Annotated in this window: 36 protein-coding genes and 1 tRNA gene (1 of these 37 running past the window's edge); 22 read left to right on the forward strand and 15 right to left on the reverse strand. The window is 38.8% G+C overall.

The window, feature by feature from the left end:
* From ESB04_RS11250 to ESB04_RS11265, 4 genes are all read left to right on the forward strand, one after another.
* Positions 1–203: the 3' end of a lipoprotein signal peptidase gene (locus ESB04_RS11250; RefSeq protein WP_129027882.1), read on the forward strand. Its footprint begins 442 nt before the window's first position; 203 of the gene's 645 nt are visible here — the last part of the coding sequence; its start codon lies beyond the left edge, outside the window; its stop codon occupies positions 201–203.
* A gap of 31 nt (positions 204–234) precedes the next feature.
* Positions 235–963: a sulfite exporter TauE/SafE family protein gene (locus ESB04_RS11255; RefSeq protein WP_129027845.1), complete on the forward strand. Its 729-nt coding sequence runs from the start codon at positions 235–237 to the stop codon at positions 961–963.
* 154 nt (positions 964–1,117) lie between these two features.
* The gene (locus tag ESB04_RS11260; RefSeq protein WP_129027846.1) at positions 1,118–1,594 is read left to right on the forward strand and encodes a Dps family protein; all 477 of its coding nucleotides are present in this window, start codon (positions 1,118–1,120) and stop codon (positions 1,592–1,594) included.
* Positions 1,595–1,685: 91 nt separating this feature from the next.
* On the forward strand, positions 1,686–3,011 hold the full coding sequence (locus ESB04_RS11265) for a DEAD/DEAH box helicase (RefSeq protein WP_129027847.1): 1,326 nt from the start codon (positions 1,686–1,688) through the stop codon (positions 3,009–3,011).
* 265 nt (positions 3,012–3,276) lie between these two features.
* Here the strand turns inward: ESB04_RS11265 and ESB04_RS11270 are convergent, their stop codons facing one another.
* The 8 genes from ESB04_RS11270 to ESB04_RS11305 form a co-directional block, all read right to left on the reverse strand.
* Positions 3,277–3,882: an OmpH family outer membrane protein gene (locus ESB04_RS11270; protein WP_129027848.1), complete on the reverse strand. Its 606-nt coding sequence runs from the start codon at positions 3,880–3,882 to the stop codon at positions 3,277–3,279.
* Between the two features lie 20 nt (positions 3,883–3,902).
* Positions 3,903–4,478, reverse strand: a complete 576-nt coding sequence (locus ESB04_RS11275) for an OmpH family outer membrane protein (RefSeq protein WP_129027849.1) — start codon at positions 4,476–4,478, stop codon at positions 3,903–3,905.
* A gap of 17 nt (positions 4,479–4,495) precedes the next feature.
* Positions 4,496–7,192 carry an outer membrane protein assembly factor BamA gene (bamA, locus tag ESB04_RS11280; RefSeq protein ID WP_235832234.1) on the reverse strand — a complete coding sequence of 899 codons (2,697 nt, stop codon included), beginning with the start codon at positions 7,190–7,192 and terminating at the stop codon, positions 4,496–4,498.
* An 8-nt stretch (positions 7,193–7,200) separates the two neighbouring features.
* Complete coding sequence (locus ESB04_RS11285) at positions 7,201–7,950, reverse strand: isoprenyl transferase (RefSeq protein ID WP_129027850.1); 750 nt, start codon at positions 7,948–7,950, stop codon at positions 7,201–7,203.
* 79 nt (positions 7,951–8,029) lie between these two features.
* Positions 8,030–8,782 (reverse strand): DUF6089 family protein, encoded by a 753-nt coding sequence (locus ESB04_RS11290; protein ID WP_129027851.1) that lies wholly within the window; start codon positions 8,780–8,782, stop codon positions 8,030–8,032.
* Positions 8,761–9,720: an outer membrane beta-barrel protein gene (locus ESB04_RS11295; RefSeq protein ID WP_129027852.1), complete on the reverse strand. Its 960-nt coding sequence runs from the start codon at positions 9,718–9,720 to the stop codon at positions 8,761–8,763. The genes ESB04_RS11290 and ESB04_RS11295 overlap by 22 nt, the downstream gene beginning before the upstream one ends.
* Positions 9,721–9,826: 106 nt before the next feature.
* Entirely contained in the window at positions 9,827–11,356 is a 1,530-nt protein-coding gene (locus ESB04_RS11300; protein WP_235832235.1) for a DUF1501 domain-containing protein, read from the reverse strand.
* Position 11,357: 1 nt separating this feature from the next.
* On the reverse strand, positions 11,358–12,728 hold the full coding sequence (locus tag ESB04_RS11305) for a DUF1800 domain-containing protein (protein WP_129027853.1): 1,371 nt from the start codon (positions 12,726–12,728) through the stop codon (positions 11,358–11,360).
* Between the two features lie 276 nt (positions 12,729–13,004).
* Here ESB04_RS11305 and ESB04_RS11310 point away from each other — a divergent pair, with 276 nt between their 5' ends.
* The 8 genes from ESB04_RS11310 (at position 13,005) to ESB04_RS11345 (ending at position 21,553) form a co-directional block, all read left to right on the forward strand.
* The gene (locus ESB04_RS11310; protein WP_129027854.1) at positions 13,005–13,487 is read left to right on the forward strand and encodes a hypothetical protein; all 483 of its coding nucleotides are present in this window, start codon (positions 13,005–13,007) and stop codon (positions 13,485–13,487) included.
* A 148-nt stretch (positions 13,488–13,635) separates the two neighbouring features.
* The gene (secA, locus tag ESB04_RS11315) at positions 13,636–16,998 is read left to right on the forward strand and encodes a preprotein translocase subunit SecA (RefSeq protein WP_129027855.1); all 3,363 of its coding nucleotides are present in this window, start codon (positions 13,636–13,638) and stop codon (positions 16,996–16,998) included.
* 146 nt (positions 16,999–17,144) lie between these two features.
* Positions 17,145–17,702: a cupin domain-containing protein gene (locus ESB04_RS11320; RefSeq protein WP_129027856.1), complete on the forward strand. Its 558-nt coding sequence runs from the start codon at positions 17,145–17,147 to the stop codon at positions 17,700–17,702.
* 246 nt (positions 17,703–17,948) lie between these two features.
* Positions 17,949–19,481 (forward strand): glycosyltransferase family 39 protein, encoded by a 1,533-nt coding sequence (locus ESB04_RS11325; protein ID WP_129027857.1) that lies wholly within the window; start codon positions 17,949–17,951, stop codon positions 19,479–19,481.
* 71 nt (positions 19,482–19,552) lie between these two features.
* The gene (locus ESB04_RS11330; RefSeq protein ID WP_129027858.1) at positions 19,553–20,164 is read left to right on the forward strand and encodes an HPP family protein; all 612 of its coding nucleotides are present in this window, start codon (positions 19,553–19,555) and stop codon (positions 20,162–20,164) included.
* A gap of 52 nt (positions 20,165–20,216) precedes the next feature.
* Positions 20,217–20,612 carry a hypothetical protein gene (locus ESB04_RS11335; protein WP_129027859.1) on the forward strand — a complete coding sequence of 132 codons (396 nt, stop codon included), beginning with the start codon at positions 20,217–20,219 and terminating at the stop codon, positions 20,610–20,612.
* A 4-nt stretch (positions 20,613–20,616) separates the two neighbouring features.
* Positions 20,617–20,913, forward strand: coding sequence for a PAAR domain-containing protein (locus ESB04_RS11340; RefSeq protein WP_129027860.1), 297 nt, complete (start codon positions 20,617–20,619; stop codon positions 20,911–20,913).
* A 10-nt stretch (positions 20,914–20,923) separates the two neighbouring features.
* Entirely contained in the window at positions 20,924–21,553 is a 630-nt protein-coding gene (locus ESB04_RS11345; protein ID WP_129027861.1) for an L-2-amino-thiazoline-4-carboxylic acid hydrolase, read from the forward strand.
* Positions 21,554–21,564: 11 nt separating this feature from the next.
* Here the strand turns inward: ESB04_RS11345 and proB are convergent, their stop codons facing one another.
* Together proB and aat are read right to left on the reverse strand one after the other, a co-directional pair.
* Positions 21,565–22,593 carry a glutamate 5-kinase gene (gene proB, locus ESB04_RS11350; protein WP_129027862.1) on the reverse strand — a complete coding sequence of 343 codons (1,029 nt, stop codon included), beginning with the start codon at positions 22,591–22,593 and terminating at the stop codon, positions 21,565–21,567.
* 76 nt (positions 22,594–22,669) lie between these two features.
* Entirely contained in the window at positions 22,670–23,281 is a 612-nt protein-coding gene (gene aat, locus ESB04_RS11355; protein WP_129027863.1) for a leucyl/phenylalanyl-tRNA--protein transferase, read from the reverse strand.
* Between the two features lie 224 nt (positions 23,282–23,505).
* On the opposite strand from aat, the gene ESB04_RS11360 reads away from it, so the two are divergent.
* From ESB04_RS11360 to ESB04_RS11395, 8 genes are all read left to right on the forward strand, one after another.
* Positions 23,506–24,171 (forward strand): GNAT family N-acetyltransferase, encoded by a 666-nt coding sequence (locus tag ESB04_RS11360; protein WP_129027864.1) that lies wholly within the window; start codon positions 23,506–23,508, stop codon positions 24,169–24,171.
* Positions 24,172–24,174: 3 nt separating this feature from the next.
* Positions 24,175–25,368, forward strand: coding sequence for an argininosuccinate synthase (gene argG / locus ESB04_RS11365; RefSeq protein ID WP_129027865.1), 1,194 nt, complete (start codon positions 24,175–24,177; stop codon positions 25,366–25,368).
* 1 nt (position 25,369) lies between these two features.
* A complete protein-coding gene (argC, locus tag ESB04_RS11370) occupies positions 25,370–26,320 on the forward strand; it encodes an N-acetyl-gamma-glutamyl-phosphate reductase (protein WP_129027866.1) in 951 nt (316 codons plus the stop codon).
* A gap of 39 nt (positions 26,321–26,359) precedes the next feature.
* Positions 26,360–27,487, forward strand: coding sequence for an aspartate aminotransferase family protein (locus ESB04_RS11375; protein ID WP_129027867.1), 1,128 nt, complete (start codon positions 26,360–26,362; stop codon positions 27,485–27,487).
* A gap of 121 nt (positions 27,488–27,608) precedes the next feature.
* The gene (locus tag ESB04_RS11380) at positions 27,609–29,726 is read left to right on the forward strand and encodes a peptidylprolyl isomerase (RefSeq protein ID WP_129027868.1); all 2,118 of its coding nucleotides are present in this window, start codon (positions 27,609–27,611) and stop codon (positions 29,724–29,726) included.
* 75 nt (positions 29,727–29,801) lie between these two features.
* A complete protein-coding gene (gene gldG, locus ESB04_RS11385) occupies positions 29,802–31,478 on the forward strand; it encodes a gliding motility-associated ABC transporter substrate-binding protein GldG (RefSeq protein ID WP_164969651.1) in 1,677 nt (558 codons plus the stop codon).
* 93 nt (positions 31,479–31,571) lie between these two features.
* The gene (dnaN, locus tag ESB04_RS11390) at positions 31,572–32,696 is read left to right on the forward strand and encodes a DNA polymerase III subunit beta (protein ID WP_129027870.1); all 1,125 of its coding nucleotides are present in this window, start codon (positions 31,572–31,574) and stop codon (positions 32,694–32,696) included.
* 66 nt (positions 32,697–32,762) lie between these two features.
* Positions 32,763–33,182, forward strand: coding sequence for a thioredoxin family protein (locus ESB04_RS11395; RefSeq protein ID WP_129027871.1), 420 nt, complete (start codon positions 32,763–32,765; stop codon positions 33,180–33,182).
* A 785-nt stretch (positions 33,183–33,967) separates the two neighbouring features.
* On the opposite strand, the gene ESB04_RS11400 is transcribed toward ESB04_RS11395, so the two are convergent.
* Complete coding sequence (locus ESB04_RS11400) at positions 33,968–34,783, reverse strand: TerC family protein (protein ID WP_129027872.1); 816 nt, start codon at positions 34,781–34,783, stop codon at positions 33,968–33,970.
* Positions 34,784–34,933: 150 nt separating this feature from the next.
* Between ESB04_RS11400 and ESB04_RS11405 the strand changes: the two genes are divergently transcribed.
* A tRNA-Val gene (locus ESB04_RS11405) sits at positions 34,934–35,008 on the forward strand.
* 167 nt (positions 35,009–35,175) lie between these two features.
* On the opposite strand, the gene ESB04_RS11410 is transcribed toward ESB04_RS11405, so the two are convergent.
* The 3 genes from ESB04_RS11410 to ESB04_RS11420 all read right to left on the reverse strand — a co-directional run bounded on the left by ESB04_RS11410 (position 35,176) and on the right by ESB04_RS11420 (position 39,729).
* The gene (locus ESB04_RS11410; protein ID WP_205749505.1) at positions 35,176–35,715 is read right to left on the reverse strand and encodes a hypothetical protein; all 540 of its coding nucleotides are present in this window, start codon (positions 35,713–35,715) and stop codon (positions 35,176–35,178) included.
* Positions 35,716–35,879: 164 nt separating this feature from the next.
* A complete protein-coding gene (locus ESB04_RS11415) occupies positions 35,880–37,979 on the reverse strand; it encodes a DUF1501 domain-containing protein (RefSeq protein WP_129027874.1) in 2,100 nt (699 codons plus the stop codon).
* A gap of 1 nt (position 37,980) precedes the next feature.
* Positions 37,981–39,729 (reverse strand): DUF1800 family protein, encoded by a 1,749-nt coding sequence (locus ESB04_RS11420; protein ID WP_129027875.1) that lies wholly within the window; start codon positions 39,727–39,729, stop codon positions 37,981–37,983.
* A gap of 141 nt (positions 39,730–39,870) precedes the next feature.
* Here ESB04_RS11420 and ESB04_RS11425 point away from each other — a divergent pair, with 141 nt between their 5' ends.
* Positions 39,871–40,305, forward strand: a complete 435-nt coding sequence (locus ESB04_RS11425) for a Rieske 2Fe-2S domain-containing protein (protein WP_164969652.1) — start codon at positions 39,871–39,873, stop codon at positions 40,303–40,305.
* Between the two features lie 745 nt (positions 40,306–41,050).
* Here ESB04_RS11425 and ESB04_RS11430 read toward each other — a convergent pair.
* Positions 41,051–41,325, reverse strand: a 275-nt coding sequence (locus ESB04_RS11430) for a gliding motility-associated C-terminal domain-containing protein (protein ID WP_164969653.1), incomplete at its 5' end; no start/stop codon positions are given.

The following is a 41,325-nucleotide window of genomic DNA, read 5'->3' on the forward strand; positions in this document are numbered from 1 at the left end:
TTCTGCCCAACTGGGTTCCTATTTGGGGAGGAAGTTATTATTCTACACCCATATTTAATTTTGCTGATGCAGCCATCTTCTGCGGTGTAGTTATTTTCCTTATTTTCCAAAATAAGTTTTTGGAAAAAAACGACGATAAATTAGCTAGTAGTTCCCCGGCCGAATTGTCAAAGGCAACAGAAGAGGAAGAAAACTTCGATTAAGAATTAAGAGGGATTTATCGTATCTTGTAGTATGGAAACCTATACCCTCTTCTTTTTCCTTGCTCTTTTAGCCGAAATGATTGGAACGGTTAGTGGTTTTGGCTCCTCCATTCTTTTTGTTCCATTGGCCTCACTAATCTTGGATTTTAAGATTGTATTAGGCATCACGGCTGTCTTTCATGTCTTTAGTAATACTTCCAAAATACTATTATTTAGAAAAGGTATTGACAAAAACATAGTGGTAAAACTCGGCATACCTGCTGTTTTATTTGTGATTTTAGGCGCATTACTTACGCATTACATTCCTCAAAAAAAGATTGAGTTGGGGATGAATCTAATCATCCTAGCTTTATCCATTTACCTCATATCGGGAGCCAGTAGTCGTATTCAAAAAAACAATCGCAATTTGTATACAGGTGGTGCTATATCTGGTTTTTTAGCTGGACTTATCGGAACAGGTGGGGCTATTCGAGGAATTACCTTAGCCGCATTTCAATTAGAAAAAGATGTCTTTATTGCTACCTCTGCCGTCATTGACTTTGGGGTGGACTTAAGTCGGGCCGTAGTCTACATATCCCAAGGATACTTTCACCAAGAGCACCTGGTTCTTATTCCCTTTTTGATAGTAATCAGCATTTTAGGTACCTATTTAGGCAAGGTGGTTCTGACTAAAATCTCAGAAAAGGCCTTTCGTTACATTGTGTTATCTGTAATCATCATTACCACAGTGATACAAACTATTCATTATTTTAAAGATTAAGGCATTAATTAATATCAGTATTTTATACTAAAATGACGTTTCCTAAGGGATTTATATCGAAATTGCCCTATAATTCAACTATTCTTCCTAATCAACGAGGGAACCATTGCCTTTTATTAGGCGTTAAGAAAATATCATCATAGAAATTCATCAAATGACCAACACCAATCTGATCGGACTTGACAGTCAGAAATCAAAGGAATTAGCTGCCAAATTGAATATTTTGTTGGCTGACTATCAAATATTGTACATCAATGCCAGAGGGTTTCATTGGAATATCGCGGGAGAAAAATTTTTCGAGTTACACTTGAAATTTGAAGAGATTTATAATGATGCTTTATTAAAAATTGATGAAATCGCAGAGCGAATTCTAACCTTAGGATTTACACCTTTGCATTCTTTTTCAGATTATGTGGCTACAGCTAGCATCAAAGAAGTGAAAGATGTGTCGGATGGTAAAGAAGCCCTAAGCCACATTTTAAGTAGTTTTCAAGCATTAATATTATTAGAAAGAGAATTGCTCAATTTGGCTACTGAGGCCCAAGATGAGGGTACCAATGCTCTGATGAGTGATTACATTAGAGAGCAAGAAAAATCCATTTGGATGTTCGCTGCATTTCTTAAAAAATAGCTTAAATTTTGTCTATTGTCAGACACAGAGTTCCTTTTCGTCCGGCCGGAGATTAAGAAATCAACATAATTCGGTCGGTAAAATAAAAGGTATGAGTACATTTGAATCATTACAATTAGTAGAGCCCATTTTAAAGGCTTTGAAATCAGAGGGTTACACCAACCCCACTCCTATTCAGGAACAATCCATTCCATTAATATTAGAAAGAAAGGATTTATTGGGATGTGCACAAACGGGTACGGGAAAAACGGCGGCATTTGCTATTCCTATCATTCAGCTATTGAGTCAAGACAAACATTTGTCTACGGCAAAAAGGCGGATTAGAAGCTTAATTCTAACTCCTACAAGAGAACTAGCCTTACAAATTGGGGAGAGTTTCGAGAGTTATGGTAAAAACACACCTTTGCGTTATCAAGTTATATTTGGTGGGGTCAGTCAGTTCAGCCAAGTCAATGCTTTGCGTGCTGGAGTGGATGTATTAATTGCCACACCGGGAAGATTATTGGATTTGATGAATCAAAAAATCATCAGCCTACATCAAATAGAGATATTTGTATTGGATGAAGCCGATCGTATGTTGGACATGGGATTTGTGCATGATGTAAAAAAGATCATTTCCCGACTGCCTCAACGCAGGCAATCCTTGTTCTTCTCTGCCACCATGCCACCGGCAATAGTGGCCTTAGCAAATAGCATTTTACTCGAACCAGCCAAAGTTGAGGTAAGCCCAGTTTCATCCACGGCTAATACCATCAATCAGGTTATATATTTTGTTGATAAAGAAAATAAGCGAAGACTTTTGATTGACCTACTTCAGGATAAATCCATTGAAAGAGCTTTAGTCTTTACGAGGACCAAACATGGAGCAGACCGGGTGGCAAAAGATTTAACCAAGGCGGGTATACATTCTCAGGCTATTCATGGAAATAAATCTCAAAATGCCAGACAGACGGCATTGAATAACTTCAAAACCAAGCAGACCAGAGTCTTAGTTGCAACAGATATTGCGGCGCGTGGGATTGACATTGATGAATTAAGTCATGTATTTAACTATGAATTACCCAACATTCCAGAATCCTATGTTCATCGTATTGGAAGAACAGGAAGAGCGGGTGCTAGTGGTATAGCCATTGGCTTTTGCGAGGCCGAGGAAAAGGAATATTTGCGTGATATTCAAAAGTTAATTGGAAAAACTATTCCTGTGGTTGAAGACCATGCTTATCCTTTGAGGAATCATACCATCGTTAAAAAAGCTGCTAAGCCTCAAAGGCCAACTAGGGAATCTCAAAAAACCACCAATCGTAAATCTTCTGCCCCTATTAAGGTAGATGCTCATGGTAATGCCGTAGTAGAGAAAAAAAGAAGCGGTCCTTACATGGGATGGAAAAAAAATAAATTCCAAGGAGGAAAGGCTTAGTCATCATTAAGTTAATTACTGGAATTGTTCCATTGAATTGGCAAGGAGTGTGATGGAGATGTTATGTGAATTGAATTATAGATTTGTCAACTTTTAAAAAGTTGACAAATCTTAATTTTTAATCATCTCAATACAATATACCACCACAAAAATCAAATTATTTGATAATTATTCATGCAAGGATAATTCTATCAAGTATTATATAAACAGAAAAGAGGGCGCATATTGATATGCACCCTCTTTTTATGTATTCTATTTGAAAAATTTACTTTTTCGGAGCTGGAGTAGCCTGCTTTGTCGCAGGAGCAGCATTATTAGCTGGAGCTGGAGTAGCAGTTACTGGCTTCGGAGTGATCCCCATTTTCTTCAACACTAAATCAGAAATACTAGCATCTGCAGGGTAGTGCAATAAAATAGGAGCCGTTCCCATACCTGCATCATAATTGAATACATAAGTATAAGCATTTTCATTCGCTACTGCATGCATATTTTCTTCGATTTTCTTCAACAAAGGTTGCAATAATTGAGCTTGTTTCTTTTGTAAAGATGATTGAGAATTTTGCTGAAACTCTTGAATCGAGGTTTGCAAGTTCTGTAACTCTTTCTCTCTGTCTTGTTTGATAATATCCGCAGTATTGGCAGGTAATTTTTCGAATACAGCCAATTTATCTTGAAAATCTTTCACCTTACCTTGATATAAGGTTTCATATTGCTTTTGCGTATTTTTCAAATCCTCTTCCACTTGTTTAGCTTCGGGCATTTGACTTAATATGTAATCTGCATTGATAAATCCGATCTTAATCTGCGCCTTAAGAGGCATAACAGCCATTCCGAACACTAGGCCCATGGCCAACAAAAATTTGGTTTTCATACGTAAGTTTAATTGATTAATTATTTTTCTTTTACTGGTTTACTTTTATCAGTTGATTTATCGACCAAGTTAGGATCCAATTCCAATCCTAATTCTTCCAACACATAATCAGAATAGTCGTGTACTGGATTGGTATAAATCATAGCCAATCCATCGTTTGCTTTATCAAAAAGGAAGTCTAATCGCTTTTGACGAACAACCTTTTCTACTGCTTTGGAGATTTCATCCAAAATAGGCTTTAGGGCGGCTTGTTTAAATTTAAACAATTCACCCTCAGTACCAAAAATCCTGTTCTGGAAGGATTTAGCCTCAAGGTCTTTCTGACGAATCGCATTCAGCCTTTGTTGACGCAAGTCCTCCGTTAGGAGTAGTTCTTCCAATTTAAAATCGCGCTCTAATTTTGCTACCTCCTCATTCTTGTTAGAAATCTCTTGAATCCACTGCTGAGTCATTTGATCTATCTTACCTTGGACTTGTTTGTATTCCGGCATTTTAGAAGTAATGAACTCGGTATCGATATAGCCAAATTTCTGAGCGAAGGACCTTTGCCCTAGCACAGTAAGCATCAAAATTAAGAAAAAAATCGACTTTTTCATTGTATGCTTTTAAATCACTATCGAATCTGCTGACCAATAGAGAAGGTAAAGGCTTGTCGGCCAAAATCACTGTCTCCCGGTCTAGGCTTGTCAAATCCAAATCCGTAATCGATACCAATCATACCAAAGGCTGGCATAAAAATACGCGCACCCACACCAGCTGATTTATAAAGATTAAACGGATTATAATCCGACAGAGATGAGAAGTTGTTTCCTCCCTCAGCAAATCCTAAGACAAAAATAGTAGCCGATGGATTTAAAGATACTGGATACCTTACCTCCATAACAAATTTATTGTAAGCTACACCCCCATTACCATAAGAACCCGAAGGTCCAATGATACGGTCTTTATACCCTCTTAATCCGACGATATCACGGTTAAATGAGAATCCCTGTACCATACCAGAACCACCCAGGTCAAAACGTTCAAATCTGGTAGTTTCTTTACCACCGTAGGAGCCTAAGAAACCTAAGTGTGCACGTGTATGCAAGACGAATTTTCCTGCCAAGGGACTAAACCAACTAGCATCCAACATCCATTTATGGTACTCAATCAATTGACCCGATTTATTACCTCCCAATAAGGAATATGGAGGCGTTAGAGAAGCGGTCAATGAGAAACTAGAACCAGATCGGGCAAAGGTTGGGTTATCAATACTGTTTCGTGAGAAATTCGTCATGAATGTCACAGAGGTAGAAATACCTTGCGGGTATGCCCAAGTATAATAACGGTCTACATCATATTGAGAAAAAGACAAGGAATGGCTCAAGGAGAAATAGTCATCTGGCCATTTTAAACGCTTACCCAAACTGAATGTAATACTGTTGACGTTGAAGTGAGCAGACAACAAGGAATCTGGTACTGAATAGCTTTGGTATCCACCATAACCACCATAACCACCATAACCACCATAACCACCGTATCCTCCGTAGCCACCTAAACCTCCTAAACCATAGCCACCCCCAAGGCCACCGTAGCCTCCGCCATAACCACCACCGTAACCACCATAGCCTGTGGTTCTGAATTGGTATGGATAGGAAATACTTCTGTTCAATGAAATGGAGAATGAGTTTGGCTTTTTACCCCCCAACCAAGGCTCCGTGAAAGTCAAACTGTAATTTTGGAATGCTGCCCCATTCGCTTGGAAACGTACTGCCAATTTCTGTCCATCTCCAGCTGGTAATGGGCGCCATGCCGCCCAATTAGTTAAATTTTTGGCCGAAAAATTATTAAATACAACCCCAAGAGTTCCCACAAATCCAACATAACCACCCCAACCTCCTGATAGCTCAATTTGGTCAGAAGGTTTTTCTTCTACGTTGTATTCAATATCCACAGTACCGTCGGGTCTTGGCTGAGGATTGGGTGAAATTTTCTCTGGGTTAAAATACCCAATTTGAGATAATTCACGTACCGTACGAATAATCGCAGATTTGTTGAATTTTTGACCTGGCAAAGTACGTATCTCACGCATCACCACGTGGTCAGAAGTCTTCGTATTACCATTCAAAATAACCTTATTGATGGTCGCTTGCTTACCTTCTGAAATACGAATAGTTAAGTCAATAGAGTCTCCAACGATAGCCGTTTCAACAGGTTCAGCATTGTAATATAAATAACCATTGTCCATGTAAACTGAACTCAGGTCTTCACCTGGGTTACCGCCCATTTTCTTATCTAATTCCTCTGTATTGTAAACATCCCCTTTCTTAACACCCAACACATCCTTTAACACCGAATCAGGATAAATGTAATTTCCTTCAAAGAAAATATTCCTGTAATAATATTTGTGGCCTTGTATCAATTTCACCTTCAAGTTGACAGAGGCATTGTCATAGCGATATACCGAGTCGGCTACCACTTGGAAATCCCGGAAACCTAATTTATTCATTGCTCCCAAAAGCTTTTCTTTATCTTCTTCCCATTTCTTGGGAACAAATTTGGATGGCTTGAAAATACGACCAAAACGCATTTGTTTGGTATTTTTAATCTTACGCAAAATCAATGAACGCTGGGAAGGATCTATCCCATCCAAAATGATTTGCTTCACTTTCACCTTATCTCCTTTGTTGATGGTAACTACCAGCGTTGCATTATTGCCTTTGGTGGTATCTGTTTTGATCACCGATTTCGTGGTGATATTCAATCGACCTTTTTCTTGGTAATATTTACGAATAACCAGCTCTAAATTTTTACGTAAAGTTTCTGTAATGATTTTCCCCTTGTAAGTCTTTACTTTCTCGTTCAGGGTCTCTCTTTCCCCTTTTTTGATTCCGACATAATTGATAGCAAACAAACGAGGTCTTTCTTTCAAATTAATGCGCAACCAGATTTTCTCTCCTTCTACTTTCTCGGCAAATATTTCAACATCTTCTAGAATACCTTGATCCATGATTTTTTTAATGGCAGAAGCAATAGCGTCACCCGGAACCTTAATTTTATCCCCCACTTGCAAACCAGAAATGTTTACCATGGAATTCCCATCATAGAATTGGGATCCAGATATAGTAATACCTCCGATGGTATATTCTTGGGGAACGGCATAAGAAAAGCTAGGTTCAGTACTACTTGGAGTGGTAGAAAATAAACGTCCACCCAAGACTTGAGCCTGCATCCCCTGACACAATAAAATCATCAAACTGAAAAATAAGCCCAATGACTTCCATGGTAATTGGTACGCGGTTACTCGATTCATTAAATATTTTTTTTTCATACGAAGCCTTAGCCTTCACTTTTTACTTGTTCACTCGTTTTTCCAAAACGTCTTTCCCGCATTTGGAAATCAACTATGGCCTGATGTAGATGTAATTTTCTAAAATCTGGCCAAAATAAATCTTCGAAAATATACAATTCGGCATAAGCCAATTGCCATAACATAAAATTACTAATACGGTGATCTCCACCGGTTCTAATCATTAAATCTGGGTCGGGAATACCCGCCGTTGACAAGTGATTACTCATCACTTCATCATTGATATCCGTGGACTTTAGCTCCCCTTTCTCTACCTTATCAGCCAGTTTTTGAGCCGCTTGCACTATATCCCATTTACCCGAATATGACAAAGCTAATACCAAGGTCAAACCCGTATTGTTTGCTGTTTTATCAATAGCTGCCAATAATTCTTGTTGAGATTTACTGGGGAGGGATTCGATATGACCGATGGCTTTCAAGCGCACTTGATTCTTCATCATCGAGGGCAATTCGTCATTGATCGTACTTACCAACAAACTCATCAAGGCCATCACTTCTGCCTTAGGCCTATTCCAATTTTCCGTAGAAAAAGCATACAAGGTCAAGTACTTTACCCCTAATTCTCCACAGCCCTCAATGGTTTCTCTTACCGCCTGAATAGCATTCCTATGACCAAATATCCGATCCGTGAAACCCTTTTGTTTCGCCCATCGACCATTACCATCCATGATAACGGAAATATGGGCAGGTAGATTGTTAAGGTCAATTGATTCTTTCACAAATAGGGAAATAATTTAATCTAATAAAACAATTGGTAAAGATAGCTATTTTGAGCTCCTATTCAAAATACTGCTGAAATCAGTAAATTTTCGGGCAAAACACAGATTGAATCGTGTAGGTGATAGAAAAACCCAAATGCAGGTATTGATCGCCACCACTCAGCGTGAAACTATCCATATTACCACCATAGGTGGCTACTTGGTCTATTTTATCTGAAAACACTTTTCTACTACCCAATTCCCCTCTGAATCCCCAAAATTTATTCATTTGAAACTTCACTCCTATACCATAAGGAATGGCTGGAGTCAAAAATGCATCAATTTTATTGGGACTAGCGAAAACAGCAGCTACTCCTCCATAAAAATAAGGTGTCCAATTAAAATGTCTAGGGTCCACCTCATAATCTAGGAAATTATAATCCACCAAGCCTGAAAATTCTGTAATGGAAGTAGCAAAGATGGAAGCATCAGCCACCTTCCCATTGGGAGTAATGACATTTACAGCGGTTCCAACTGGGAATAAAGGACTAGGTCGGTTGGCAATATTTCCCTGAATCCTACTGACCATCATTTGAAAACGGTAGGTAAAAGCATGGCGCTGCTGGTAAGAAACAAATACATTTAATGCCGGTAGGGTTTCTTTTAACTCAGCCCGATTGGGTAAAATTACCCATTCTGCCAATTCTCCTTTGTAGCCCGTAGCCCCAAAGCCCGCCCCCCAAGCCCACCTTTGAGCGAGAACAGGTGATGAATTGGCAAAAAATAAGCCTAGAAGACAGAGTAAACTGACCTTAAGAAATGAAAAGGGTTTTATCGTGGCAATGGAGGACAATCAATCTTATTTTTTAAATGATAAATCAATCTAATTTGCGTGGTAAAGTAATTATCTGATCCCTTCGCAATTAGCGGTGGATTGCCAGAGGTACCACCTCCCAGTGCTAGCAATAAATACGGTCGTCTATCCGCCAAGGTATTTGCCGCATACCATTCTGATGACCTATTGGTAATTAAAGAAGTAACTACCGGAACATTTTCACGATTATCGGAAACATCGTCCAAATAATCCGAAAATGCAATACGATAACCAAAATCAAAACCTACATCAAATGATTTGTTGATTTTAAATCGAAATCCAAAACCAAAAGGAACAGCACCTGTAATTTTGGAATAATCTACCCCTTCCGTTTGCTTTTCCTTTAAGTCAATCCATCCTTGCTGAACAGGAGGAACAGTACTAGTAGGATCAAGGTCATAAACAGCCTTTGCTCTTGCAGTTGGATTAAAGTAAAGCCCAGAAAGCCCTAAATATAAGTAAGGGGAAAAAGTTCTTCTTTTGGGCAAATTCTCTTCATTCCCCAGGATTTCATAGATACCAACCAAGGACAATTCCTGCATATCAGTTCTAAAGTGTAAATTCCTACCATAACTAGGCTCAAATCTCCCGGCAGGATCAAAGTAGTTATCATCTCCAGCTATACGGATATAGGAAAAGCTTCCTTGAATGCTCAAATGTTTCTTCCAGTGACGGGTATATTGAATCCCAGCATTCCACCGTAATGACTTCCCTCCCACATCCATCAGGGTCATGGCTGGTGAAATATCCCCCAAATAAGTCGAAGACCCCGCCCCAAATCCAAAGGAAGAATGTGCTTTAAATGGACTTTTAGGAGCCGCCTTCTTCCCTTTTTGTCCCAGAAACCAAAACTGGGCCGACAAAGTGGACGTAACAAAAAGAGAAATGGCAATACATAAACTGAAGAATCTGATCATGGATGTGTCTGCTGGTTAGATCATAAAACGTAGATACTTCCTAAAATGTTGTAGTATAAGTCGGCACGAATATACAAAATTATGCTTCGTATTAAAATTAAGCCGATTATTGCACAATTAATCTTTGGTGCTGGGACAATCCGGAACTACTAGCCATCCGTACAATATAGGTACCTCGAGATAAACCTAACACACTTAGGTTCAGCTGGTATGTTCCCTGCGAACGTGTACCTTGGTAAACTTCGCGCATGGCTTGACCTTGCAGATCATGCACGCTAATTTTTATATCCAAGACTGGTTTATAAATCACATATTGAACTATGGCTAAATCTGAAACAGGATTAGGCATAGGTGGATTAAGCTCCATTCCCACCACATCAGGAAGTACATCCGGTGAAGTGCGGAAGATAGGTAATCGCTCAAAGGTTTGTTTAAAGAGGCTTTGGGTTTTATAGGCATCCAAGCCCAAATGATCTCTCAACACCGTACTATACACCTGTCTATAATCAAAATTATACCTCAGATCACCATTGCTATCCAAATTGGTTAAGCTGGGATTGGCACCAATCAGTCCACCTCGAACGGTATTTCCAATAAACAACATAGGAGCTGCTGTACCGTGGTCGGTCCCTTGTGTTCCATTCTGATTCACTCTTCTTCCAAATTCAGAAAATGTCATGATAGTAACGGAATCAGCTAAACCTTGGTTTTTAATATCGTTTTGAAAAGCAGATACCGCCTCAGAAATGGTTTTCCACAAATTGGCATGTTGGGTTTTCTGATTAGCATGCGTATCAAATCCTCCAATATTAGCCAAATAGACTGGAGTCTCCAATCCACCGGCAATCAAACGAGCTATGATGCTCATTTGCTTAGCCAAATTGGTGTTTGGATAGGTATAGGTGTTTTTGGCTTTATTGGCTGCATCCCTAATAACTGAGGAATACTGGATGGATGAACTAGCTATTTGTTTCAAAAATGCCAATTCATCTCCTGCCAAAGTAGCCGGAGGCAATTCCGTATCTGCTAGGCTACCCGATACCAATTGATAGAATAAATTAGGGTCTTCAAACACAGTACCTACTCTTCCGACATCCGTTTGAAATAATAACGACTCCACCGAGCCCAACTGAATGGCCATCGGGTCTTTAGGCAATTTGACTGGGTAATCAGGATATTGCATTTCCAAAAAGCGACCTGCCCAGCCTTCATCCCAAACCGTGGCCGAGTCAGAACCTGTATTCCAAATATCTGTGGCCCTGAAATGCGATCGATTGGGATTGGCATAGCCTACACTCTGCGTAATAGCCACTTGTCCTTGGTCATACAAGGATTTCATACTAGTCATGGCGGGATTCATGTACATGCCATTGGCTAGCGGAAGAGCATCTGCCTTTTTAATGGAAATATCTGGTCGTTTCGAAAAATAATTATCATCCTCCGCCGGAATAATAGTATTCAAACCGTCATTTCCTCCATTCAATTGAATAATGACCAAAACATTTCCCCTAGTCTTGACTGCGAATGGTGTGGCCCCAAAAGCTCTTCCCGAAAATGAACCCATACCCCAAGTGACTCCACCGGATAATATGGCCATCTGACGTAGAAAGGTTTGGCGATTTATTTCTTTTTTCATGTTATGCCAATTGATATTCAGGTAACCGCATGAGTGCTTTTAAAAACTTATTGATTCGAGCATCCGCATTGGGGGTGTAAGTTGACCAATTGGCTGCAATGGTACCATCCAATAATACCTCCAATAAAAAAGCTTTCCTCGATTCTGTCAAAGGAAAACGCACAAACAATTGAACCATTTCTTCCACGAACTCTTTGGGTTTTTCGGCGTTGGAAGATGTCCGAGCAAAGGCAATAGGGTCTAGCTTTCCACTGACATTTGTACCGTTATACCTTTTTCCCGACAAAAGGGAATCTGTAAAACCTGCTCGATACGAATAGGTCGTAGAGCTTATCCACTCCCTTTGCCCTTCCCAACCTGCTACGTTGGGAGGCTGAAAAAGCTGCATTTGAAGAATAATGGCCATGTCATACCAATTTTGCAAATCGGGATTTTTCAATTCCAACTGCTTAGAAGCACCTACAATCAATTCCGTTGGACTTTTAATTTTAGCGGCTTGAATTTCCGGCTTATAAAACTCTTCAGAGGTAAATAAAAACTTCAAAAGAGGCTTTAAAACAAAATTATTTTGCTTCAAAACTTCGGCCATTTTCTTAATAAAAGCCTCATTGGGCTTGTAATAGACAAATTCCTTGTAAATCTTCCGACAAATAAACTCGGCCGCAGCAGTTTGCGTAAAAATATGATCAATCAGACTATTATTATCGAACTTGGCAGTCTTACCCAAAACTGTGACATTGGCCTCTTTGTACCAACGAGTAGCATCAAAAACGGCCGTTAAACCTTTTACTTGCCAACCTGAAAATACTTTTGCGGCTTGTTTAATGTCTGTTTCCGAATAATTACCGATGCCCAAGGTAAACAATTCCATTACCTCGCGGGCGTAATTTTCATTGGGACCTGTACCTCGACTGTTGTTTCCATCTAAATAAATCAACATAGAAGGATCAATACTGATGTCTTTCACCAATTGTTTGAAATCACCAAAAGCGTATTTTCGCAACAATTGATTTTGTTTGTAAACGTATTGGGGATAATTGACTTTTTGTCGCTCGTTTGAAAAATGATTATGCAAAAACAACACCATTTTTTCACGCATGGATAAGGATTCTTGAAACATCCGACTGTACCACCATTTAGTCAGTTGAAGAAACCAAGGCCCTGCCATATTTCTATCCAATTGACTTTGCTCTGGAGTTAAATCTACCCAAGTATCCGGAGGTGCTGGCATAGCCAAATCTTTTAAAATGGCTAAATCGAGCAGATCATTAAAATTTCCATAACCCATTGCCCTTTCCAAATCTGCGCGAGAATAGCCAAACAAAACTCGGGAAAGCAAATGTGAAACATTCGTCTTATTCCAAACTAACATGAGGTGCCTGTTTTGTTGTGTTAAGGCAAGACCAAGAAACACAAGAATTAAACATCTGATTAAAGTTGTGGGTAATGATACTTATTTTCAAGAAATTTATCAATTAAATGATAATTTAACTGAATTATTTACAATAAATTAATATTAGGAACTATTTAGCCACTCTCAAGGTTGTTAGAGCTGTCGCATATCTCCATTTTCTATTTCATAGGTGTATAAATTCTCCCAGAAATGAAAAAAAATCACTTGATTTGCGTGATTAATTAGCACAAACTTATGTCGCAAGCATACATTCCACCGAGAAGAGCACCAAGAAAAAAGTTGAAAATGCCCTTATTTGGCGATTTAGGAAGCGGCAAATCAAGCGGAGATGGCAACGTGGATTGGGGAGGCAAAGATTTCACTAAATTGATATTCATTGTGGGTACCCTAGGATTATTGGCACAAATGTTTTTACCGAATTTGTTTGCTGAAAAAATGTACGATACCCCTAGTGAATTAAAAGATCTTGAATTGGATGGATCTTTACGCAAGAAATATACCGATGCCACTAATCCTAACGAGATTCATTATATTTTGATTGTCAAACAAAAAGACGGCACTCGCAGAAAATTAGATCTCTACCAAGCAGATCCTATATTTTTTGATCAGGTAGCCGTTCCTCAGCGACTCAAAAAAAAGGCAGGATCACTGGATGTTCAAGTAACCCGTTTTTCCAAACCAGACACCACTTTAACTCTTAAATTTTTCCCTGATTAATAGATCGATAGATCTAAAAGAGTCTAATGTGAATATTTAGGCAGTTCGGCTAACACAGCGATGGCCTAATTTTAGCGTTTTTTAGAGATTAATTGGTAAATTGCATCTTCAATTTTAAAATGGCCTAGGTAGGCACACATTACATACAATGTTATCCATCTTCAGCAAAACAGTCACCAAAATATTTGGAACCAAGTCGGAAAGAGACATCAAAGCCTTGATGCCGATTGTCGATAAAATCAAAGAAGAATATGCTCGGTTGAGTCATATTTCCGATGACGAGTTAAGACAAAAATCCTATGATTTCAAGGCAAGAATTCAAGCGTTTTTAGCCGAAATTGATGCTAAAATCAATTCCCTACATACCGAAGGACAAGCCACAGAAGATATTGATGCCAAAGAGAAATTTTTCCAAGAGATAGACAAATTAAATCTAGAGCGTAATAAGCAATTAGAAGTCATATTAAACGAGATTTTACCTGAAGCTTTTGCGGTAGTAAAAGAAACAGCTCGTCGATTCACTGAAAACAAACAATTGGTCGTTAAGGCCACGGTGGAAGATAAATTCATTGCTTCCAAGAAGTCCAATGTACAGATTGAGGGAGATAAAGCCATTTGGTTGAACCAATGGACGGCTGCCGGTAATAACATTACATGGGACATGATTCATTACGATGTACAGTTGATTGGTGGTATCGTATTGCATCAAGGAAAGATTTCTGAAATGGGTACAGGTGAAGGTAAAACATTGGTTTCTACCCTTCCTACTTATTTAAATGCTTTGGCTGGACGCGGTGTTCATATTGTTACGGTGAATGATTATTTGGCAAAACGTGACTCGGAATGGAATGCCCCATTGTTTGAATTCCATGGATTGCGGGTAGATTGCATTGATAAACATGAGCCAAATACCGAGGAGCGTAGAAATGCTTATGCAGCCGATATTACTTACGGAACCAACAATGAATTTGGCTTTGATTATTTGCGGGATAACATGGCAAGGAGTTTGGAGGATCAGGTTCAAAGACCACATCATTTTGCCATGGTCGATGAGGTGGACTCCGTGTTAATCGATGATGCCCGTACTCCATTGATTATTTCTGGTCCCATTCCCAAAGGAGATGAACAAGAGTTTGATACGTTTAATCCCAGGGTACATAAATTGGTTGAGGCCCAGAAGCAGATTGTACAAAACTTTTTGGTAGATGCTAAAAAACTCATCCAAGCCGGCGACAAAAAAGAAGGAGGATTGGCCCTTTTCCGTGCATTCAGAGGTTTACCTAAGTCGAAACCTTTGATTAAGTTTTTGTCGGAATCAGGTATCAAACAAATTCTTCAGGAAACAGAATCCATCTATTTGGCAGAGAATCAAAAACTGATGCCTCAAGCGGATGCTCCTTTGCTGTTCACGATTGAAGAGAAAAACAATCAAGTTGAATTAACAGAAAAAGGACTTGAATTTATGAGTGGTAATACGGAAGATCCTAATTTCTTCGTGCTACCTGACTTATCCATTGACCTAAACAAAATAGAGAAAAACAAGGATTTAGCTGATGCAGAAAGATTGTCATTGAAGGAACAATTGATTCGTGAATACAATGATAAAGCTAGCCGTATTCATACGGTGAACCAATTACTCAAAGCCTATGCTTTGTTTGAAAAAGATACCGAATACATCATTGTGGATGGCAAGGTTAAAATTGTAGATGAGCAAACAGGTCGTGTGATGGAGGGTCGCCGTTATTCAGATGGCTTGCACCAAGCCATTGAAGCAAAAGAAGGAGTTAATGTGGAAGATGCTTCACAGACTTACGCCACTATTACCTTGCAAAATTACTTCCGTATGTACCACAAATTAGGAGGTATGACGGGTACGGCAGAAACTGAAGCGGGCGAATTTTGGACAATTTACAAATTGGATGTGGTTTCTATTCCAACCAACCGTCCAATTCAACGTAAAGATGCCGAAGACAAGGTTTACCGAACCGTTCGTGAAAAGTACAATGCTGTCGCAGAAGAAATTCAAGGATTAGTGAATCAAGGCCGTCCGGTCTTGGTAGGTACCACTTCTGTTGAAAACTCCGAATTGATCAGTCGACTATTAACTATCCGCAAAATTCCTCACAATGTTTTGAATGCCAAGCAGCATGCTCGCGAGGCGGAAATTGTAGCTGAAGCAGGACAATCCGGAAAGGTGACCATTGCCACCAACATGGCGGGTCGTGGTACAGATATTAAGTTGAGTCCGGAGTCCAAAGCCGCAGGTGGTTTGGCAATCATTGGTACGGAAAGACACGAATCTAGACGTGTAGACCGCCAATTGCGTGGTCGTGCGGGTCGACAAGGTGATGTGGGTTCATCTCAATTCTTTGTTTCCCTTGAAGATAATTTAATGCGTTTATTTGGCTCTGACCGTATTGCCAAAGTGATGGACCGTTTAGGCATGGAAGAGGGCGAAGTGATTCAACATTCCATGATTACCTCCTCCATTGAACGTGCACAGAAGAAGGTAGAGGAAAACAACTTTGGCATTCGTAAACGCTTGTTGGAATACGATGACGTCATGAACTACCAAAGAAATGCCATTTACAAGCGTCGTCAGAATGCCTTATTGGGAGAAAGATTATCTCTGGATATCATCAACACGATGTTTGATGTATGCCAAGATTTAGTAAGCCAATATAGTTCTTATGGAGAGCTGGAATTAAAAGTGATTGAGGTATTGGGGATTGAACCGCCATTTGCTGAGGAAGATTTCAATCGACTAGGTAATGAAGTGAAAATTGAACGTTTGTTCCTGGCAGCGGAAGATCATTACAAGAGTAAAAATGAGCGTATTGCACAGCAAGTTATTCAAGTAGCTCAAGAGGCCTTGCGCCAAGGATATTCGGGTATTCAGGTGCCAATTAGTAATGGTCACTGGGTAACTGGTGTGGTGGTAGACGCACAAAAAACCTTGGATAGTCAGGGAAAAGAAGTGGTGAAAGAAATGGAGAAATTCATCACCCTTACCTTGATTGATCAGGAGTGGAAAGAGCATTTGCGTGAAATGGATGACTTAAAACAGTCCGTTCAAAATGCAGTATTCGAACAGAAGGATCCATTATTGATTTACAAATTTGAAGCGGTTAATTTATTCCAACGCTTTGTTTCTCGTGTTAATGTGGACACGATTAGTTTCGTTTTGAAGGCAGAAATCCCTGAGGTCCAACAGACTAACCAATCCCAACAAGCACCGAAAGCCAAAGCACCCAAATTACAATTGAGTAAGGATGAGGCAATTTCCTCCTTGATTGGTGGTTTAGCGGGTGGACAAACCGAAGAAGCATCAGAATATCATGATCCAAGTGTACGCAGTGAAGAGCGTATAGCACCGAGACAGGCTATCAAAATTGCAGACCGAAACCAACGCGTTACGGTTCAGTACCGTGATGGATCTATCAAGGAAAATGTAAAATACAAAACGGTTGAGCAGGATGTAGAAAGTGGCGATGCAGTGGTAATTGCTTAAACCAAAGCTGATAAGCTTTATTACAATGGTTAGTTGTTAGCGTGGAAATATGCTTAATAACTAACCATTTTTTTATCAGTACATTGGAAGATAGTATATATTAAACATTTAAATAAATTTCTAACTATAATCTCTAAGCTACCTATATGCCATTCAAAAATCAAGTATTAAAAGATCCCATCAAAGGGGATGTATATGAGTTTTTAGAAACAGCTCAAGATAATCAAGGAAAACAAGTAAGCATTAAAATGACTGTTAAAACCAAGGGACAATTAGTTCCGATGCACTTGCATGTACTTCAAGATGAGCATTTTACTGTTTTGAGTGGAAAGCTGACAATTCAATACGAGGGAAAAACTCAAGTCTTAAAAGCAGGAGAAAGCATCACCTTACCCAAGAATAAAGCACATAACCATTTCAATATGGACGATGAGCCCGTGGAATTTATTCAGACCGTCAGCCCGGCATTAGACTTTGACTATTTCATCGAAAATCTGATTAATTACACGATAGATCATCAAGTTAAGGGAGGAAAATTTGGATTGGTTCAACAATTAGTGACCTCCAAATACATCGATAGCAAAAGCTATGTGGCGGGCATACCTATTTCCTTACAAAATTTCTTAATGAATCTGGTGGGTCCCATTGCCAAGCTTTTTGGAGTTAAAGCGCTTTATGCCGAATACTGCGGCATGGATAAATAATTTTTAACGCATCTTTAACGCTGTTAAGGTTCAAAACCTTGACAGCGTTGCGTTAACGCGGAAAAAATTCAAAAATTGTCCAGCTTTTTGATAATCCAATTCAAACCATTTTTCGACTCATCTAAGGCCCCAATAATCCACAAAATTGCATGATTATCAAGGCTTTAGTCCAAATGGTTTAAAAATTTGACTTATATTAGTCGAACCAAAACTCTAATCAATTAATTCGTTCTAGGAATTCATCCTATGAAATACAGCCTCTATCTATTTATACTACTCAAGTTTGTCCTTCAATATTCGCTGATTGATCCAAGCTATGACTTACAAAGAGATGAATACCTTCACCTTGACCAGGCACATCACTTAGCTTGGGGATATATTTCCGTGCCACCATTTACTTCATGGATATCTTGGATCATTTTACAATTGGGTAATGGAATCTTTTGGGTGCATTTCTTTCCATGCTTTTTCGGAGCTTTAACCTTATTAGTAGTTTGGAAAACCATAGAATCATTGGGTGGAAATCGCTTTGCATTATACCTAGGTGCCTTATCGGTATTGTTGTCAGCCATTCTTCGAATTAACACCCTATTTCAGCCAAACTCCTTTGATGTTTTTGCCTGGACCACTTGTTACTATCTCCTGATTCGATTCATACAAAGTCAACAATCCAAATGGCTGATCTACCTAGCCGTGGTTTGGGGATTTGGATTTTTAAACAAATACAATATTGCCTTTTTGATTTTAGGACTAATCCCTGCCCTATTGGTATCCGAGCAGCGCAAGATATTCTTACAAAAGCAAGTGTATATCGCAGCAGGAATAAGCTTATTGATCATTTTGCCCAACCTTATTTGGCAGTTTCAACATGATTTTCCAGTGATTTACCACATGAAACTGTTGACCAAAATTCAATTGGTGCATGTGGACCGCCTAGATTTTTTAAAGAATCAAGTTCTGTTCTTTATCGGATCCTTCTTTGTACTCCTAGCCGCATGTTGGGCATTATTGGTTTACCCTCCATTTAAAAAATTCCAATTCCTTTTTTGGAATTTAGTTTTCACCTTAGCCATCTTTCTCTATTTCAAAGCCAAAGATTACTATGCTGTAGGCCTCTACCCCATTTATTTGGCCTTCGGTTCCGTGTATATAGCACATTTATTACAAGATGGATGGAAAAAATACTTGCAACTACTAGCCTTGGCCATACCCTGCCTGATGTTTGTCCCCCTTTATTCCTATGTGTTTCCAAATAAACCTGCTACCAGTATGTTGGCAGAAAAGGAAGTATATCAAAAATTAGGTTTTTTGCGCTGGGAAGATGGAAAAGAACATCACATTCCCCAAGATTTTGCCGATATGTTGGGATGGAAAGAACTGGCACAAAAGCTTGATTCAATAAGCAGCACACTTAGTCCAAGCAATCTGGATAGCACCATTTTACTCTGTGATAATTATGGACAAGCGGGTGCCATCAATTATTATTCCAAGTCGAAATCTTTGAAAGCATATTCCATGAATGCCGATTATGCCCGTTGGATTCCATTGGATAAAACCATTAAACATGTCATTCTGGTGAAGGAACAAGATGATGATGATCCAGAGAGAAGCATTGAAAAAGCCTTTTTTGAACAGGTTTATATGGCAGCAGTTAGGAAAAATCACATGGCAAGAGAAGCTAAAATTTCCATTTACGTATTAAAAAATGCCAAATTTGATCTTAATTCTCGACTTCAGAAAGAAGTGAATCAGGCATTAGATATGCATATTGATGAATAGTAAGCCAAGTTAATTGTTTATATTACTATGTTGAACCAAAAACTCAACAGCCATTTGAAGAATCATAATTTATGCCTACCGTAGTCAGAAAAAAAATTAAGCGAGGAATTCGAATTTCTCGCTATGTGATTTACAAAGAAACCTTAGTTGATCGAAGAGAAAACTTCTTATCCTTTTTAGGCACATTTTTAGGGATTGGAATTATTGCATTTTACCAAAAGCAAATACTCAATGAAAATGAAAACGTCTTTCTAATTGGCTCATTTGCTGCCTCTAGTGTTTTGATTTTCGGGGCTATACAAAGTCCATTGGCTCAGCCTAGAAATCTTGTCGGTGGACACTTCATTTCAGCCATTTTGGGAGTAAGTATCTATAAACTTTTCCCAGACATCATTTGGATCACGGGGCCTTTGGCCGTGGCATTATCCATCGTTTGCATGCAAGTAACCAAAACACTACATCCTCCTGGGGGTGCTACGGCCTTGATTGCAGTAACGGGATCGGCCAAAATAAAGGCTTTGGGTTACGGTTTTGTGGTTTTCCCTGTGCTTACGGGAGCCATTACCTTATTAATTGCCGCTTTGGTTTTCAATAACCTAAGTCCCAACCGTCACTATCCTAGCAGTAGAAGACTCAGAAATATGCTGCGAAAGTTGTATCATTCCCTTACTTTCAAATCATGAGATGGTCAAATTCCCTATGGCCAATTTATTCCATTGAACCCAATAAACCTGTATGAATCCACACGACATAGTCACTGAAAATCAATTAAAAATTACATTTGATGAAGCCAGCAATAGTATTATCATTAGTACACCTTGCGGGAATAGTATTGAACTCAATGATTCATTAAAATGCGTCAAGCTAAGTGACGTGTACAACAATAGTATTAGTTTAAACAGTGAGGGCATACAAATACATAGTTCCAAAAATGTACATATTTCTGGTATAGAAATAAAACTGGATGCCCAAACCAATTTAGATTTAAAAGCCTCCAACGATATCAATTCAGAAGCCCTGAATATCAATCAAGCCGCCTTTTCCCAATTTAAAGCACAGGGTAGTGCTAGTGCCGAACTTTCGTCATCAATACAAACCACCGTTAAAGGTGCCATTGTTAATATCAACTAAATATATGCCCCCAGCCGCAAGAATTACTGATATGCACACCTGCCCTAAGAAAACACCAGGAATCTCCCCGATTCCACATGTAGGAGGACCCATCATAGGGCCGGGTTGTCCTACGGTATTAATTGGGAATTTACCTGCCGCCTGCGTGGGAGACATGTTGGTATGTATTGGCGAACCTGACACCATCATCAGCGGTAGCCAAACCGTATTCATTGGCGGCAAAGCGGCTGCCCGAATGGGTGATACCACCCTGCATGGTGGCACCATTGTGTTAGGATTACCCACCGTCTTGATTGGATAAATTTGGTCCTATGAAATCCTTTCATCCGTACTTTCTTCCCACCTTAGCACAATACTACCCACAGGAAGCTCAGGAGGTAATTTCCCAAATGGATCAGTTGTATATCGACATATACGATCCTAGCTTAGCCAGCTCTTCCAATCCCATCGATAAAAGATTGTCTTTTAGTGCTTATTTTCTATCCATGATACAATGTTTAAATGAAAAAGGAGAAAATTATGAGCAGATTCGACGGGTATGTTTAGAGGTAGCAACCGATTTTGTTCAGCCCAAAAATACCTTTCAAAAGCTCATTCAAACTTGGCCTTCCAAACTTATTCATACTTGGTTAGGGAAACGGTTGATTCGAAACCTACAAAAGGTGGCGGAGAAACCAGGACATCCCGATGGTTTTGTAATGAAGATTCTAACTGACCCTGCCAAAACCTCCGGTTTGGGTTATGGCATTGATATCTTGGAGTGTGGAATTTGTAATCAATTTCATCGGCATGGTTATGATAAATTCACTTCCATTTTATGTGAAGTGGATTATATCACAACCAATTTGGCTGGATTAGAAATGATTCGACAAAGCTCCATTGCCCTCGGAGCCGACCGTTGTGATTTTCGATACAAAATCAAAAGAAGAGTCAAAGATTAAAGTGGCATCCACTACCAGAGCACGATATCATCGGCATGAGCTACTTCCAGACTCATTGTGCTAGACTGTAATTCCGCCTTAGAGCATCGGGCCCTCGCGATAGCTACAGGTACTTTTTGACTATCCAGCAATTCAATCACCTCCCCTTTTTCGAAATCCCCTAAATATTCTACTACTCCCACAGAAAGTAAGCTTTTCCTTTGGGCAATAGCCTTAGCAGCTCCCTTGTCCAGAACTGCTTTTCCACGGATTAATGAACCCGTGGCTAACCATTTTTGTCTTGAGTTCAGGCTCGCTTCTTGCGCCTCAAAGACGGTACCTATCTTTTCATTCAAGGCATCTACAATTCCATCCCCTTGATCTAATCCAAAAATAACGACCTTAATACCCAGTCGGGTAGCCATTCGGGTAAAGGTTAATTTGGAAATCATACCCCCTAAACCTACGCTCGACTTATCCGTGCTTACCACACTTAATACTTCTGAATTAATCTCCTTCACTTGACGAATGATGGCTCCTTGACTGTCCAACAAACCACCTACCGAAGTAGATATCAATAATTTGGAGGCTCCAAAACCCGTAGCGATTAAGGTGGCTAATTCATCATTATCCGAAAACTTCAACTCCACATTGCTTACCACATCATTCTCATTGGCAATGGGAATCACGCCATTTTTCCAAAGTTCTTGATAGGTCTCTTTCAATTGTAAAAATTGCCCTCTCTGAGAAAAGTGATGGCGCTCACATAAGCTTTGGGCAATAGAAATTCCGTATTTCTGGAAATAATGGTTGTATTTGGCTATCAAAATAGGATTACCCACGGCAGCGGCTGCCTTGCGCTCTGACAGGCTACCTTTGTAATTTTTAATCACAGATTTACCTGCTGCCACCGCACCACTAGATACCAATACGATGTGGTGATTGGGCTGTAATTGAGCCACTTGAGAGGCTATTTTCTCTAAGGTTTGTTCATTCACTTCTCCATTCGCATGGGTGATGGAGGAAGAACCAAATTTTATAACAAGTATCGGTTTAGACATAATCAATGGATATCTCTGCAATTTAAACAATTGAATCCATTGTTGAAATGTAGCATGTAGAATGAAAATGAAGCTTTTAATAATCCTTTCCTGGTAAGATAAATTGACAAGTCTCCTTTAAAGCTTTAGTTAGTCGACTTTTATATTCTCTTCTACTAATTTCAATAGCTCCATAGCGGAGCACATTGTCGTTCATAAACTGTGTATCCAACAGGCTAAAGCCCTGTTCACGAAGCAACACCATCAGATAATGAAAAGCCACTTTGGAGGAATTTGGCACCGAACTAAACATGGATTCGCCAAAAAAGGCACTGCCAAGCTTGACGCCATAGAGCCCACCGACCAATTTACCTTCCAAATACGCCTCCACTGAATGCGCAAAACCCTTTTTATGCAATTCAGTATATGCTTGAATGATTTCCTCAGAAATCCATGTTTCTTTATCGGTAGCTCGGGGGGCAGCACAAAGTCGAATCACTGACTCAAATTGCGTATCCAAGCGTATCTCAAACAAACGTTTATTGATGATGGAACGAAGAGATTGGGCAGGTTTATATGTATCTATGGGAATAATGGCCCTGGGATTGGGACTGTACCAATAGATTTCATCACCATCTGCCATGGGAAAAATACCTTTGGCATAGGCGAAAATTAATTGTTCTACTGATAATAGTTTATCCTCTTGCATGAAATAATTGGTAGATTATTCGCATTTCCCCGTTGAATTTCCGAAATTGCAAGCTAATTAGGACAAACTTAGGACGAGCATCCTGGTTTACAAAAAGAATGAAGATAAAATTATTATTCGTACATCTTACTTCTCCTATCCGACGAAGGCGACGATACATCTTTAGGGTATGATCCTTAGGGACCCTTGGAATGTTATTGTTTAATTATTTTCGTCGTTAATAAATGAATCCTTATACTGTTCAAGTTGCTAGTCAAGCCCATTTTGGCCTAGCAGAGTCTATTTGTCATGAAATGGCTGAATCAGCCAAAGCTCGTGGCACGGGTATTGCTAAAAGAACCCCAGAGTATCTGCAAGAAAAAATGTCCGAAGGAAAAGCGATCATCGCTACGGATGACGTTACGGGTGAATTTGTGGGTTTTTGTTATATAGAAACCTGGCAGCACGGTAAATTTGTTGCCAACTCTGGATTGATCGTCAATCCGTCGTATCGTCAATATGGCGTAGCCAAAGCCGTGAAAGCCAAGGCTTTTGAATTATCGAGAACCCGATATCCAGACGCTAAAATCATTGGAATTACCACCTCATTGGCCGTCATGAAAATCAATTCGGACTTGGGTTATGAACCTACGACTTTTTCCGAATTACCTGTCGATGATAATTTCTGGAAGGGATGTGAATCTTGTGTGAACTACGATATTTTGACCCGTACCGAAAGAAAAATCTGCTTGTGCACAGGGATGATTTATGATGCCAATGCTGCGAAGAAATCCGTGGGAGATGCTGAAGAAAAATGGTTGTTCCTGAAGAATATTGCTGATTTCAGCAAATTAAAAAAGATAAAAGAAAAATTATTAATGCCCTTCAAGAAAAAGGGAAAATCCAAATAAACAATGAGCAAGCCGAAAGTAATTTTAGCCTTTAGTGGAGGTTTAGATACCTCATTTTGTGTGAAATATTTAGCTGAAGAGCGTGGTATGGAGGTACACTCGGCTCTCGTGGATACGGGTGGTTTTTCTCCTGAAGAATTAAAAGCCATTGAAGCGAAAGCTTACGCCCTGGGAGTTAGCTCGCACGTTACCTTGGATGTGGTAGATTCTTATTACCAAGATTGCTTGCGCTATCTGGTTTATGGTAATGTATTGAAAAATAACACCTACCCTCTTTCCGTTTCAGCGGAACGAGTATTTCAAGCTACTGCCGTGGCGAAATATGCGGAAAAATTAGGTGCCAAAGCCATTGCTCATGGTAGTACAGGTGCAGGAAATGACCAAGTGCGTTTTGATGTGGTATTTCGCATCTTAGCTCCTGAATGTGATGTTATTACTCCTATCCGTGATTTACAACTTTCTCGTGAAGCGGAAATCGAATTCCTAAAATCCAAAGGGGTGGTACAAGAATGGCATAAAGCAGCTTATTCCATCAACAAAGGACTTTGGGGAACTTCCGTAGGAGGAAAGGAAACCTTAACTTCTGATGGATATTTACCAGAGGAGGCTTGGCCAACCCAATTGACCAAAACTAGTCCAGAGAAAATCACTTTGGAGTTCGAACAGGGAGAACTAGTAGGAATCAATGGTAAAAAATCGGCCTCTAAAGTGGCTGCCATCAGAGAATTAACCGAAATAGCTGGGGCATTTGCCATCGGACGAGATATTCACGTGGGGGATACCATCATTGGTATTAAAGGTCGTGTAGGATTTGAAGCTCCTGCCCCTTTGATCATCATCAAAGCACACCACAGTTTGGAAAAACATGTGTTGACCAAGCACCAATTGTATTGGAAACAAAACATTGGAGATATGTATGGTACGCTTTTGCATGAAGGACAGTTTTTAGAGCCAGTGATGCGGAACTTTGAGACCTTCCTAGCTGATACCCAAAGCAATGTAACGGGTAAAGTGCATGTGCAATTAAACCCTTATCAATTCCACATCATTGGAATTGAGTCAACATATGATTTGATGTCCTCGGCATTTGGTGCCTATGGAGAAATGAACAAGGCTTGGACAGGCGATGATGTTAGAGGATTCTCGAAAATCGTTTCCAACCAAACGATGATACACCGGAAGGTAAACGAAAAATAGTATGGCAAAAATTGGAATAGTTGGCGCAGCAGGATACACTGGAGGGGAATTATTACGGATTTTAGTCAATCACCCCGACGTGGAATTGACATGCATTTTGTCCAAATCACAAGCAGGGAAATTGGTTTCTGACGTGCATACTGATTTATTAGGAAGCACTTATGCCAAATTCACGGATACCTTAAAGCCCGTAGATGTCTTGTTCCTATGCTCCGGACATGGTGAATCCAAAAAATTCTTGGAAGCCAATGAGATTCCTTGGCATACCAAAATCATTGATCTTAGTACGGATTATCGGGATGAATCCGATGGTTTTATATATGGCCTTCCTGAATTCCAAAAAGCTAAAATTCAAACTGCCCAAAAAATTGCTAATCCGGGTTGTTTCGCTACTTCCATTGAATTAGCCTTATTGCCCCTGGCTGCGGCCGGTAAAATTACGGCAGATGTCCATATTTCAGCCATCACGGGTAGCACCGGTGCTGGACAATCACTCTCCAATACTAGTCACTTTTCCTGGAGAAACAACAACATCAGTATTTATAAAGCATTCACCCATCAACACCTGGCAGAAATTGGTCAAACGCTGGCTTTTGGAAAAAAAGCACCTTTGATCCATTTCATCCCATATCGAGGTAATTTCTCGAGAGGAATTATGGCCAATGTATACACTCCTTATTCAGGTTCGATTGAAGAAGCCAAGGAATTATACCAAGACTATTACGAATCCTCTCCATTCGTCTTTGTGTCCAATACCAGCATTGACCTAAAGCAGGTGGTCAACACCAATAAATGCTTATTGCATCTTGAAATCCACCAGGGCCAGTTATTGATTACCTCCATCATTGATAATCTCATCAAAGGTGCCTCTGGACAAGCCGTGCAAAACATGAATATCATGTTGGGATGGAAAGAAGACGAAGGTTTACGCTTAAAGGCCATTGGTTTTTAGGGCATTATACCTGGATTTTCATTCAAAATTTGACGTATTATCATGAAACTATTCGACGTATACCCACTGTATCCTATTGAGCTAGTAAAAGCTCAAGGGGTAACTCTATGGGATAAAAAAGGGCAAAGTTACACCGATTTGTACGGTGGACATGCCGTTATATCTATTGGTCATTCACATCCATATTACTTGGAAAAGATGACCGAACAATTACAGAAAATTGGTTTTTATTCCAATTCTGTCATCATTTCTGGCCAAGAGGAATTAGCTGAAAAACTTGGTAAAATCTCTGGCTATCCAGACTATCAGTTATTCCTGACTAATTCAGGAGCTGAATCCAATGAAAATGCCCTAAAATTGGCATCCTTTCATACAGGTCGTAAAAAAGTGGTGGCTTTTACTAGTGCCTTCCATGGACGTACTGCAGGTGCTGTGGCGGTGACTGATAATCCGAGTATTGTTGCCCCCATCAATGATACTTCTCATGTGACTTTCCACCCATTTAATCAGGTGGAAGGTTTAGATAGTGTCATTACCGTGGAAACAGCTGCAGTGATTGTGGAAGGTATTCAAGGAGTGGGTGGTATTCAAGTGGCCAGTACGGAATTTTTACAGGCTTTGAGAAAGCAATGTGATGTTACTGGGGCACAATTAATTTTGGATTCGGTGCAATGTGGCTATGGTCGTTCGGGTAAATTTTTCTCGCATCAGTATTCGGGCGTACAGCCAGACATGATGACCACTGCCAAAGGCATGGGTAACGGTTTTCCTATGGGAGGAGTTCTGATTGCCCCCCATATCAAAGCTAGCTATGGTCTATTAGGTACCACTTTTGGAGGAAATCATTTAGCCTGCGCGGCTGGAAATGCCGTCCTAGATGTGATAAAAGAAGAAAATTTGATTGAAAATGCCGCTAAAATTGGTCAGTACCTAGTGGAACAATTGAATCAGTTCTCAGGTGTTAAAGAAGTAAGAGGCAAAGGATTAATGATTGGTATCGAGTTTGAACAGCCAGTTGGGCCTATCCGCGATGCCTTGCTCTTTACACATCATATTTTCTGTGGCTATGCAGGCAAGCATACCTTGCGCTTATTACCAAGTTTGGCCATCGACCAAAAAGTGGCTGATCATTTTTTAGAAAGTTTAGATCAGGTCTTGAAAGCTTAAATTTCAGGAGCTCATTGAGATAAAGGTTTGCTTTTTCATTAGAAATGTGATTATTTTGCGTTTCTTTTGTGAACAGCTAAGGCTTAAAAAAGGACATTAAACAACATACTATACATTATCAATGGCATTAATTACAAAAATTAGAGAGAAATCGGGAATCGCGGCAGCAGCAATCGCCATCAGTTTAATTTTATTCCTCATCGGTAGTGATATTTTCCAAGGAAGATCCTCTTTGTTTGGTTCTAATAACCAAGAAGTGGGTGTAATCGCAGGAGAAAGCATCCTTTTACCTGAATTCCAGAAGAAAGTAGAAGAAGCTACAGCCAATTACACGGCTCAAACAGGTAAAGGACCAGGGGAACAAGAGGCAACTATGATTCGTGATCAAGTTTGGAATCAATACATCTTGGATATTGCGTATAAAAAGGAGTTTGATGCTTTGGGACTAAAAGTTTCAGCAGATGAATTGATTGACATGGTTCAAGGAAATAACATTCACCCTTCGGTTCGTCAGCAATTCACCAATCCTCAAACTGGTCAGTTCGACAAAACTTTTGTTATTCAGTTTTTGAAAAACTTAAAAACTATGCCTGCTCAACAGCAACAAGGTTGGGCTAATTTTGAGAAGTCCATCGCACAAGATCGTATTCGTGCTAAGTATGAGAACTTGATTCGCTTGTCTACTTATGTGAATACAGCTGAAGCGCAAAAAGAATACCAAGCTCAAAATGCTAAATTTTCTGCTCGTTTCTTATATGTGCCTTTCTTCTCGGTACCTGACTCTACCATCAAAGTGAGCGATGCTCAGTTGGAAGAATATTTAGCGAAGCATAAAGATCGTTTCAAAGGGGTGAACTCTCGTTCTATCCAATATGCTACTTTCCCAGTAGTTCCAACGGCCCAAGATACCGTTGAATTCTACAATCAAATCAAGAAATTAGCGAAAGATTTAGCCGTAGCACCTAATGATTCAGCATTTGCCATGTTGAATTCAGATGTGCGTACTCCATATTTATTAGCTTATTCTGAAATTCCTGAGGCAGTTAAATCTCAATTAGGAACTTTCCAGGTAGGAGGTATTTATGGACCATTCAAAAACGGCCTAACCTATTCCATTTACAAATACGGTGGAATCAAAAAGGATAGCTTATTTACCGTTCGTGCCAGCCATATCTTAATTGCACCAGCCAACAAATCGGATTCAGCCAAAGCACAAGCTAAGCAAAGAGCAGAAGGTATCTTGAATCAAATCAAGGGCGGAGCTAGTTTTGAGACATTGGCTCAACTGAATGGAATGGACGGTACTGCGCAGAACGGTGGTGATTTAGGTTATTTCAAGAACAATGGTTCTATGACTAAATCATTTGAAAAAGCCATCTTTGGTTTCAATGGTACAGGTTTAATGCCAGCAGTAGTTGAAACAGAGTTTGGATATCACATCGTGAAGATTACGGATCCTAAAACTAATACAGCTTACCGCTTAGCGGCCATCAATAAGACCATTGCCCCTTCACAGGCTACTTTAGACCGCGTGTATACGCAAGCAGATGCTTTTGCGAATGCGAACGGTACTTTGGGTGCTTTTGAAGCTGCTTTGAAGAAAGACAAAAACATCATCATGATGCGTGCCGATCGTTTGTTGGAAAATGCGACTAGCATTAACAACCTGACCAATGCACGTGAGATCGTTCGTTGGGCATTTGATGAGAACACTTCCGTAGGTGATGGTTCTAAAAAAGTATTTGAGCAAGATAACCAATACATCGTGGCATATTTAACAGGTAAAACTGATAAAGATAATGTTAAGGTGGACGACTACCGTGATGCCATCACCAACTTGGTTCGTGCAGAATTAAAAGGCGAGAAAATCGCTGCTAAATTAAGTGTTATCAAAGGAAGCTTAGAGCAAATCGCTCAGAAATACGGAGCAGGTGCTTTGGTAGAGAACGTGAGTGATGTGACGCTTTCTACAGGTATGTTGAACACCGCGGGTCCAGATGCTATTGCATTAGGTAAAATAGCAGGATTAAAGATAGGAAAGAGAAGCAGTGTATTTGTAGGAGATAATGGTGTATTCATAGCAGAGAAGACTGCGGCAGTAGCTGCTCCAGCATTAGCAGATTACAGCACTTACAAGAATCAAATCCAATCCATGGGTATTCAACGTGCTTCTTATTTCATTAATGAAGCCATCAAGGAAAATGCGAAAATTGTAGATAAACGCTACAAATTCTACTAAAACACATATCCTTTAGTATCTTTGAAAAGCATTCTGTAAAGGATGCTTTTCTTGTTTGAAACGAATGATAATCCTATGAAGCAAACAAAAAATGGGTGGTGGTTGATCTTAATCGGTCTGGGTATTTTCCTAATTGCCATAAGCCCCCAATTACGTTTTCGCTGGGATTTAAGCGAGGAAAAAAAGTTTACCCTCAGTGAGTCCTCTTTACAAGTATTGCAAAGCTTGGATGGTCCTATTTCCATTAAAGTGTACCTCGGTGGTAGAAATCTTCCAGGCGGTTTCAGAAGGCTAGAAAAAGCGCTCTTGGAGCTCTTGGATGATGTTCGTGCGCAAAGCCCTCAGCGCATCGATATCGAGCAAATAGATGTTTATAAAACTTATCCCAAGGAAAAGGAAAGACAGGCCCTGATTTTTTACCTAGACTCCTTGGGTATCCCTCCTACCAACGTAGTGAATCAAGAAGATGGGCATCAGGTACAGCAATTAATTTTTCCGGGGATTATCATTGAAAAATCCGAGCGACAAGCTGCAGTTTTATTGTTGAAAGGTAATAAGCTGAGTAGCTCCCAGGAGGTCTTGAACCAATCCATCGAAGGCCTTGAATATGAGTTGATGCAGGGAATCAGACAGGTTCAGGACAACCAAGAACGCAAGAAAATTGGTTTCTTTTTAGATCATAGTCAAGTTCCGGCTATTATGCAGTTGGATCTCATAGCCCAACTAAAAAAATCCTATGACTTATATCCTGTAGACCTTTCCCAATCTCAGACTTTGGATGGATTGGATGCTATTTGCGTCATTCAACCTACCATCAAGTTTAACTCGGAAGACCTCTATAAAATTGATCAATTTTTAGTTCAGGGAGGTAAAGGCATATTCTTTGTAGATGGTATTCGAGTAGACACATTGGAAAAACAAGGATTGGTCCTGACGCCTCAGGACTTGGGTCTACAAAATTTACTCTTTCAATATGGTATCCGTCTCAATGCCAATTTGGTGAAAGACGCACAGCTTTGTGGCGCCATACCTTTGGCGGTGGGTAACTTTGGCAATCGGGCAAATTTGGAATTAATGCCATGGCCAGCTTTCCCGCTGTTGATCGCCAATCCAAATTCGGTTATCACTAAAAATCTGGATGCCGTCTATGGGCGCTTTGTGTCTAGTTTGGATACGATTCAGAGCGGCCAGCAATTAAGCAAAACGGCCTTGTTAAAGACCAGCCCATATACCCAAGTACAAAAAACGCCAGCTACTTTACCTTTTTCAGCTTCAGGTAAGGAATTTGACCCGGCCAAATACCAAGGAGGTTCACAGGTGGTTGCCTATCTGGTAGAAGGAAAATTCCGTTCCGCCTTTACCAACCGAATTTTACCTAGTGAAAAATTAGCCAAACCATTCCAAGCACAAACCAATCAAGCAGGTAGCCTGATTGTAGTGGCCGATGGAGATATCGCTTTGAATGGCATTGACCCTACTACGAAGGGACCGCTGCCATTGGGATTTGATACTTTTGCCAAACATACTTTTGCCAACAAAGATTTTATTTTGAATGCTTTTCATTATTTGTTGGATGATCAAAATGCCCTGTTGGCTAGAAATAAAAATGTGCGTTTAAGGCCATTAGACAAAGCCAAAGTGAAGGAAGATAAAAGCTTTTGGCAGGGAATCAATCTGCTAGTTCCGATCAGTTTTGCCGGAATCATCAGCCTATTGGTTATCCTTTACCGAAAGAAAAAATACAATGCCTGAAACCTTTGGTATAATACCTAAATTATTTTAACTTCAAGGTTTGAATACCCGAGGGGTTTCTTTATCACAAATATTCTTAAAAACATCCTATACATGAAATTTCTAGTCGCTTCTAGTGTTCTTCTCAAACAAATCTCAGCCATCAATGGGGTTGTGGCGAGCAATCCAATCATCCCTATTCTTGAGAATATTTTAGTGGAATTGGAGGGCAACCAATTGACCTTGACGGCCTCTGATTTGCAGACGGTGATGACTACCACCTTGGAAGTAGAAGGCGCGGAAAATGGATCCATTGCTTTGCCAGCCCGATTGTTGTTGGAAACTTTGCGCAGCTTACCTGAGCAGCCAGTTACGATCTCGGCAGATCAAGGAACATTTGGTGCAGAAATTTCTACTCAAAACGGTCGTTTTAAATTAAGTGGCGAAAACCCAATTGATTTCCCACGGATTCCAGAAGTGGCCAAAAACCAATCCATCAGTCTTTCTTCCTCCATATTAGGTGAAGCCATTGCTAATACATTATTGGCGGTTTCTAACGATGATATGCGTCCTGCCATGACAGGGGTTTTGATTCAAATGATGGGAGATCATACCAATTTTGTGGCTACGGATGGGCATCGTTTGGTACGTTACCGTCGTCTGGATATTCAGCCAGAATCGCATAGTAGCTTGATTTTACCGAAGAAGGCCTTGTCGCTATTGAAATCTACTCTTCCGATGGACGACACCACCGTGAAAGTTGAATTTAGTCAGTCGAACGCTTTCTTTACCTTCCAAAGTTTCTCTTTGATTTGTCGGATCATCGACGAGCGTTTCCCAGAATATGAGAATGCTATTCCAAAGGAGAACAATGAGATTTTGACAATTAACCGCATGGAGTTTTTGAGTTCGGTGAAACGTATCTCTATTTATTCCAACAAGACAACTCACCAGATTCGTTTGAAATTAACTTCCAACAAATTAACGCTGTCAGCGGAGGATTTAGACTACTCCAATGAGGCCAATGAGGTGTTGGCATGTGAATATTCCGGCAAGAACATGGAGATTGGATTTAATGCCAAATTGATTTCGGAATTATTGGGCAATCTAAGTGCCAAATATGTGGATATCAAATTGAGTGAACCTAACAAAGCGGGTTTAATTATTCCTTCTGACCAAGATGAGAATGAAGATATCTTGTTGTTGGTGATGCCAGTGATGTTAAACTCATATAACTAGGGATTTGTATTTAGATAATTTTAGCTAAACCATTTCGTTTAGAATTCAACATTTTAATTAATAACCATGAAGAATATATTATTAACTGGTTTGTTATTTATTTCCCTTGCTTCTTTTGCCAATAATGGAGAAGGGGAAGGCATTGAGTTTTTCCATGGTTCTTTCAAGCAGGCCTTAGCGAAGGCGAAGAAAGAAAATAAATTGATTTTCTTTGATGCCTATACATCTTGGTGTGGACCTTGCAAGGTTTTGAAGACCAAGGTATTTCCAGACAAAGAATTGGGTGAATACATGAATGCCAAATTCATCTCCATTGGGGTAGACATGGAAGCTGGTGAGGGCCCACAATTGGCTAATATGTATCCAGTAGAAGGTTATCCAACCTTGATGTTCATGGATGCTTCGGGTAAAGTAAAAAAGAAGGTCTTGGGTTTACCCAGAGGAGGTGCTAAGGAGTTATTGACTGTGGCGAAATCAGTGAAATAATAGAATTTTAGATATGTTTAAAGGCTGTTAATCGATGAGATTAATGGCCTTTTTTATTATATAAAATAATTTATCATTTTAATCTAACATCACTTCAAAGCTCTTTCTATGGTATTTCTTTTTTTGAGAAAAAAGAAACAAAAAAAACTATATTTAAATTCGGTTAATCCAACACGAATTCCGCGTTGCGGAACCGATGTCCACTCCGCATACGGCTTTAATTTTTGACGCTAAGCTTATGTCCTACGCTCGGAGTCAAAAATACGCCTGCCGATTCGCTCATGCTTCGTTCCCATCTTTCGTCGGGATTAACCGTTGGTATAGAATATCCAAGCATAAAAAATATAGGTTGATTGAGTTGCTTTATCTAATCTGAAATCAGCTCTAGCCACAGGATGTCAAACTAATTGAAAAAATCGACATGTTCCGAAGGGTCATGTCGAATGACAGATAATTGGAATTTGTAATTCCAACAAATGACTTATTGTTTTAGCCTAACATCACTTTAAAGCTCTTATTTAGGTATTTCTTTTTTTGAAAAAAAGAAACAAAAAACTTATGTCAATTCGGTTAATCCAATACGAATTCCGCGTTGCGGAACCGATGTCCACTCCGCATACGGCTTTAATTTTTGACGCTAAGCTTATGTCCTACGCACGGAGTCAAAAATACGCCTGCCGATTCGCTCATGCTTCGTTCCCATCTTTCGTCGGGATTAACCGTTTTTTATCAGGGATTTGGATTCCACCATCATTTATACTTTAAAATTCATCATTTACCATTTCCTATATAATCCCCTTCTCCCCCGCTTCATTCTTCACATCTCTAATTTCCACGGCCTTGGTGGATTTCTTACGCATTTTGATATTGATGAATTCTACGAATAGAGAGAAAGCGATAGCAAAATACAAGTAGCCTTTAGGGATTTGCCCAATGCTGTTGCCTAGGATAATTAATTCCGAATCATGGCTTGCCTCAGCTACCAGCATAAAACCAATCATAATAAGGAAAGATAGTCCGAGCACTTGCAAGGAAGGGTGTTGATTCACGAAACGCCCAACGGGTCCTGAGAAGCCCATCATGATAATGATGGAGATGATGACGGCGGTTATCATGATCAGAATCTCGTTAGTTAAACCGATGGCGGTTAATACCGAGTCAATGGAAAAGACTAGGTCAATCAGGGCAATTTGCGTCACCACCTGGGCGAATTTGGCTTTAACACTTTTTCCACCACTACCTGTGTGATGCTCCTCTCCTTCCAATTTTTGGAAGATCTCATTGGTGGCTTTGTAAAGCAGGAACAAACCTCCCACAAAAAGAATGATGGCTTGTCCGGTAGGGGCAATGGTCAACCAATCCGAGCTATAATGCCAGAAGGGTTTTTGTAGGGAAATTAGGTAGGAAAGGCCAAGCAAGAGAGACACCCGAAAGGCCATGGCTAGAATGAGTCCTAGGTTTCTGGCTTTGGCTTGTTGCTCCGCGGGCAATTTATGGGCAGTTAGGGAGATAAATATGATGTTGTCAATACCCAGAACGACTTCTAAAAAAGTCAGGGTTAATAAGCTAAGTAGACCGTTGATAGAAAAAAGGTGATCCATGTAAATATTTTTATGCATGCAAAGATGCTGGCTTTCTGCGAGATAGGCAACAATTATAAAATTAGCCTACATTTTTCCAGATTTTTTTTGGGGCAGCTCTTGCAAAAAGCAGAAAAAACACGGATATTTGCAAACCAATTCAACGAAAAGGGTCTTATAGCTCAGCTGGTTCAGAGCACCTGCCTTACAAGCAGGGGGTCCTAGGTTCGAATCCTAGTGGGACCACAGAAACCACCTCATACGGGGTGGTTTTTTTATTTTACGGCAGTGGTAGCAAAGTGGGTAGCACCTGAGTCATTTTAACTCAAGAATGCTTTGATTAAAATTATAAGACTTGAAATTGTGATAAATTGATAAATGCTATCGAATCAAATTATTAAAATAGTATCCTCTCAATTCACTCTAAAACTATATACGACAGAAAAAGAACTTTGGGCTCCATCACTCGTTTTAATAGACCAATAATAGGTCATGCCAGATGATACATTTACGAGAAGATTAGGATTGGAAGATTTCAGAGGGGTCATATTATGATTGTATACTTTATTGACATCCATATCAATAAAAATCTCATAACTCAGAATTTTACTATCTGGGTCAGAGCCTATCCAGGCTAAATTCACCTTACCAGCTATTGCGGTAATTGAAGAACCTGGTGTCGGACTTGTGGCTGTGGCGGGAAATGGCGCATAAGTGGAGATACCATCACCTGCTAAATAAAACTTCCATAAAGCACTGCTTGCTGTTTGCTTGACTTTATCTGATTTCGAGATTATCTGCCAACTGTAAGGAATACCTTTACTCAATGATATCGTAGTTTTATCTCCCTTGACAGTTTTCGAGATATTGGTGAGATTTAACAGATTAGTTACAATAATTTCATAAAAATCAGTGTCCTTTGAAAGTGTCCAAGCAAAATCGACATCTGCCATAGTTGAACTTGAACTTTGACCTTCAACACATACTGAACCATTTACTGGTATTGAAAGAATAGCTGAAAAAGGAGGTGGAGATTCAACAACAGGTACTATATTTTCCCCACCAGATGAACATTCTAAATAAAAGATACTTAATCCGAAAATACAAAATAGCTTTTTCATATTTTAACTACTTTTATAGTTTGGTCGACCGTATTACCCAATACCCTTAACAAATAAGTCCCTTCTGGAAATTCTTCTAGATTCATTTTCACTTCTCGGTCGCCATCGACAAGATAATTGCCGCTAAAAATACGGTTGCCTAGTAAATTCATTACGATAATGTTAACTTCATAATCCCTCCCCTTTATTTGTACTTGCAAGGGTCCTGAGGTAGGATTAGGATAAGCTTTAACTTCTTCTGATTGAAAAAATTCCTCCAAGTAGGCCCCTTGACATGGTAAATCAGTTTTTACTTGAATTTTAACAGCACCAGTAGGCAAAGTTCCTATCCATTGTTGTCCATTGACCCTATAAGAAGCCTCGTTAACCTCAACTTGATATTGATTAGCACCTGATAAGATTAATTGGATTGTTTGACTAACATAATTAATTGTGGATTTTACAACTAGTGTTGAAGGTTCTGAAATTTTTAATTCAAAAACTTGTTGATAATTTTTAATCCCTTCTATAGTGATAACCAGAGAATATTCTCCAAGGATTAAACCCGCTATCGTAGAAGTATTTGTACCTTTTGGAATAGTCGAATTCTTTTCAAACTTATTAGGTCCAATAAGTCGAATCGAATAGGTAAAATTCGTGTTTACCACTTGAACTTTTATTGATCCATTGGCTGTACCAATACAGGTAGTTGCTACAACTTCTACTTTAAAGTTATTCGATGGAAGATTAAAAATTTCACAACCATTTATGTCAACAATAGCCCCAATGGGGGTATCAGGACATAAATCAACCAAATTGGGCACCCCGTCTTCATCTGAATCAACGAAATCAGATTTAATAATTTGCAAATTATCGAAATCATTAAAAAGAATCTCTTTCACGAAATTCTTTCCTCCTCCCATCCATTGATTAATGATAGACCCATAAACCTGTCTGAAATCAAATTGCATATCCATTTCATACTGATAATTTGTATTCGATGGAATAATCGGATTTTTGCCTCCAACACTTGTATCTAACTTATTTCCAAAAAGTATCATAGGTGATACAGATCCATGATCCGTCCCATTGGTACCATTAGAATGTACTGTGCGACCGAATTCTGAAATACACATACCAAGAACCCTATCTGATTTATTTATTGAATCTAAACTTTTCATGAAAGCAGTGATGGATTCGTCTAATTCTTTCAATAAGTTAGCATGAGTTCCTTTTGTCTTGTCAGCGGAATCAACTTGATTACCATGTGTATCGAACCCCCCTATATCAACTTTATAAATTCGAGTATTTAATCCCCCGGAAATCAATTTGCTAACAATTTTCAATTGATCAGCTAATCCATATCTTGGAAAAGTAAAATCTTTTCCTTTCCCAAATGTTTCTTTTAAAACCTTACCATAAGCATTGGCTTGTTTTGCCATTAACTGTAAGTATTTCAATTTTTCACCTTGGGGAGTAGATGGATAAGTATTATCAAATTCATTGATTATTTCATAAAAATCAGATGGATTAGAAGATACTACACTTGTGAATGATCGGTTACCAGTAAAAAGTAATGAAGAATTCCATCCAATTTCTACTGCTAATGGGTGTGGGAAAAGTTCTGTTGGATATGCATCCGGGAAATTAGGGTGTTTTTCTTCAAGATAACGTGCAGCCCATCCGCTATTGATATATTTTAGTGCATCTGAACCGGAATTCCAAATATCCATCGACCTAAAGTGTGAATAGTTCTGATTGGGATAGCCAACTGATTGTATCACTTTCAATCGATTTTCCGAATGAAGCCCTTGTAGTCCTACAAGCGAAGGATGTAATCCTAAATCAGTGCCCTTTAGATGTAATATTTTATTTTCAGGCAACATTACCGTAGAGCGAATTTTATTTAATTCAGATAACATTGTTAATGGAATAACCGTATTTAATCCATCATTCCCCCCATTTAAAACAATAATAATTAAGATATTTCCTTCTGAAGCAGTAGTAGACAGTAAAGAATTGGCTTGATGAGTTAATGCTTCAAATGGAAAAGAAGAAAACAGCGCTGGCATCGCTGATGCGTGCGCTAATTGATGTATAAACTGTCTTCTTTTCATATTAAAACAAATGGATTTCGCCCATTTGGAAAAGTGAACCTAATAAATTGGTCATTCGATTAGATATCGTTGACCGTGTTTCATCCGTAGGACTGATTAGATGATTTTGATACATCTGTGTATAATATGTTGATGATACTCCTTCAAGAACTTTACTTCTAATTCGAAGTCTTGCCGCAGAGGAAATAGGAACACTCATGAGACGATCTATCGTTTCACTAATTACATCATCAATATTGCTAGGGTTTTTTAATGTGGTAAGAAACTTACTAAAATCGATTTGCATATGCACACCTCCTTTGGTGTCACCATTTCCAATCCATTTACCCCACCTACCTAAACCATTGCCCCAATTTGCTCTTTTGGCTACTGTATCTGAATTAATCCAAAATAAATCATATACAGGTGCTTGGTAATAAGCAGACCAACCCGACACGCTTGGTGGGTCTGTAAAATTTAACCCTATATTACTTAAATCCCACTGTAAAGAACGATATTTATAAAAATCTTTCGTGGGTGAAGAGGTATAGCGTAGAGGAATATCAGATTTCAATTCATAATTGATATAATTAAATTCAAATTCTTTTATAATACCAAACCCAAACTCTAAGGGCGATTTGATCATTGCATTGTAAAAAGAATTGTCAAAAAAATGTGCACTACCAAGTAAAGCTTTTAAAGGAACCATTAATTCAAAATTATTTTTCCTTAGCAAATCAGCCATCGGACTAATGATATTTTTTTCAATAGTATCATTGATCAAGGGATAGCAGAAAAATTGATATAAACGCCGAGACAGATAAAGAGCGCATTCCTCCGTATCAAAAATCATATCAATCGCGTCATCCAATTCTTTCATTCCGTCAGAACCTTGCCGACCTTTAATTACTCGATTTCCGTAAAATGCAGAGAAATGTTTATCGCCTGTATCATGATTCCAAGCATTAAAGATATTCGTAATTGGTCCAAATTTTTCATTTTTGCTTGGAACAAAATATTGCCAGCCAACTAACAAGCGAGCCATTTCAGAAACATCTTCCTCCGTAAATTTAGAATTGACTCCTTTTCCTACTGTAAATAATTCTTGAATCTCTCTAGCATAATTTTCGTCTGGATTAAATTTTTGACTTTGTTGTAGATTTAAATAATCTAACATCATCGGGTCGATGGTAACTTTATAAATTATGGATTTATAGCTTTCAAAAGACGAATCAAAAAGCATTTTGTAATGTTGATACATCATTTTAACACTACCCTTTCCACATGCCAATAAATTATGAAGAAAAAAAACCATACGCCAATGAATGGAAGTGTTTTGTTCTATCATATTTTTAAATAACCATGCATCGTGAGATTGATGTCTAGGCCAAGGTGAACCATTGGGTTCTGGAGCAAAAATATATTCCTTTCCAGGTTCAATGTAATAATGACCTTGCTTTTCAGTTTCTTCTTTACTTATCTCATAATCGTAATCATTGATAGGCACGCTTGGTATTTTATCTTTCTTAAAAATCAAATCCAGAGAATCGCTTAGATTTAATGAACTGATATCCATCAGATGCCTATTTGAATACCCCGTTAAAACACGATTCAATAGATGCTTTTTTTGTGCCACTCCCCAAGTGCCGGTGTAAGGTTCAAGCCCCAAATTAACAACCGTCCTCGAGGCCCTCGATTGTTCAATTTTGCTTAAATCAACGTTTTCTTTGTAGAATTGGGATACTAAATCTACCGAAATAGGGTTTTTCATAGGTGTTAGGTTCAAATAAAATTAATTGTTTATTTTTCGAAAAAAAATTTAATTAATTAAACGGTCAAATTAATGAAACGAGAAGAGTTCTTAAAAAAGTCATGCCCCATAATGGTTTTAAGCATTTTAGCCACAGCAGAAATGATGATAAGTTGTCAAGATTCCATTACAGAAGAACCTATCTCAAAAGAGGAAAGTGAGTATTTAACTCGATTGAAAGATATTGGAACAAAAGGGTATTTACAGGAACAAGCAAATGTATATATCAATATGAAACACGATACCTATTACCCATTATCCACTGTGAACAATTTCGTTAATGATCAAATAAATGGAATTTTAATACTTCGAAAAGATGCATCTACCATTTTGGCATTCGACAATTGCTGCCCACATTTAGGAAGTCGTGACCAATGGTCTTACAAATCGTCCAAATTTACATGTGCCAACCATGGGAATTCCTTCGGAATTAATACGGGACAAATAGCTAATTGTAATTCAAACACAAATTTTGGAAACCTAAAGGCTTATAAAACCACACTTTACAAAGATTTACTTACCATTAATTTTTCTTGAATAAAAATCTACTCAGTTCAAAAAAACATCCATTAGATTGGTCTTACACCTTTAAATTATATTTAAATTAGAATCTATTCTTTTTGTAAATACAACTTTTAAAACGTGTCAGGTAATTGATTATTTATGTTTTTAAAGGGATGTATATTAGGTATAATCAAAGATTTAAATTTCAAATGAATCTAAATTTCCGTCATAATGAAAATTTTATTCCCTGATATTTAAAAAGTGGAATTACAAGGCCTCATTTTTAAATTTTATTATTTCATTTTTCGTATGATTTTATTTGGTTAATATTCCAAAAATCTAAATTATATAAAAATAAAAAGACAACAAATCTCCATATTGTTGGGGACATTAATTCTTCCTTTTAGAGTAACACGACAAAAAGTAGCCTTTTCTATTGATTCAAGCAAAAAAGAAATTGAAGCATGGAATGTAAAATTCGGGGCAATTGTGAAAAACATAGACTCAGTTGGTTTTGCCAATTTATATTCTTTGAATACCGTTCAAATAAATCCCAATGCCCCACAAATTGAAGAAAGAATCAATATTTAAAAAGTGCTTCTGATCAATTTAAACTAATTATCTAAACCAACTTAACCTTGGTGGAAGCACGAGAGTTTAATTCAAATAAAAATGATTTAATTTTAAACTGGCAGTTAATTAGTAGTACTTAGACCAACAAAATGTCTAAATATGTTTCAATTAAATTTCATATTGACTCCTTTAATTATGTTATACGTTATTTGAGATTTAATCTATTTATAATTAAGAAAGCTGAAATATTCGGCTTAACCTCATAAAAATCAACATTATAATAGTATACACCATCCGGTAGAATTGTTGAATTATATTCACCACCCCAATTGTTTTTATAGTCTTTGGTTTCAAATACTACCTCACCCCAACGGTTGAATATGGTTAAGGTATTCTTTGTGCCCAAAATGCCTGGGATGATTAACTTGTCATTTTTGCCATCACCATTAGGCGAGATACCTTGTGGGATGAAAGAAGGAC

It is taken from the genome of Aquirufa rosea, assembly GCF_004118285.1.
Taxonomy (GTDB): domain Bacteria; phylum Bacteroidota; class Bacteroidia; order Cytophagales; family Spirosomataceae; genus Aquirufa; species Aquirufa rosea.

Excerpts from the sequence above, each read along its gene's own strand:
- ESB04_RS11300 (WP_235832235.1), bottom strand. The coding sequence starts at position 11,356 with ATGAAAAAAGAAATAAATCGCCAAACCTTTCTACGTCAGATGGCCATA.
- ESB04_RS11265 (WP_129027847.1), top strand. The coding sequence starts at position 1,686 with ATGAGTACATTTGAATCATTACAATTAGTAGAGCCCATTTTAAAGGCT.
- ESB04_RS11395 (WP_129027871.1), top strand. The coding sequence starts at position 32,763 with ATGAAGAATATATTATTAACTGGTTTGTTATTTATTTCCCTTGCTTCT.
- ESB04_RS11425 (WP_164969652.1), top strand. The coding sequence starts at position 39,871 with ATGATGATAAGTTGTCAAGATTCCATTACAGAAGAACCTATCTCAAAA.
- ESB04_RS11380 (WP_129027868.1), top strand. The coding sequence starts at position 27,609 with ATGGCATTAATTACAAAAATTAGAGAGAAATCGGGAATCGCGGCAGCA.
- ESB04_RS11295 (WP_129027852.1), bottom strand. The coding sequence starts at position 9,720 with ATGATCAGATTCTTCAGTTTATGTATTGCCATTTCTCTTTTTGTTACG.
- ESB04_RS11335 (WP_129027859.1), top strand. The coding sequence starts at position 20,217 with ATGAATCCACACGACATAGTCACTGAAAATCAATTAAAAATTACATTT.
- ESB04_RS11330 (WP_129027858.1), top strand. The coding sequence starts at position 19,553 with ATGCCTACCGTAGTCAGAAAAAAAATTAAGCGAGGAATTCGAATTTCT.
- ESB04_RS11340 (WP_129027860.1), top strand. The coding sequence starts at position 20,617 with ATGCCCCCAGCCGCAAGAATTACTGATATGCACACCTGCCCTAAGAAA.
- gldG (WP_164969651.1), top strand. The coding sequence starts at position 29,802 with ATGAAGCAAACAAAAAATGGGTGGTGGTTGATCTTAATCGGTCTGGGT.
- aat (WP_129027863.1), bottom strand. The coding sequence starts at position 23,281 with ATGCAAGAGGATAAACTATTATCAGTAGAACAATTAATTTTCGCCTAT.
- ESB04_RS11270 (WP_129027848.1), bottom strand. The coding sequence starts at position 3,882 with ATGAAAACCAAATTTTTGTTGGCCATGGGCCTAGTGTTCGGAATGGCT.
- ESB04_RS11420 (WP_129027875.1), bottom strand. The coding sequence starts at position 39,729 with ATGAAAAACCCTATTTCGGTAGATTTAGTATCCCAATTCTACAAAGAA.
- ESB04_RS11320 (WP_129027856.1), top strand. The coding sequence starts at position 17,145 with ATGCCATTCAAAAATCAAGTATTAAAAGATCCCATCAAAGGGGATGTA.
- proB (WP_129027862.1), bottom strand. The coding sequence starts at position 22,593 with ATGTCTAAACCGATACTTGTTATAAAATTTGGTTCTTCCTCCATCACC.
- ESB04_RS11400 (WP_129027872.1), bottom strand. The coding sequence starts at position 34,783 with ATGGATCACCTTTTTTCTATCAACGGTCTACTTAGCTTATTAACCCTG.
- ESB04_RS11415 (WP_129027874.1), bottom strand. The coding sequence starts at position 37,979 with ATGAAAAGAAGACAGTTTATACATCAATTAGCGCACGCATCAGCGATG.
- argC (WP_129027866.1), top strand. The coding sequence starts at position 25,370 with ATGGCAAAAATTGGAATAGTTGGCGCAGCAGGATACACTGGAGGGGAA.
- argG (WP_129027865.1), top strand. The coding sequence starts at position 24,175 with ATGAGCAAGCCGAAAGTAATTTTAGCCTTTAGTGGAGGTTTAGATACC.
- bamA (WP_235832234.1), bottom strand. The coding sequence starts at position 7,192 with ATGAAAAAAAAATATTTAATGAATCGAGTAACCGCGTACCAATTACCA.
- ESB04_RS11305 (WP_129027853.1), bottom strand. The coding sequence starts at position 12,728 with ATGTTAGTTTGGAATAAGACGAATGTTTCACATTTGCTTTCCCGAGTT.
- ESB04_RS11345 (WP_129027861.1), top strand. The coding sequence starts at position 20,924 with ATGAAATCCTTTCATCCGTACTTTCTTCCCACCTTAGCACAATACTAC.
- ESB04_RS11360 (WP_129027864.1), top strand. The coding sequence starts at position 23,506 with ATGAATCCTTATACTGTTCAAGTTGCTAGTCAAGCCCATTTTGGCCTA.
- ESB04_RS11325 (WP_129027857.1), top strand. The coding sequence starts at position 17,949 with ATGAAATACAGCCTCTATCTATTTATACTACTCAAGTTTGTCCTTCAA.
- ESB04_RS11260 (WP_129027846.1), top strand. The coding sequence starts at position 1,118 with ATGACCAACACCAATCTGATCGGACTTGACAGTCAGAAATCAAAGGAA.
- ESB04_RS11275 (WP_129027849.1), bottom strand. The coding sequence starts at position 4,478 with ATGAAAAAGTCGATTTTTTTCTTAATTTTGATGCTTACTGTGCTAGGG.
- ESB04_RS11410 (WP_205749505.1), bottom strand. The coding sequence starts at position 35,715 with ATGGCAGATGTCGATTTTGCTTGGACACTTTCAAAGGACACTGATTTT.
- secA (WP_129027855.1), top strand. The coding sequence starts at position 13,636 with ATGTTATCCATCTTCAGCAAAACAGTCACCAAAATATTTGGAACCAAG.
- dnaN (WP_129027870.1), top strand. The coding sequence starts at position 31,572 with ATGAAATTTCTAGTCGCTTCTAGTGTTCTTCTCAAACAAATCTCAGCC.
- ESB04_RS11255 (WP_129027845.1), top strand. The coding sequence starts at position 235 with ATGGAAACCTATACCCTCTTCTTTTTCCTTGCTCTTTTAGCCGAAATG.
- ESB04_RS11310 (WP_129027854.1), top strand. The coding sequence starts at position 13,005 with ATGTCGCAAGCATACATTCCACCGAGAAGAGCACCAAGAAAAAAGTTG.